General features: G+C 55.5%; 59 protein-coding genes and 1 pseudogene (1 of these 60 only partly in view). 17 read left to right on the top strand and 43 right to left on the bottom strand.

The genetic code is table 11. The features are described 5' to 3' along the window. Positions 1–191, top strand: partial view of a hypothetical protein gene (locus C814_RS09095; RefSeq protein WP_016315376.1) — the 3' portion only. It extends 55 nt beyond the left edge of the window; only the last 191 of its 246 coding nucleotides appear in the window; its start codon lies beyond the left edge, outside the window; it ends in the stop codon at positions 189–191. A 400-nt stretch (positions 192–591) separates the two neighbouring features. Here C814_RS09095 and C814_RS09090 read toward each other — a convergent pair whose 3' ends face one another. From C814_RS09090 to C814_RS09070, 7 genes are all read right to left on the bottom strand, one after another. After that, on the bottom strand, positions 592–1,278 hold the full coding sequence (locus tag C814_RS09090) for a sigma-70 family RNA polymerase sigma factor (RefSeq protein WP_081644910.1): 687 nt from the start codon (positions 1,276–1,278) through the stop codon (positions 592–594). Beyond that, positions 1,275–1,712 (bottom strand): anti-sigma F factor, encoded by a 438-nt coding sequence (gene spoIIAB / locus C814_RS09085; RefSeq protein WP_016315374.1) that lies wholly within the window; start codon positions 1,710–1,712, stop codon positions 1,275–1,277. Before spoIIAB ends, C814_RS09090 begins: the two co-directional genes overlap by 4 nt. After that, positions 1,709–2,146 carry an STAS domain-containing protein gene (locus C814_RS0103985; RefSeq protein ID WP_016315373.1) on the bottom strand — a complete coding sequence of 146 codons (438 nt, stop codon included), beginning with the start codon at positions 2,144–2,146 and terminating at the stop codon, positions 1,709–1,711. The genes spoIIAB and C814_RS0103985 overlap by 4 nt, the downstream gene beginning before the upstream one ends. A gap of 437 nt (positions 2,147–2,583) precedes the next feature. Further along, positions 2,584–3,210: a stage II sporulation protein M gene (locus C814_RS22105; RefSeq protein ID WP_016315372.1), complete on the bottom strand. Its 627-nt coding sequence runs from the start codon at positions 3,208–3,210 to the stop codon at positions 2,584–2,586. Next, complete coding sequence (locus C814_RS09080; protein WP_016315371.1) at positions 3,201–4,505, bottom strand: bifunctional folylpolyglutamate synthase/dihydrofolate synthase; 1,305 nt, start codon at positions 4,503–4,505, stop codon at positions 3,201–3,203. Before C814_RS09080 ends, C814_RS22105 begins: the two co-directional genes overlap by 10 nt. A 78-nt stretch (positions 4,506–4,583) precedes the next feature. Beyond that, a complete protein-coding gene (locus tag C814_RS09075; protein WP_016315370.1) occupies positions 4,584–5,213 on the bottom strand; it encodes a CatB-related O-acetyltransferase in 630 nt (209 codons plus the stop codon). 166 nt (positions 5,214–5,379) lie between these two features. Next, on the bottom strand, positions 5,380–8,001 hold the full coding sequence (locus tag C814_RS09070; protein WP_016315369.1) for a valine--tRNA ligase: 2,622 nt from the start codon (positions 7,999–8,001) through the stop codon (positions 5,380–5,382). A gap of 232 nt (positions 8,002–8,233) precedes the next feature. Here C814_RS09070 and C814_RS22100 point away from each other — a divergent pair, with 232 nt between their 5' ends. After that, on the top strand, positions 8,234–8,899 hold the full coding sequence (locus C814_RS22100; RefSeq protein ID WP_016315368.1) for a helix-turn-helix domain-containing protein: 666 nt from the start codon (positions 8,234–8,236) through the stop codon (positions 8,897–8,899). On the opposite strand, the gene C814_RS09060 is transcribed toward C814_RS22100, so the two are convergent. The 23 genes from C814_RS09060 to C814_RS08955 all read right to left on the bottom strand — a co-directional run bounded on the left by C814_RS09060 (position 8,880) and on the right by C814_RS08955 (position 29,887). Continuing rightward, the gene (locus C814_RS09060; protein WP_120481712.1) at positions 8,880–9,446 is read right to left on the bottom strand and encodes a site-2 protease family protein; all 567 of its coding nucleotides are present in this window, start codon (positions 9,444–9,446) and stop codon (positions 8,880–8,882) included. The genes C814_RS22100 and C814_RS09060 overlap by 20 nt on opposite strands. Then, a complete protein-coding gene (locus C814_RS22095; protein WP_016315366.1) occupies positions 9,436–10,266 on the bottom strand; it encodes a M23 family metallopeptidase in 831 nt (276 codons plus the stop codon). Before C814_RS22095 ends, C814_RS09060 begins: the two co-directional genes overlap by 11 nt. 141 nt (positions 10,267–10,407) lie before the next feature. Next, positions 10,408–11,592, bottom strand: coding sequence for a THUMP domain-containing class I SAM-dependent RNA methyltransferase (locus tag C814_RS09055; protein WP_051142425.1), 1,185 nt, complete (start codon positions 11,590–11,592; stop codon positions 10,408–10,410). A 60-nt stretch (positions 11,593–11,652) separates the two neighbouring features. Beyond that, positions 11,653–13,023, bottom strand: a complete 1,371-nt coding sequence (locus C814_RS09050; RefSeq protein WP_016315364.1) for an MATE family efflux transporter — start codon at positions 13,021–13,023, stop codon at positions 11,653–11,655. 132 nt (positions 13,024–13,155) lie between these two features. Continuing rightward, on the bottom strand, positions 13,156–14,784 hold the full coding sequence (groL, locus tag C814_RS09045) for a chaperonin GroEL (protein WP_016315363.1): 1,629 nt from the start codon (positions 14,782–14,784) through the stop codon (positions 13,156–13,158). 47 nt (positions 14,785–14,831) lie between these two features. Then, complete coding sequence (groES, locus tag C814_RS09040) at positions 14,832–15,116, bottom strand: co-chaperone GroES (protein WP_016315362.1); 285 nt, start codon at positions 15,114–15,116, stop codon at positions 14,832–14,834. A gap of 283 nt (positions 15,117–15,399) precedes the next feature. After that, positions 15,400–16,713: an ATP-dependent Clp protease ATP-binding subunit ClpX gene (clpX, locus tag C814_RS09035; RefSeq protein WP_016315361.1), complete on the bottom strand. Its 1,314-nt coding sequence runs from the start codon at positions 16,711–16,713 to the stop codon at positions 15,400–15,402. A gap of 43 nt (positions 16,714–16,756) precedes the next feature. Then, positions 16,757–17,338: an ATP-dependent Clp endopeptidase proteolytic subunit ClpP gene (gene clpP, locus C814_RS09030; RefSeq protein WP_016315360.1), complete on the bottom strand. Its 582-nt coding sequence runs from the start codon at positions 17,336–17,338 to the stop codon at positions 16,757–16,759. Positions 17,339–17,569: 231 nt separating this feature from the next. Then, entirely contained in the window at positions 17,570–18,877 is a 1,308-nt protein-coding gene (gene tig / locus C814_RS09025; protein ID WP_016315359.1) for a trigger factor, read from the bottom strand. A 134-nt stretch (positions 18,878–19,011) separates the two neighbouring features. Beyond that, positions 19,012–19,716, bottom strand: coding sequence for a metallophosphoesterase (locus C814_RS09020; protein ID WP_016315358.1), 705 nt, complete (start codon positions 19,714–19,716; stop codon positions 19,012–19,014). After that, positions 19,717–20,700: a dipeptidase gene (locus C814_RS09015; RefSeq protein WP_016315357.1), complete on the bottom strand. Its 984-nt coding sequence runs from the start codon at positions 20,698–20,700 to the stop codon at positions 19,717–19,719. Then, positions 20,687–21,088, bottom strand: coding sequence for a YraN family protein (locus tag C814_RS09010; protein ID WP_016315356.1), 402 nt, complete (start codon positions 21,086–21,088; stop codon positions 20,687–20,689). Before C814_RS09010 ends, C814_RS09015 begins: the two co-directional genes overlap by 14 nt. Positions 21,089–21,092: 4 nt before the next feature. After that, the gene (locus tag C814_RS09005) at positions 21,093–21,698 is read right to left on the bottom strand and encodes a ribonuclease HII (protein WP_016315355.1); all 606 of its coding nucleotides are present in this window, start codon (positions 21,696–21,698) and stop codon (positions 21,093–21,095) included. Between the two features lie 132 nt (positions 21,699–21,830). Continuing rightward, the gene (gene ylqF / locus C814_RS09000; RefSeq protein ID WP_031219480.1) at positions 21,831–22,703 is read right to left on the bottom strand and encodes a ribosome biogenesis GTPase YlqF; all 873 of its coding nucleotides are present in this window, start codon (positions 22,701–22,703) and stop codon (positions 21,831–21,833) included. Positions 22,704–22,757: 54 nt separating this feature from the next. Then, positions 22,758–23,297: a signal peptidase I gene (gene lepB, locus C814_RS08995; protein WP_016315353.1), complete on the bottom strand. Its 540-nt coding sequence runs from the start codon at positions 23,295–23,297 to the stop codon at positions 22,758–22,760. A gap of 12 nt (positions 23,298–23,309) precedes the next feature. Next, a complete protein-coding gene (gene lepB, locus C814_RS08990) occupies positions 23,310–23,849 on the bottom strand; it encodes a signal peptidase I (protein WP_022788255.1) in 540 nt (179 codons plus the stop codon). 29 nt (positions 23,850–23,878) lie between these two features. Further along, a complete protein-coding gene (lepB, locus tag C814_RS08985) occupies positions 23,879–24,481 on the bottom strand; it encodes a signal peptidase I (protein WP_016315351.1) in 603 nt (200 codons plus the stop codon). Between the two features lie 154 nt (positions 24,482–24,635). Then, positions 24,636–24,980, bottom strand: a complete 345-nt coding sequence (gene rplS / locus C814_RS08980; RefSeq protein ID WP_016315350.1) for a 50S ribosomal protein L19 — start codon at positions 24,978–24,980, stop codon at positions 24,636–24,638. Positions 24,981–25,170: 190 nt separating this feature from the next. After that, positions 25,171–25,515, bottom strand: a complete 345-nt coding sequence (locus C814_RS08975) for a cupin domain-containing protein (RefSeq protein ID WP_016315349.1) — start codon at positions 25,513–25,515, stop codon at positions 25,171–25,173. Between the two features lie 16 nt (positions 25,516–25,531). Beyond that, entirely contained in the window at positions 25,532–26,206 is a 675-nt protein-coding gene (locus C814_RS08970) for a TIGR03936 family radical SAM-associated protein (protein ID WP_016315348.1), read from the bottom strand. Then, positions 26,199–28,043 (bottom strand): TIGR03960 family B12-binding radical SAM protein, encoded by a 1,845-nt coding sequence (locus tag C814_RS08965; RefSeq protein ID WP_369750541.1) that lies wholly within the window; start codon positions 28,041–28,043, stop codon positions 26,199–26,201. Before C814_RS08965 ends, C814_RS08970 begins: the two co-directional genes overlap by 8 nt. A 93-nt stretch (positions 28,044–28,136) precedes the next feature. Beyond that, positions 28,137–29,039, bottom strand: a complete 903-nt coding sequence (locus C814_RS08960) for a mechanosensitive ion channel family protein (RefSeq protein ID WP_016315346.1) — start codon at positions 29,037–29,039, stop codon at positions 28,137–28,139. Beyond that, positions 29,030–29,887 carry an AraC family transcriptional regulator gene (locus C814_RS08955; protein ID WP_016315345.1) on the bottom strand — a complete coding sequence of 286 codons (858 nt, stop codon included), beginning with the start codon at positions 29,885–29,887 and terminating at the stop codon, positions 29,030–29,032. The genes C814_RS08960 and C814_RS08955 overlap by 10 nt, the downstream gene beginning before the upstream one ends. A gap of 288 nt (positions 29,888–30,175) precedes the next feature. On the opposite strand from C814_RS08955, the gene C814_RS08950 reads away from it, so the two are divergent. Together C814_RS08950 and galT are read left to right on the top strand one after the other, a co-directional pair. Next, positions 30,176–31,471, top strand: coding sequence for a galactokinase (locus C814_RS08950; RefSeq protein ID WP_016315344.1), 1,296 nt, complete (start codon positions 30,176–30,178; stop codon positions 31,469–31,471). A 40-nt stretch (positions 31,472–31,511) separates the two neighbouring features. Next, on the top strand, positions 31,512–32,489 hold the full coding sequence (gene galT / locus C814_RS08945; protein ID WP_016315343.1) for a galactose-1-phosphate uridylyltransferase: 978 nt from the start codon (positions 31,512–31,514) through the stop codon (positions 32,487–32,489). A 109-nt stretch (positions 32,490–32,598) separates the two neighbouring features. On the opposite strand, the gene C814_RS08940 is transcribed toward galT, so the two are convergent. The 5 genes from C814_RS08940 to C814_RS08920 form a co-directional block, all read right to left on the bottom strand. Further along, positions 32,599–33,156 (bottom strand): hypothetical protein, encoded by a 558-nt coding sequence (locus C814_RS08940; RefSeq protein ID WP_016315342.1) that lies wholly within the window; start codon positions 33,154–33,156, stop codon positions 32,599–32,601. A gap of 216 nt (positions 33,157–33,372) precedes the next feature. After that, positions 33,373–33,633 (bottom strand): TIGR03905 family TSCPD domain-containing protein, encoded by a 261-nt coding sequence (locus C814_RS08935; protein WP_016315341.1) that lies wholly within the window; start codon positions 33,631–33,633, stop codon positions 33,373–33,375. A 16-nt stretch (positions 33,634–33,649) separates the two neighbouring features. Next, a complete protein-coding gene (locus C814_RS08930; protein WP_016315340.1) occupies positions 33,650–34,831 on the bottom strand; it encodes an NAD(P)-dependent malic enzyme in 1,182 nt (393 codons plus the stop codon). A gap of 186 nt (positions 34,832–35,017) precedes the next feature. Continuing rightward, positions 35,018–35,527 carry a DUF6630 family protein gene (locus C814_RS08925; protein ID WP_016315339.1) on the bottom strand — a complete coding sequence of 170 codons (510 nt, stop codon included), beginning with the start codon at positions 35,525–35,527 and terminating at the stop codon, positions 35,018–35,020. Positions 35,528–35,548: 21 nt separating this feature from the next. Continuing rightward, the gene (locus C814_RS08920; RefSeq protein ID WP_016315338.1) at positions 35,549–36,385 is read right to left on the bottom strand and encodes a PHP domain-containing protein; all 837 of its coding nucleotides are present in this window, start codon (positions 36,383–36,385) and stop codon (positions 35,549–35,551) included. 372 nt (positions 36,386–36,757) lie between these two features. On the opposite strand from C814_RS08920, the gene C814_RS08915 reads away from it, so the two are divergent. The 7 genes from C814_RS08915 (at position 36,758) to C814_RS08885 (ending at position 42,964) form a co-directional block, all read left to right on the top strand. Then, a complete protein-coding gene (locus C814_RS08915; protein WP_016315337.1) occupies positions 36,758–37,792 on the top strand; it encodes a DnaD domain protein in 1,035 nt (344 codons plus the stop codon). Positions 37,793–37,803: 11 nt separating this feature from the next. Continuing rightward, on the top strand, positions 37,804–38,796 hold the full coding sequence (locus C814_RS08910) for an ATP-binding protein (RefSeq protein WP_016315336.1): 993 nt from the start codon (positions 37,804–37,806) through the stop codon (positions 38,794–38,796). Positions 38,797–39,167: 371 nt separating this feature from the next. Beyond that, the gene (locus C814_RS08905) at positions 39,168–39,824 is read left to right on the top strand and encodes a hypothetical protein (protein ID WP_016315335.1); all 657 of its coding nucleotides are present in this window, start codon (positions 39,168–39,170) and stop codon (positions 39,822–39,824) included. 192 nt (positions 39,825–40,016) lie between these two features. Next, positions 40,017–40,457, top strand: a complete 441-nt coding sequence (locus C814_RS08900) for a Fur family transcriptional regulator (RefSeq protein ID WP_016315334.1) — start codon at positions 40,017–40,019, stop codon at positions 40,455–40,457. Then, positions 40,445–41,377: a metal ABC transporter substrate-binding protein gene (locus C814_RS08895; protein WP_016315333.1), complete on the top strand. Its 933-nt coding sequence runs from the start codon at positions 40,445–40,447 to the stop codon at positions 41,375–41,377. The genes C814_RS08900 and C814_RS08895 overlap by 13 nt, the downstream gene beginning before the upstream one ends. Continuing rightward, on the top strand, positions 41,368–42,075 hold the full coding sequence (locus C814_RS08890) for a metal ABC transporter ATP-binding protein (RefSeq protein WP_016315332.1): 708 nt from the start codon (positions 41,368–41,370) through the stop codon (positions 42,073–42,075). Before C814_RS08895 ends, C814_RS08890 begins: the two co-directional genes overlap by 10 nt. Then, positions 42,068–42,964, top strand: coding sequence for a metal ABC transporter permease (locus C814_RS08885; RefSeq protein WP_016315331.1), 897 nt, complete (start codon positions 42,068–42,070; stop codon positions 42,962–42,964). The genes C814_RS08890 and C814_RS08885 overlap by 8 nt, the downstream gene beginning before the upstream one ends. On the opposite strand, the gene C814_RS08880 is transcribed toward C814_RS08885, so the two are convergent. Together C814_RS08880 and C814_RS08875 are read right to left on the bottom strand one after the other, a co-directional pair. Beyond that, positions 42,935–43,453, bottom strand: a complete 519-nt coding sequence (locus tag C814_RS08880; RefSeq protein WP_016315330.1) for a spore maturation protein — start codon at positions 43,451–43,453, stop codon at positions 42,935–42,937. The two genes, C814_RS08885 and C814_RS08880, sit on opposite strands and share 30 nt — an antisense overlap. Continuing rightward, positions 43,450–44,037, bottom strand: a complete 588-nt coding sequence (locus C814_RS08875) for a nucleoside recognition domain-containing protein (protein ID WP_016315329.1) — start codon at positions 44,035–44,037, stop codon at positions 43,450–43,452. The genes C814_RS08880 and C814_RS08875 overlap by 4 nt, the downstream gene beginning before the upstream one ends. A 169-nt stretch (positions 44,038–44,206) precedes the next feature. On the opposite strand from C814_RS08875, the gene C814_RS08870 reads away from it, so the two are divergent. Next, positions 44,207–44,458: an AbrB/MazE/SpoVT family DNA-binding domain-containing protein gene (locus C814_RS08870; protein WP_016315328.1), complete on the top strand. Its 252-nt coding sequence runs from the start codon at positions 44,207–44,209 to the stop codon at positions 44,456–44,458. Positions 44,459–44,567: 109 nt separating this feature from the next. On the opposite strand, the gene C814_RS08865 is transcribed toward C814_RS08870, so the two are convergent. Then, positions 44,568–45,593 (bottom strand): DUF975 family protein, encoded by a 1,026-nt coding sequence (locus C814_RS08865; protein WP_016315327.1) that lies wholly within the window; start codon positions 45,591–45,593, stop codon positions 44,568–44,570. A gap of 23 nt (positions 45,594–45,616) precedes the next feature. After that, positions 45,617–46,273 carry a histidine phosphatase family protein gene (locus C814_RS08860; RefSeq protein ID WP_016315326.1) on the bottom strand — a complete coding sequence of 219 codons (657 nt, stop codon included), beginning with the start codon at positions 46,271–46,273 and terminating at the stop codon, positions 45,617–45,619. Positions 46,274–46,404: 131 nt separating this feature from the next. Here C814_RS08860 and C814_RS08855 point away from each other — a divergent pair, with 131 nt between their 5' ends. Together C814_RS08855 and C814_RS24070 are read left to right on the top strand one after the other, a co-directional pair. Then, positions 46,405–47,112 carry a helix-turn-helix domain-containing protein gene (locus C814_RS08855; RefSeq protein WP_016315325.1) on the top strand — a complete coding sequence of 236 codons (708 nt, stop codon included), beginning with the start codon at positions 46,405–46,407 and terminating at the stop codon, positions 47,110–47,112. Between the two features lie 495 nt (positions 47,113–47,607). Next, on the top strand, positions 47,608–47,835 hold the full coding sequence (locus tag C814_RS24070) for an LbetaH domain-containing protein (protein ID WP_016315324.1): 228 nt from the start codon (positions 47,608–47,610) through the stop codon (positions 47,833–47,835). Here C814_RS24070 and C814_RS08845 read toward each other — a convergent pair. From C814_RS08845 to C814_RS08835, 3 genes are all read right to left on the bottom strand, one after another. Then, a complete protein-coding gene (locus C814_RS08845) occupies positions 47,816–48,304 on the bottom strand; it encodes a peptide deformylase (protein ID WP_016315323.1) in 489 nt (162 codons plus the stop codon). The two genes, C814_RS24070 and C814_RS08845, sit on opposite strands and share 20 nt — an antisense overlap. A 279-nt stretch (positions 48,305–48,583) precedes the next feature. Next, entirely contained in the window at positions 48,584–49,525 is a 942-nt protein-coding gene (gene amrB, locus C814_RS08840) for an AmmeMemoRadiSam system protein B (RefSeq protein WP_016315322.1), read from the bottom strand. Beyond that, positions 49,522–54,456, bottom strand: a complete 4,935-nt coding sequence (locus C814_RS08835) for an Ig-like domain-containing protein (RefSeq protein ID WP_016315321.1) — start codon at positions 54,454–54,456, stop codon at positions 49,522–49,524. Before C814_RS08835 ends, amrB begins: the two co-directional genes overlap by 4 nt. Positions 54,457–54,794: 338 nt before the next feature. Here C814_RS08835 and C814_RS08830 point away from each other — a divergent pair, with 338 nt between their 5' ends. Further along, the gene (locus C814_RS08830) at positions 54,795–54,986 is read left to right on the top strand and encodes a hypothetical protein (RefSeq protein ID WP_016315320.1); all 192 of its coding nucleotides are present in this window, start codon (positions 54,795–54,797) and stop codon (positions 54,984–54,986) included. A 379-nt stretch (positions 54,987–55,365) separates the two neighbouring features. Continuing rightward, positions 55,366–55,599 (top strand): helix-turn-helix domain-containing protein, encoded by a 234-nt coding sequence (locus C814_RS08825; RefSeq protein WP_016315319.1) that lies wholly within the window; start codon positions 55,366–55,368, stop codon positions 55,597–55,599. A gap of 145 nt (positions 55,600–55,744) precedes the next feature. Here the strand turns inward: C814_RS08825 and C814_RS22835 are convergent. Further along, a pseudogene (locus C814_RS22835) lies at positions 55,745–55,879 on the bottom strand (IS5/IS1182 family transposase); the annotation flags it as partial. Positions 55,880–55,994: 115 nt separating this feature from the next. Here C814_RS22835 and C814_RS08820 point away from each other — a divergent pair. After that, positions 55,995–56,249: IS5 family transposase (locus C814_RS08820; RefSeq protein ID WP_016315318.1), on the top strand; the 255-nt coding region annotated here is incomplete at its 3' end.

Here is a 56,249-nt window from a genome sequence, read left to right as displayed (position 1 = left end):
TCCATGCTGCCCCCCTCTCAGGCTGCTGTAAAGAAGCCCGTCCGGACGGGCGCGTCGCTCGGATCCCCGGCCTGCCGCAGCCTTGCCCACTCTATCAGTGCGCATTCTGCGGCAGGCTCTACGCCCGCTGCCAAGACGGATTTCTCCCGATCGACCATCCTCTCCGCTACCAGATTTTTTCCCTAAAATAACCAAAAAATCACCCGGCGTTCGGAAATCCCCGAACGCCGGGCTTCGTTCTCTCTCTCCCTTCTGCAGACAGGCAATTTTGTAGATTCAAACACCAGTTCCCATTCCCAGCTGGGCTGCATAGGATACACCAGGAGCAAACCCAAGCGGTGGCAGTATGGGGGTGGCGACAGCCCTTGAACAGCCTGCGTATGAAGACCTGCCGCTTCAGATAGAATCGGTGCGCGAAACACGCTTCCGACTGTGTCATCCATCCACAGATCGGATGGCATTGCCCCGCTCCGGACATCTCTGTCGGGATTGTCCAGCATCAATCCCGACAGAATCCGGCTTATCTATTGACGTTGCCTGTCTTGCTTATAGGGCCGACAGGCTTGGTGACTTATAGACCCGGACAGGTCCCTATCCGCTGAGTTGGGCGCGCAGGGCTGCAAGAATTTTTTTCTCCCTGCGGGAAACCTGTACCTGCGTCATCCCCAGTGCCTGCGCAGTCTGGGTTTGGGTCTTTTCTGAAAAATACCGAAGGACAATTAGTTTGCGATCATTGGGTTCCAATTCTCCGACCACCTGCTTGAGTGCGATGAGATCGGAAAGCAGATCCTCGGGGGACTCGACCGGCAGATCAATCTGCATCCCTCCATCTTCGTCACTTCCGGTCAGAGAAATCGGCGGTGCGGACGCACAGACTGCCTCAACCACCTGTTCCTCGGGCAGATCAAGAGACTGCGCCAGTTCGGAGATGCCCGGCTCCCGCCCCCAAAGGTTGGAGAGCCGTTCCCGTTCCCGATTTACCCGGATGGACAGTTCTTTGAGTGTACGCGAAACCTTAACCGCTCCCCCATCCCGGAAGAGGCGCCGCATCTCTCCGAGGATAACCGGCACTGCATAGGTTGAGAAACGCACCCCGCGCCCCTCGTCGAATGCGTCCGCTGCCTTGCATAACCCCATGCATCCCGCCTGAAACAGATCGTCATACTCGATCCCCCTGCCTTTAAACCTGTGGGCGCAGGAATGCACCAGACCAATGTTGTTGGAAATTGTCTCCTCTCTTTTGGACGCGGATGTCTGGCATTCGATCATCGGCATCATTCCCCCTTACAGCGGATACTCCTTTCCAGCGTCACCGTCGTCCCCTTCCCTTCCTTGGAGATGACCTTTACCCGATCCATCAGGCTTTGCATGACTGCAAAACCGAGACCGGCGCGCTCCTCCTCGGGAACCGAAGTATACATCGGTTCCATCGCCCGCTGGATGTCCGGAATGCCGCAACCCTTGTCACGCACCTTGATCTGGATCCGGCGGTCCGGATAGAGACTGGCGGATATGTAAACGATTCCCAGTCGATCACGGTAACCATGTACGATACAGTTGGTCACCGCTTCACTGACCGCTGTTTTGATATCTGCCAGCTCTTCAACCGTTGGGTCCAGCTGTGCCACAAATGCCGCGACTGCCGTACGAGAAAATGATTCGTTCACCGACCGCCCTTCAAATTGCAGCTTCATTGTGTTAACCGGTTTCATACTTCCTCCCCTCCGATCCCGAATGGAATGTCCTCCAGTTCTTCCTCAAAGCGCCCAGCTTCCTGCATCTCTTCCGGTGCTTCCTCCAGAACAGGTTCCGCAGGAGGCCGACGTCTGCGCTGTTCCGGCCTGTCCAGAATCGCAAGGCGATCCAGCCCCGCGAGCATCATCACCTTTTTGAGGTGCCCTGCAATATTGATCAGATGCAGGTTTCCGCCCAGCTCCTGCATCAGCTTATATCGTCCCATTACCAAACCAATCCCCGAGGAATCCATAAAGCTGACTTCCCGGAAATCCAAGTCCAGCTCCCGCACCTGCCCGGTCATAACCGCATTGTCGATTGCATCACGGAGTTCCTTCGCGTTGTGATGGTCGATCTCGCCGATCAGCCGCGCAATGCAGTATTCTTCAGCAATCTCAATTTGTACAGACATCGTTTCTACATCCTTTCTATCCTCAAACGGCTGCAAACTGCTTTCTAGCCAAAACACTTCAAAAAAACAGGCGCTTTGTTTTTCAGCAGCGGATAAAGGCCCGCCAGCACAGTTTGTGTGCTGGATGACTATGTAAGGCTACTTGCTGCGGCAGAAATCGCCACAGGCTTGAAAAGGATCATCCCGGTTCTTTTCAAGTGTTTCGATTCTAAAAAACAAAAAGCCCTATCACACAGGATAGAGCTTTTGATATAAAAAAGTTGTCGCAGATGGTCGGGCAGTACAGATTTTCCGCTGGGAATCTGTTTCTCATGCGGCTGATGTCCCAAAAGCGTACCGAGTCCAAAATTTCGCCAGTCTTAAAGAAAGACTACGAGTCCGGGACGCGAAAAGAGAAGGCTTTTTACGAACAAAAAAGCCTTCTCTTCAAAGATTCTCTAAACGCCACCCATAACCAGCTCGAGCACAAGCGGAGTCAGATATCCTTCTGCCAGTCCCGCAAGAACCAGCAGCGGGGTAACAATCAACAGGAAAAACCGCGCCGTCTCCATCAACAGTTCGGGAAACGTGTGGGTGCAGGGCTTACGAAGGACCCACCGGATCATCTCGAGGCAGAGCCGCACTCCCATTGCACCCGCAAGCAAAAGCGCTGGCAGTTCGAATATTCCATGCGGCAGGATGCCCGCCAGAATAAAGCGCCAGCCGAGCAGTTGAATGGAATAGGCGCCCAACCCACCGATCACCGCCGCATTGATCGCCAATGTCACAAGCGGCAGAAAAAGGAATGGGATCAATCCGAGCAGCATCCCTTCCGCACTTGCAATCAGATTGTTTGCAAGCAGCAGAAGCGGGCTGATGTGCCCTTCAATTTCAAGATTCTTTCCCTCAAACAGGGTAAAAATCTGTTCTGTGGCCTGTTCAAGCAGCTCTTGATTTTGCTGGAATACCCAACCGCTCAAAAAGACCACTGAAAAGAAAAACAGAGTACAGAAAAGTGTCGGGAATGCGAGTTTCTTCCGAAAAAAGGCACCCGTCTCCCGATATTGGGAACCGATCAGCCGCATCCGTCTGCCTCCTTTTTAAGCAGGAGTTTACGCGCCTGCGCCGCCAGGTAAAGCGACCCGCAGACTACCACCGCCCCCTGTTCGGATTTTGCAACTGCCTGTGCGAGGAACAGCCCTTCCTCGAGTGTGTGCGCTGCCGACGACTGCAATCCCAGTGCGTCCGCCCGCGCCGCTAGATCGTGTGCATCGAGCGCGCGGGGATTATCCGGCGTGACACAGATCAACCTCCGGAACCGCGGCGCAAGGGCATCGAGCGCACCGGCACTGTCCTTATCGGAGAGCACCCCCATCACCCCGGTGACCGGGGTTTCGCCGAGCATCTCAAGTGCGCGGGCAAGGGTCTGCGCCCCCTGCGGGTTGTGTGCGCCATCCAGGATGGTCAGCGGGTCGGTGCAGACCGTCTCGATCCGCACCGGGAACCGCACCGATTCCAAACCGCTCCGGAGTGCGGACGCTTGCGCCGCTTTGGGAAATCCTTTTTTCGATAGCTCGTGCAAAGCGGTAAACGCTGTCCATGCATTCAAAATTTGGTGTTCCCCCGCAAGCGGCAGATGCAGCTTCAATCCGTTCAAGCTGATCTCACTGCCCGAAATACGCATTTGGGCGGTCGCAAGCGTCTGTTCCAGCTCGACGTCGGACACGCTGACCATCACCGCACCATTCCGCCCGACAACATGCTGCCGGATGATCTCGAATGCTTCCGGAGCCTGCCGCGCGCTGACCACCGTACGCACCCCCGGTTTGCAGATTCCGCACTTTTCTGCGGCAATCTGTGCGAGGGTATCCCCAAGAATCTCGGTATGATCCAGCCCGATCGAGGTAATCACACAGAGCAGCGGATGTTGAATCACGTTGGTGGCGTCAAACCGTCCGCCCAGGCCGGTTTCCAGAACGACAATGCCGCAACCCTGCTCGGCAAACCAGCAAAACGCAAGCGCGGTATTCAGTTCAAACTCGGTGAGTTCCCCCGCCTGTTCGGCAAACGGCTGTATCCGCTCGACCAGTCGCACCAGCGCATCTCGCGGGATCATCTCGCCATTTACCTGTATCCGCTCCCGGTATTCCAGCACGTACGGCGAAATATACATACCGGTTTTATAACCTGCTGCCCGCAGGACGCTTGCAATCATCGCAACGGTCGAGCCTTTGCCGTTGGTGCCCGCTATGTGCACACAGGAAAGCTGCTCCTGTGGGTTGCCGAGCAGTGTGAGCAAAGCCCGCATCCGTTCCAGACCAGGCTTTGCGCCAAAGCGTCTGTGGGAATGGATGTAGGCCAAAGCCTCCTGATAATCCATAATAACCCCCTTTGGTTTGGTGTTCTCAGTGCCGCTTTTCATTTCCAACAAATGTAAGAACAGCTCTAAAGATTAAAATTATACGATCTGTTCGATCCTGCCGGACTGAATCGCCGCGATATTTTCGGCAATCCGCTCCTCCGGCCAGTCCCACCATTGTAACTGTAACAGTTTCTGTACCGTTGTTTCGGGGAAACGCCGGCGGATCGGTTTCGCCGGGACCCCGCATACAATGGTATAGGCCGGCACATCCTTTGTCACAACCGCGCGGGAACCGACAATCGCGCCGTCCCCGATAGTGACCCCCGACAGAATTACCGCCTGATACCCAATCCAGACATCATTCCCAATCACAATGTCCCCTTTATTGTCCCAAGAATCGGCCACACGTTCTTTCTGTAATCCCCATTCTTCGAAAAACAGGGGAAACGGGTAGGTGGATAATGACCGGAGGGTATGGTTGGCACTGTTGAATAAAAATTTCGCACCACAGGCGATTGAGCAGAATTTCCCGATCACCAGCCTATCGTGGTTGATTGGATAATGATAAAGCACGTTCTGACATTCAAACCGGGTTGGGTCGTTTTCAAAATCGTTGTAGATGCTGTATTCCCCTACCAGAATGTTGGGATTTGTAATCACATTTTTCAGATAAACCGTCTGGGTATCCCCTGTTCGAGGATAGATTTTCTGTTCCGGTATCGTCATGGAAAATTCCTCCTGTATTTGTTTCGATGGTTTGTGTGACGACACCGGCTGCCACAATGCAGCGCCTCAACCCTTTTCCTTCCTTTCTTAGAAATAGAGAATCTCCCTTATGCAACAAAGGTTCCGCCCCGCCTTTTTACAGGAGGGCGAAACCCTTGCGGATTGCTTATTGGAATACCGCGATCGACTCTTCGATCCGGGCAAGACGCTCCTTCTGCTGCTGGAGCTTGGCGCGCTCGCCCTCGACAACTGCTGCCGGTGCTTTGGAGACGAAGCCAGGGTTGTCCAATTTTTTAGAGAGGGCCCCAATCTCCTTCTCCACCTTCTCCTTCTCCTTGTTCAAACGGGCAATCTCCTTTTCCTTATCGACCAGCTCATCCATCGGGATGAAGATGCGCGCCGCATTGGTGATGACCTGAACCGCACCTTCCATTGTGAAGCTATCCGCCACTGTCACCTCAGAAGCGGACGCCAGCCGCTGGAGGAACGGGCGTCCCTGCTCGAACACCTCCGGTTCCCCGGTGGCGATACAGAGCTGCGCCTTTCTGGAGGGAGGGACATTCATCTCGGCGCGGCGGTTGCGGACTGCGCGGATCGCATCCATGACCTTCTCAAAGTCAGCCTCCTCCTTGGCGAAAGCGAGCGACGGGGTATAGACCGGCCATGCGGAAACCATGATACTCTCCCCTTCGTGCGGGAGCGCCTGCCAGATTTCCTCGGTGATGAACGGCATAAACGGATGCAGCAGCTTGAGAGTGCCCTCCATGACATAGACCAGCACCTGCTGTGCGCCAAGCGAAGATGCTCCACCCGCTTGCAGCCGGGATTTGCAGAGCTCTATATACCAGTCGCAGAAGATATCCCAGATGAAGTCATAGAGCTTCTGTACCGCCATCCCCAGTTCAAATTTCTCGAGATTTTCGGTGACATCCTTCACCAGCGTATTGTATTTGGAAAGTACCCACTTGTCCTCAACTGTGAGGGTATCCGGTAACTTGACCACATCCACCTCGTCCGAGAGGTTCATCAGGATAAACCGGCTGGCGTTCCAGAGCTTATTCGCAAAGTTGCGGGAGGCGTTGACCTTCTCGTCCGAGAAACGCATATCATTGCCCGGACTGTTTCCGGTCGCGAGGGTAAAGCGGAGCGCATCCGCGCCATACTGGTCAATAATCTCCAGCGGGTCGATCCCGTTGCCCAGGCTCTTGGACATCTTGCGTCCCTGCGCATCACGCACAAGGCCATGGATCAGCACCGTATCAAACGGAACCTCCCCCATATGTGCAATACCGGAAAAGATCATCCGCGCAACCCAGAAAAAGATGATGTCATAAGCAGTGACCAACGTGTTGGTTGGGTAGAAATATTTCAGCTCTTCGGTTTTGTCCGGCCATCCAAGGGTCGAAAATGGCCAGAGCGCCGAGCTGAACCAGGTGTCAAGGGTGTCGGGGTCCTGATGGACGTTCCCGCTGTGGCAGTGGGCGCACTCGTGAACCTCCTCTTTGGAGACGGTGATCTCCCCGCAGTCGGCACAATGCCATGCTGGAATTCGGTGTCCCCACCAGAGCTGACGGGAGATGCACCAGTCTTTTACGTTGTCCATCCAGTTGAAGTAGATTTTGTCGAACCGCTCGGGGACAAACTTCGTTTTGCCCGCCCGCACAGCTTCGTTAGCGGGCTTGGCAAGCGGCTCCATCCGGACAAACCACTGCTTGGACACGCGCGGCTCGATGATGGTGCTGCACCGATAGCAGCTTCCGACGTTGTGGCTGTAGTCCTCCACCTCTTTGAGGAATCCACCCGCTTCGAGATCAGAGACGATCGCTTTACGGCATTCCTCGCGGGTCATGCCAGCATATTTTCCACCGTTCTCGTTGATGGTCGCATCCTCATTCAGCACATTGATAACCGGCAGGTTGTGTCGCAGGCCAACCTCGAAGTCGTTCGGATCATGCGCCGGGGTAATCTTTACCACACCGGTGCCGAAATCCATCTCGACATAGGTATCAGCGATAATCGGAATTTCCTTGTTCACGATCGGCAGCAGAACCATCTTTCCTATCAGGTCCTTGTACCGCTCGTCATCCGGATGCACTGCGACTGCGGTATCGCCGAGCATCGTCTCCGGGCGGGTGGTCGCGACCTCGAGCATCCGGTCAGTCCCCACAATCGGGTAATTGATATGCCAGAAGTGCCCCGCTTTTTCCTCGTAGGTGACCTCTGCTTCGGAGATCGAGGTTTTGCAGTGGGGGCACCAGTTGATAATCCGTTCGCTGCGGTAGATCAGGCCCTTTTCATAGAGATTGACGAACACCTCCTTGACCGCCTTGTTGCAGCCCTCATCCATCGTGAACCGCTCACGTTCCCAATCGCAGGAGGAACCCAACTTTTTCAGCTGGCTGACAATCCGCCCGCCATACTGTTTTTTCCATTCCCATGCGCGTTCTAAGAACTTCTCCCGGCCAATCCCCTCTTTGGTCAGCCCTTCGGCGCGCATCGCCTCGACGATCTTCGCTTCGGTCGCGATCGAAGCGTGGTCGGTCCCCGGCAGCCAGAGCGCACTGCGCCCCTGCATCCTGCGCCAGCGGATCAGGATGTCCTGAAAGGTTTCGTCAAGGGCATGTCCCATGTGGAGCTGTCCAGTAATGTTAGGCGGCGGGATAACGATGGTATACGGCTCCTTTTTGGGGTCCACTTCTGCATGGAAGTAGTTGCCGTCCATCCAAAATTGATAGGTTCTGTCCTCGACCTGTTTGGGATCGTAGACCTTTTCCAGTTGCTTGCGCATGTATCTTTTCCTCCAATATAGGCAGATTTACAGGTTATTTTTCTATTATATCGGAGAGTGCAGGTAAATTCAAGGCGTATTCTCTGTTCAAGCGCTGAATTTCTTTGTTTTTTACCGTATTTTTCTGGCATGGCACAGATGTTACATCCGGTTGCGGGAATGTAAAGTCGATGCGGTAGACAAAATACAGGAAAATGATATAATGAGGGAAATCAGCTCGGAGGTGTTTTGAATGAACTTTGCAGAAAAACTCCTACATCTGCGGAAACGGGAAGGGCTGTCCCAGGAGGATCTGGCCGCACATCTGGAAGTGTCGAGACAGGCTGTCTCCCGTTGGGAGATGGGTACAGCGCTTCCCGACGCGCCGAACCTGCTACGGATCAGCAAACGGTTTGGTGTGACCGTCGATTTCCTGCTGAATGACAGCGAGCCGGAACCCCCGGACGCAGCCGAAGACCAAATCAGCCGGTACACAAAACAGAAACAGCAGGCGGCAGTCCTGCTGCTGGTCGGGATGCAGTCGCTCGCGTGCCTGTGCGGGCTGATAGGACGGTTCATTCAGTCCGAACTGATGGTTTGGATTGGTCTGACGCTGAATCTCGTCGGAGTGATTGCCTTTGAAGCCGGTTTTCTCGCATATTTCGGTACCCGCGCAGTGCAGGACTCCCGCGGACTGTTTTACCGAATTTCAGTCTGGTTTTTCGCCTATTCCCCAGTCCATATGGCTGTGACAGCCCTTTGGCGGCTGTATCCCAGGCCCCACCTGGCCTTCCTGGAGTGGGGAAGCGCCCTGACCGTTTATCTCCTGATCTGCGTTTTCACCTCTGTTCGCCTGACCGCCCCCTCTCCGAAAAAAGACGAAAAAGAAAGCCCTCCTGTCAACCACGCAGAAGGGTAACCGCTAGATAGCCCGCTGTCAGCAGGAGGGTGTAGTTCCCCTGTGCAGCCAGGTAAAATCCATAGGCGAAAAGCGGTGTCAGCACCAGAAATCCAATCCATTTTTGCAGGCGATCGGCGTGTTCGGGAGAGCAGCCCCGTCCCAACGCCAGCCGCAGGAGCTGTCCACCGTCCAGCCGGCCGACCGGAAGCAGATTGAACAGGATCAAGCCCAGGCTCACGATGGTAAACAGATTCCAGCCGCAGAACAGCCAGACGATTCCTCCGGTAAGCAGATTCGCAAGCACGCCTCCGAGATAGACCGCCGCTTCCCGCCCGTCCGGCAAAAGCCCCCAACGCTCGATCTGCACTCCAAACGGGCTGAACCGCATCTCCGGAATCTGATAACCGGTCAACCGCATCAGGACGATATGCCCGCTCTCGTGCAGGACAACCGCTGCAAGTGCAGGAAGCCCAATCCCTTCCCGGTCGACCAGCATATAAACCGCGAGTACCGCGAAAAAACCGAATGAAAAGGACACCCTTGTCCCGCCTGCTCTAAATTCCATAGCCTTCCATCCCATCCACGACCCATGCAGGATTAAAATAAACCCCATTTTTCTGCACCTCAAAATGCAGATGCGGGCCGGTCGAAATTCCCGTACTTCCCACCCGCGCGATCAGCTCCCCCTTGCGCAGGTTGGCCCCCTGCTCCACGATAATCTCCGCACAGTGGCAGTAGGTGGTCTGGCAGCCATTTCCATGATCCAGCGTGACATAGTTGCCATAGATCGCCGATTCCCCAATCTCGGCCACTCTGCCGGGAAGCGGGGTATGAATCCCTGCGCCAGATGGCGCCGCAATATCCAGCCCCCGATGAAAGTCGTCTGCCGCGGTCAGCGGATGGATGCGGAACCCATAAAACGAGGTCACCCGCCCGCTGACCGGCGGTTCCACCTGTGCGGAACAGAACAGCGGCGCGAGGGAACAGGATGCAGGAAGGTGGGACTGGTCGTCAGTCCCCGTCCAGCCACCCACGCCATTCAGCTCCTCTCCGGCTGTCTCCTGTACAGCAGCGGGATGCCGGTTGTCGCGCAGCAGCAGTTCGAGCCATCCAAGAACGGTTTCACGGGTGCGGTTCCAAAGCATCCCCCCCTGTTCCTTTGCCGCTATGACCGCCTGTTCCGGCAGTGTGACCTTTTCTGCGGTCATCAGCAGCTGAATCTTTGGAGAAACGGCCGCAGCCTGCATTGGGTTCGCTGTGGATAGCCCCAGTGCCACCGCTACCGCTGCCGCACAGATCACGATCTGCCCCAAAAGCAGCCCTGCTCCTGTATCCTGCTGTCTGTCCCGTCCCGGAATCCTCCGGCGCGCTCTCCGTTCTGCCATCCTGCATACTCCCCTTTTCTTCCCTTTGTTTCAATCTATGCAGAAAACGGACAAGAAATGCAGCCGCCTGTCAGTCAAAAAACTGACAGGCGGCTCGATCTGATCGCTATAATCAAGGCTACTCGAAAAAAACATTCTTTATCAAGTGTGCTTGGTATCATCGCTGGATTCGGCGGACCCGCGCGGGTGCTTGTCCGGCTTCTGGAAATACATGAAAAGCTGGCAGCGAATCGAACCGTTGTAGAGCTTCCGGCGGCGGGCGGCAGGCCGCCCGAACAGCTCTTCAAACGAGTCGTGCGGGCTGATGATATAGTAACCGGTTCGGTCGCCGGGAACAAAGACCTCCCCCATCGTGCGGCAGATCTGTTCCGCCTCCTGTAAGTCAAGCAGACGCTCCCCATAAGGCGGATTGGTCAGCACGATTCCTGGCCGTTCGGTGTCCAGCGGACGGAAGTCCGAGAGGTCCGCCCGCTTCACCTTGATCCGGGAGGCTACCCCGGCTTTGACGGCGTTCTCCTGCGTCAGACGAACCGATTCCGGATCGTTGTCCGAAGCGTAAGCCAAAAATGCAGCATCCCGCCGCACCTGCGCAACTGCTTCCCGCCGTTCCCGCTCGAAGGTGCCATCCTGAAAACACCGCCAGTCCTGCGCGGTGAACCTGCGGCGGATGCCCGGCGCGATGTTCAGCGCCTTCATCGCCGCTTCGATCACCAATGTACCTGAACCACACATCGGATCATAGACCAGCGAATCCCCGCGCACCCGCGCCAGATCGACGATCCCGGCGGCAAGCGTCTCTTTGATCGGCGCTTCATTCGCATTGCTGCGGTAGCCGCGTTTATGCAGGCCCGCACCGGTCGTATCAAGCAGGAGGGTTACCATATCCTTATAGATAGAGCACTGCACCTGATAAAGTGCACCCGTCTCGTTGAACAGGCTTTGGTGATAGACCTGCTCAAACCTCCGCACGATCGCCCGTTTGACAATCTTCTGGCAGTCCGGGACACTGTGCAGTTTGGAATTGAGCGACGAACCTTTCACCGGAAACCGGTCGTCCACACCGATAAACCGTTCCCAAGGGAGGGCCGCAGTCTGGTCGAACAGCTCGGTAAACGATTCCGCGCGGAACCTGCCGATTACAATTCCCACCCGTTCGGCGGTGCGAAGCCAGAGGTTCGCGCGCGCGACCATCGAAAGGTCCCCATCAAAAAAGATGCGGCCATCCGTCACCTCCAAATTTTCTCCGCCGATCTTTTTAATCTCAAACGAAAGTACACTTTCCAGCCCAAACAAACAGGGGCAACACAATCTGACCTGATTCTCCACGCGAAATCCCCCCACTTTTCCTCCAGCATTACATTTCTTTTTTCTTCATCTGTCCTGTGCTCACGCAGGCTCTTCCTCGAAAAGCGGTTCGATCATCGTCTGATAGACATGGTGGTAGAAAATCAACGAAAGCAGCAGGGAAACCGCCTCCGCGATCGGGAACGACAACCAGACCGCATTCAGGCCAAACTCGCGCGCCATCAGCCACGCCACCGGCAGAATAACGATCAGCTGGCGCGCAACCGAAGTCACCAGACTGAGCACGCCGTTTCCGACCGCCTGGAAAACCGACGAAAAGACGATCGATACGCCCGCCCCCAAAAAGCTGATGCTGATCAGCCGCAGGGCAGGCACACCGATGGCCAGCATCGAATCGGAGGCTTTGAACATCCGCAGGAGCTGCACCGGCATTGTCTGAAAGATCAGCAAACCCAATGCCATGATGCTGAATGCATAGAGCGCCGCATCCTTGACCGCATGAATGATCCGTTCCTTTTTGCGCGCTCCATAGTTATAAGCCACGATCGGCACCAGCCCATTGGTCAGTCCGAACACCGGCATAAAGACAAAGCTCTGCAGCTTGAAATAGACGCCGAACACCGAAACCGCTGTTTCGGTAAAGGGAATCAGGATTTTGTTCATCCCGATTGTCATGACGGTTGCGATCGACTGCATAATGATCGAAGGCACACCGACCTTATAGATTTCCCGGATAATGCGCAGGTTGGGACGGAACCCTTTGAAGCTGATCCTGACGTCATGGTTGAACAGGACGTTGAAGAGCAGACCAAGCACCATCGCCAGAATCTGTCCCACCACGGTTGCGGCCGCCGCACCGTTGACGCCCATCGCGGGCATCCCGTACAGACCAAAAATCAGGATCGGGTCAAGGATAATATTGGTGATCGCGCCGATCCCCTGTGTAATCATATTGTAGATCGTGTTGCCTGTCGACTGCATGATCCGCTCGGCTGTGACCTGTAAAAAAATCCCGAAGGAAAACACTGTGCAGATGGTAAGATAACCGGTCCCCATCTCGACAATCTCCTCGGTCTGGGTAAACAGCCGGAAGAACTGCTCTGAAAACAGCCCGCCAAACAGGGCAAACAATGCCGCGCTGATGACCGCCAGGACAAGCCCATTTTCCGCGGTAGCATTCGCGTCCTCGAAATTGCGTTCCCCCAGCCTGCGGGAGAGCAGCGAGTTGATACCCACACCGGTACCCACCGATACCGCGATCATCAGGTTTTGAACCGGAAATGCCAGAGAAACCGCAGTCAGGGCATTCTCGCTCACCTGCGCCACAAAAATACTGTCTACGATGTTGTACATCGCCTGCACCAGCATCGAAATCATGATTGGGAGCGACATACTGATGAGCAGCCTGCTAACCGGCATAGTGCCCATCTTGTTCTCTTTTCTTGCCTCCATCTTCTCATTCCTTTCTGTCATGGCATGTCTACAGATTTCAAGATTAACTTTTCTATATTAGCACAATCCATCATAAAAGTAAACCCCTGCACCAGAACGATGCAGGGGGTCGAAAGCTCTTATTTTCTCAAATCAGTACATGCCGCCCATGCCGCCAGCAGGCATTGCAGGAGCCGGATTTTCCTCTTTCTCGTCAGCAACCAGCGATTCGGTGGTCAGAACCATCGCTGCAACCGAAGCCGCATTCTGGATTGCGCTTCTGGTAACCTTGGTCGGATCGACGATGCCGAGTTCGATCATATCGCCGTAAGTCTCTTTGTAGAAATCGAAGCCATAGCCAACCTTCTCAGAGCGTTTGATCGTGTCGATGATGACCGAACCTTCCATGCCGGCATTCGCAGCGATCTGGCGGACAGGCTCCTCCAGCGCGCGCAGGACGATCTTTGCACCGGTTTTCTCGTCACCGTCGAGGGTCGGGATCAGTTTTTCAACCGCCGCAGTCGCATTCAGCGGAGCGATACCGCCGCCTGCAACGATGCCTTCCTCCACAGCTGCTTTGGTGGAAGCCAGCGCATCCTCAATGCGGAGTTTCTTCTCTTTCATCTCGATCTCAGTCGCTGCACCGACCTTGATAACCGCGACACCGCCCGCCAGTTTTGCCAGGCGCTCCTGCAGCTTCTCTTTGTCGTAATCGCTGGTCGTGGTTTCGATCTGTGCGCGGATCTGGCTGACCCGATCTTTGATCTCCTTGCTGTCGCCTGAGCCATCAACGATGATCGTGTTCTCTTTCTGGATCACGACCTGACGTGCACGTCCGAGCTGGCTGAACTGGGTATCTTTCAGTTCGAGACCCAGCTCCTCGCTGATGACCTCGCCGCCGGTGAGGATCGCAATATCACGGAGCATATCTTTCCGGCGGTCGCCGAATCCCGGAGCCTTGACTGCAACACAGGTGAAGGTACCACGCAGGCGGTTAACGATCAGGGTGGAGAGTGCCTCGCCCTCGACATCCTCAGCGATAATCAGCAGCTTTTTGCCGCCCTGAACCACCTGCTCGAGCAACGGCAGGATCTCCTGGATGTTGGAAATCTTCTTGTCGGTGATCAGGATGTAAGCGTCATCCAGAACTGCCTCCATCTTCTCGGTATCGGTGACCATATACGGGGTGATATAGCCGCGGTCGAACTGCATTCCTTCGACCACCTCGGTATAGGTCTCGGCGGTCTTGGACTCTTCAATTGTGATAACGCCATCAGCCGAAACTTTCTCCATCGCTTCCGCAATCAGTTTGCCGATAAACTCGTCACCCGAAGAAACCGAACCAACGCGGGCAATATCCTCGCTGCCTTTGACCTTCTTGGAATTCTCCTTGATCGCCTCAACCGCAGCATCCACTGCTTTCGCCATGCCTTTTTTTACGATCATCGGGTTTGCACCGGAAGCGACATTCTTCATTCCCTCGCGGACGAGCGCCTGTGCCAGCAGGGTTGCGGTGGTGGTACCGTCGCCGGCTGCGTCGTTGGTCTTGGTTGCAACCTCTTTCACCAGCTGTGCGCCCATATTCTCGAACGCGTCGCCCAGCTCGATCTCTTTCGCGATCGTCACACCGTCATTGGTAATCAGCGGGGCGCCGAACTTCTTATCCAGAACCACGTTGCGCCCTTTGGGGCCAAGGGTAATCTTAACAGTATCCGCGAGTTTATCAATACCGGCCTGAAGCGACTTTCTGGCTTCCTCGCCGTAAGCAATTACTTTTGCCATAATGGTTCATCTTCCTTTCATTCCATAAAAAATTGACTGAGACAGGCTTATTCCACGATCGCGAGGATGTCGCCCTGACGAAGAATGGTGTATTCTTCCCCGTCCACCTTGACCTGGCTTCCAGAATATTTGCTCATGAGCACCTTATCGCCCACTTTGACTGTCATGGTGACTTCCTTGCCATCCACCATGCCGCCCGGCCCAACTGCCAGCACTTCCGCGATCTCCGGTTTCTCTTTCGCCGAACCTGCGAGGATGATGCCGCTCTTGGTGGTCTCCTCGGCCTCTACCATCTTCGTGACAACTCTGTCTGCCAATGGTTTGATTGTCATTACAATTCCTCCAATATAAAAATTAAATTGAAAACTCGCTTTAGCACTCATTATTCTCGAGTGCTAATATTATAATAATACAAATTTTCTAAAAATCAACCCCCTTTTTTGATCTTTTCTGAATTTTAACAGTTTTGTTACAATCCCGCTTCCAATTTCCCTGTACATCCTCTGGAAACAGGAGACGATTCTAAAAAGCTACAGATTCTACACTCCATAAAAACCGTATTAACGCAGCCCGCGTCAATACGGTTTTTATCTTCCAAATTTCTACTTTTCAAATTCAAGAAGCGCTGTCCCTGCGAGGACGGACCGGACGCCGGGCTGCTGTAATCTGGAGCCTCTGCGGACGCCGGGCCGGATCGAATTCGCAAACCGGCTTCTCTTCTTCGGTCACGCAGTTTTTGGTTATCGTAATCTTTTTAATGGTATGATCCGAAGGTGACTCGTACATCAAATCTCCCAGTACATCCTCCATGATCGCATGCAGGCCGCGTGCTCCGGTTTTCCGTTCGATCGCGCGGTCAGCGACCGCCTCTAACGCTTCCGGTTCAAAGACCAGCTCGATATTATCCAGCCTGAAGAACTGCTGATACTGCCGGACGATCGAATTTTTTGGCTCGGTGAGGATGCGGACCAACGCTTCCCGGTCGAGTGCTTCGAGGACAGTAATCAGCGGGATGCGCCCGATCATTTCGGGAATCATCCCAAAACGGATCAAATCCTGCGGCGTAACCTGGTGCACCAGCTGGTCGATCGCTTTTGCATCTTTGATGGTCGATCCAAACCCGAGGGAACTCTTATCTGTACGGCGTTCGATGATCTTTTCGATCCCCTCGAACGCGCCGCCGCAGATAAACAGGATGTCCCTTGTGTCAATTTGGATAAATTCCTGCTGAGGGTGCTTCCGCCCTCCTGCGGGCGGGACGTTCGCAACCGTACCTTCCAGGATTTTCAGCAGTGCCTGCTGCACACCTTCACCCGAAACATCACGGGTGATCGAAGGGTTCTCACTCTTGCGGGTGATCTTGTCGATCTCGTCGATGTAGATAATCCCTTTCTGCGCACGCTCCACATCATAATCTGCCGCCTGAAGCAGCCGAAGAAGGATGTTTTCAACATCCTCGCCGACATAGCCCGCTTCGGTCAGGGTGGTTGCATCCGCGATGGCAAACGGAACATTGAGCATCCGCGCGAGGGTCTGCGCCAGCAGGGTTTTGCCCACGCCTGTCGGGCCGAGCAGAAGGATATTCGACTTGTTCAGCTCAACATCCCCCATGTCCCCGAAATAGATGCGCTTATAGTGGTTATAGACCGCGACCGAGAGCGCACGCTTCGCTTGGTCCTGCCCGATCACATATTCGTCCAGTTTTTCTTTAATCTCACGCGGCTTATATACAGTAATCTGTTGCTGCTCCGGCCGCTGGTGACGGCTGGAGCGCTGCGGAGGGGCATCGTCATCCAAAACACTCTGGCACAGCTCCACGCATTCGTTGCAGATGCAGACGCCCGGGCCGGCGATCAAACGCTGTACCTGCGCCTGCATCTTACCGCAAAATGAACAGCGCAGTTCCCTTTGATCCTCCATTCTTGCCATGTGACACCTCCTAAAATCGTCGGCTTCACGCAGATGCCAACTTTTAACGATGGTCGATGATCTTATCCACCAGACCGTAATCCACTGCCTGCTGGGCAGTCATAAAATTGTCGCGTTCGGTATCGCGCTCAATCACCTCAAGCGGCTGTCCCGTTTGTTCCGACATAATACGGTTCAGTTTCTCCCGCGTGCGGATCACCCAGTCGGTGCGGATTTTCATGTCGGTCGCCTGCCCCTGTACCCCGCTCGACGGCTGATGGATCATGATTTCGGAGTTGGGCAGGGCGAGACGCTTGCCTTTCGCGCCCGATGAGAGCAGGAATGCACCCATTGAGGCTGCCAGGCCCATGCAGATGGTTGATACATCGCATTTGATATAGTTCATTGTGTCGTAGATCGCCATGCCCGCAGAGATCGACCCGCCCGGGCTGTTGATGTAGAGGCTGATGTCCTTGTCGGGGTCCTGTCCTTCCAGATACAGAAGCTGCGCAACCACCAGGCTTGCAGAAGCATCGTTCACCTCGTCGCAGAGCATGACAATCCGATCATTGAGCAAACGGGAAAAAATATCATACGACCGCTCGCCCCTGTTTGTTTGTTCCACTACCATTGGCACTAAGCCCATATGAATTACCTCCTAGATGGATTGGATCTGCCGCAAAACATCCCTCTACAATCCAAAATGACGGTTCCAGAGCATACTGCCCACACATTTGGACAGCTTACCGCTAGAATATCAATGCGGCATTACTGCCGCATTGATATGTAACCTGCGCGATCACTCGGCAGGGACTCCCTCTTTGAGTTTGTGGGAGACCGTTTCCGGTCCCTTTTTCTGTCTCTGATAGCGCCTTGCTCAGTCAGAGGTTTTTTCGGGGCTGACTTCGGAAATCTCCGCGCTCTCACGGATCATGTCGAGCGCCTTGTTCATCGCGATGCCATGAGAAACTTCGGAGGACGGAACGATCTGCTTGACCCGCTCAAGATCAGTATTGTATCCTTTCGCGATGTCTTTCAGCTCTTCCTCCAGTTCCTCATCCGAAACCTCGATCCCTTCCAGCTCAACAATCTTCTCAAGCGCCAAGCGGACCTTTACCTGGGACTCAGCCTCCTGCCGGAACCCATCCCGGAACTCGCTCATCTCCTTGCCGGCATACTTCAGATAGGTCGGCAGGTTGAGGCCCTGCGCCTGCAAACGGTAATCGAACTCCTGCACCATATCATCAATGCGGTTCTCGTACATGCACGCCGGGATATCCGCCTCCATGCTGTTCGAAACCATCTCCATCAGCTTGTTTTCAACCTCGGTCTGGCTCTGGTCATCCAGACGCTCCTGCTGTTTCTTCTTGAGGTCTGCTTTCAGCTCGCCGAGTGTGTCAAATTCACTGACATCCTTCGCAAACTCATCATCCAGCTCGGGCAGCTCTTTGGCGCGGATCTCATGCAGCTTGCATTTGAACACTGCCGCTTTGCCTTTCAGCTCCTCCGCATGATAATCCTCCGGGAAGGTGACGTTCACATCAAACGCATCACCGGCATTATGGCCCGCGACCTGCTCCTCAAATCCAGGAATAAAGCTGTTGGAGCCGAGCTGGAGCGGGTGGGACTCCCCTTTGCCGCCTTCGAACGCGACACCGTCCAGGAATCCCTCAAAATCAATGACTGCGGTATCGCCGGTCTGCGCTGCGCGGCCTTCAACGGTAATCATCCGGCCGTTCTGCTCCTGCATCCGCTTGATCTCCGCATCGACGTCCTCATCGGTCGCAGTGCGCACAACCTTCTCGACCTTGAGGCCCTTATAATCCGCAACCTTGACTTCCGGCTTGACCGCAACCGTTGCCTTAAAGGTATAGCCCTCAGCGGCGGAAGCATCCTCCACCTCAATGTCCGCGCGGTCGACCGGTTTGATACCGGTTTCAATGATTGCCGCCTGATATGCCTTCGGATAGGTGCTGTTAATCGCGTCCTCAAAGAAAACGCCCTCGCCGTACATCTTTTCAATCATCTTGCGGGGGGCCTTTCCTTTTCGGAATCCCGGCACCTGCATCCGTTTGACATTTTTTCTGTAAGCAGCGTCAATCGCCTTGCCGAACTCTTCTGCACCGACCGAAATTGTCAGTTCCACACGTTTGTCATCATTTACTTTCTGGGAAATAACTGCCATTTTATACTTCCTCCTGAAAACGTACTTTAAACTGCTCCTGCCACTTTTCATGGAGGAACGTATTTGAGCTTTTTGCCCACCAATTTAATATTATAGCAAATAGAACCGTCAATGCCAAGAGATTTTTTATGAATTCAGGAAAATTCTTCAGGAAATTCCACCAGAACCGGGGTAAACCTGAGAAAATCACTGCTCACCAGCCGGAAATGGATGCCCAGATACCGCCCTTCGACTGCATAGCGGCAGCCCGCGGCATGGATATGGCCGTAATAGCAGCGGGAAACCCGGTGCCTGCAAAGCACATCCAGAATCTGCGGGGACTCATTTTCTCCATAGACTGGCGGATAGTGCAGGAATACAACCGGCGGCTGCCCTGTTTTTTCCGCCTCGGCGAGCGAAAGCTCGAGCCGGATCGCCTCCCGATTGATGATCTTCGCGTCAAACGCCTCGCCTGTCTCGAACAGCCAGCCCCGCGAACCGCAGATCGCCATTCCTTCTACCACAACGCTGTTATTATGGAGAATTTGCAGGGAATTTAATCCATGTTCTGAAAAAAAACGCTCCATCTTGTTTTTTGTGGTCCACCAGTAATCATGGTTCCCCTTGAGCAGGATTTTTTTCCCAGGGAGGCGGTCAATGAAAGCGAAGTCCGCGAGCGACTCCTCCAGGGAAAGCCCCCATGAGGTATCGCCGGGAAGCACCACCGTATCTGCATCCGTGATGTGTTCCCGCCAGTTTTGCTCGATCCGCTCGACATACCCCTGCCATCCTGGAAACACATCCATCGAATGGTCCCCCGAAAGGGAGAGGTGCAGGTCGCTGATCGTGTAGACCGCCATTTACATCCCCCCTTCCCAGCGCGCAAAGAAGTCTGCCGCATTGGTAAAGAACAGCTTGTCGGCGATCCCCTGCCCGAACCCGCCGCAGACCTCCCGGTAGAGGTCCGGGAATTTTTCCCCGGAGCCGAGCCAGGAGGGGACATCACATCCATCAAAATCGGAGCCAAGCGCCACCACATCCTCCCCGCCCAGCCGGAGAAACCGCTCCAGATGCGCCGCCAGCCGCGGGAATGCCGGGTCGGGGTCATCCGAGAGGAAATGGACACAGAAGTTCAGTCCTACGAGCCCGCCAATGGAAACAATATGGCGGAACTGGTCGTCGGTCAGGTTGCGGGGGTGGTTATGTACTGACCGGGCATCGCTGTGGGTCGCGATGAACGGTCGGCGTGCAAACCCAGCTAACTCTTCAAACCCCCGGTCGTTCAGGTGGGAGACATCCGCGACAATCCCAGCCCGCTCGAATTCCGCCACCGCCTCCCGTCCAAATCCGGAAAACCCGTGGGTAGTCGCGTTTCCGCTCGCCAGCTCGTTCTCGCCATTCCAGGTCAGCGTCACTATCCGGACCCCGCATTCCGCCAGCCTGCCAACTCGCGAGAGGTCGCCGCCCAGAGCGGAACCGCCTTCCACCGTCAGCATGGCGGCAGCTTTGCCTTCCGAAAGCGCAGATTTCAGTTGTCCGACCGTCTGCACCTGCGCCAGCCGGCCAGCATTTTGTGCAAGCTGGGTTTGAAAATACCGGTAACAGCTCTCAAAATAAGCGATTGCGTCCGGGCCCCGGTATTGGTCTGGCATGAAAATCGCGAAGCACTGACACCAGTCGATCCCTGCCATCCGGTCGAGCGCAAGATGCCCATGGTTGTGCAGCAGTGTGTCCGTTTCAGGGAGGCGTTCCCCCTTGGTCAGAAATACACTCTCTCCCGGTTTGAAACAGATGCTGTCGTGCAGCCGTCCGACCGTGTCGCAGTGCAGGTCAAATAAAAACATCAAACCCCTCCGTATCATAGGCGGACGTCAGATGACGGTACCGCACCACCTCGGGCGAACCAGCACAGGCGGTCACAACCTCGAACAGGTCGAACCGCGGCTGGAACATCCCTGTATTGTATATGCCCTTTCCCCGCAGATATGCCACCGCCGCCAGTATGATCCGCCGCTGCTGGCTGCGGGCCAGCGCCTGTGACGGTGTGCACCACCCATCCTGAGCGCGGGTCTTTACCTCGATGAATGCAATCACATTCCCTTTCTGGGCGATTAGGTCGATTTCGCTTTTGCCGCTGCGCCAGTTGCGTTCCAGAATACGATATCCGTCCTCAAGCAGGCGCGCACAGGCAAACGCTTCCCCCAGTGCCCCCCGCTGACGCGTTGTCGCCATCCCGCTATCTCCCGGCTTCCCATTTTTTCAGGAACGTCCGGCGGTGGACCGGGGATACCCCATTCTCATCCAACATCTGATAATGGAGCTTTGTTCCATAGCCTTTGTGCTTGGAGAATGCATAGGCGGGATATTTGGCATCCAATGCCTTCATATACCGGTCCCGCGCGACCTTCGCCAGAATCGACGCTGCCGCGATCGAGCCTGATCTGGCATCCCCGTGGACGATCGTCCGGCAGGCAAGCCCGTCCGGGAAGGCCGGGTCCCGGTTCCCGTCAACCAGCGCAAGATCAGGACATATGGAAAGCCCCGCAACCGCCCGGCGCATTGCCAGCATGGATGCTTGCAGGATGTTCAGCCGGTCGATCTCCTCGACGGTCGCCGAGGAGATGCAGCAAGCCGCTGCCTGTGCACAGATCTGCTCGTAAAGCTGTTCGCGCTTTTTGGCGGAGAGCTTTTTGGAATCGTCAATCCCCGGAATTTCCAACCCCTGCGGCAGGATCACCGCCGCTGCGTAAACGTCGCCCGCCAGCGGGCCGCGGCCTGCCTCATCCACCCCGCAGACCGCCCGAAATCCCTGCGCATAGGCTTCCTGTTCGTATTCGTACATCTCCACACCTTCCATCTGCCCAGAACGGATTTTTCATCGAAACAGTTTCGCCGGCCTTTCCCCCGATTTGCCGGTGCATATCTTTAACAGCGGCAAAAAGGAGGCTTGGCGAGCGCCCCCTGACATCAGAATTCAGGAATGCGGCGGAAGCTCGAGGGTCAGACGGCCCATCTTCCCGCTCCGGAACTCGTCCAGAACAGTGATTGCCGCCCGTTCTGTATTGACCTCGCCGCCCGAAACCAGCATACCGCGCCGGCGTCCAACCAGTTCCAGCAGCGCATATGCATCCAAACCGTCCGCTTCCCCCTCCCGGAATTTATACCGCTGCGCGAGCAGGTCAGGATATTCCTCCTGAAGCAGCAGGAGCAGCCGCATCGCCAACAGTTCGATGTCGAGGACATCGTCCTTGACCGCGCCGGTGAACGCCAGCCGCTCCCCGACCAGCGGGTCCTCGAACTTGGGCCAGAGGATACCCGCCATATCAAGCAGCTCGATCCCGCCCTCGAGCGACACCCACTGCCGGCCCCGTGTCACACCTGGACGATCCTCCACCTTGGTGCGGCGCGAACCCGCCAGACGGTTAATCAGCGAGGACTTGCCCACATTTGGAATCCCGACAATCATCATGCGGATCGGCTGTCCGGCCATCCCGCGGGCGGCGCGGCGCGCGAGCTGCTCCGAAAGGGTCTGCCGGACAAGCGGCAGAAACGCTTTTAATCCCTTGCCGCTGCGGCAATCGGTCGCAATCGCCGGGATGCCCTGCTTCGCATAACAGGCAAGCCATTTTGAGGTTGCAGACTCGTCTGCGGAATCGCACTTGTTAAGCAGAAGCACCCGGGGCTTGTTCCCCACCAGCCGGTCGATCTCCGGATTGCGGCTGGATGCGGGAATCCGCGCATCGGTCAGCTCCACCACCAAGTCCACCAGGCGGAGGCTTTTCTCCATCAGCCGGCGGGTTTTGGTCATATGCCCAGGAAACCACTGGATCGATGGCAGCGGCGCCATCGGCTGGTTTGGGGTCTGTTCCAATTCTTCCATGCTAAAACTCCTTCCCAGTATTCAGGACACGCCGCCAATCTTCCCAAATGGGAAAAAACGAAAGACCGCTTTGCCCATCACCCGCCGGACATCCACCATCCCGATCTCGGAGGCGCGGCTGTCGAGCGAATTGTTGCGGTTGTCCCCCAGCACAAAGATGCACCCTTCCGGCACCGTCACCGGGAACTCCACATCATAACCAAGCTCGGTCGGCTCATTGACATATGGCTCGTCGAGCAGTTCCCCATTGCGCCGGACAGTATGTGCGGTAAAATCAATGTCGATCGTGTCCCCTGCCCGCCCGATCACCCGTTTGACAATCGCCGGTTCCCCGGTGCCGGTGCGGTCGATCACCACGATGTCCCCATACTGCGGGTCGTGGTATCCCGCCTGCTGTAGGATCAGCCGGTCTCCGTCGTGCAGGGTTTTCATCATCGACGGACCGTTGACCGTCGCCGGACGCACTATCAGGGTGAAGAGCAGCAGCATTCCCACCACTGTCACGATCCCCGATTCCAGCCACTCGTAAAGCTCGAGCAGCGGATTTTCCTGTTGTTCCATCTCCGAACTCCTTCAGTTGATACTGCCCACCCTGGCAAACGGCGTCAGGCGGAAAAAGGCCCGCCCGATGATCTCCCGGACATCCACCATCCCAATATCCGGGGAGCGGCTGTCCTTGGAATGGTTGCGGTTATCCCCCAGCACAAACAGATGCCCTTCCGGCACCTGTACCGGGAAGTCAACCCCCTCCCAAGTCCAGGTCGGCTCGTTGATATATGGCTCATCAAGCAGCTCCCCGTTGCGCCGCACCTCACCGGTATCAAAATCAATCTCGATCGTGTCTCCGGCAAGACCGACCACCCGTTTGATAATCACCTTTTCTGCAAGATCGGGCGCGTTGACCACAAGGATGTCACCATAGGAGGCGTTCCCACATCCTGCCACCTGCAACAGCAGGTTTTCGCGATCCTCCAGCGTCGGGAACATCGACCCACCGTCCACCGTAGCGGTCCGCACAAAAAAACAGCAGACCACCAACAGCACCCCCAACATCCAGACAAACGACTCCACAAGCTCATAAAGCTCGCTGATCTGGCCCTCCTTTTTTTTCATCGCTGTCATACCCTTCCTTGTCATACTTTTCACCCGATACAGCCTGCCGCCTCAAACGGGTAAAGCCGAAATACTGCCTTGCCCATGATTTGACGCAGGTCTACCATGCCGATCGAGCTGTCCCGGCTGTCGAGCGAGTGGTTACGGTTATCCCCCAGCACAAAAACCGTCCCATCGGGCACAACAGCCGGAAAATCCACATCCCGGAAAGCGTGGGTCGGCTCATAAATATACGGCTCGTCAAGCAGCTCCCCATTGCGCCGCACCTCGCCCGCTGAAAAGTCAATGTCAATCCGGTCACCCGCACGTCCGATCACCCGCTTGATGACCGGTGTTTCCCCGGTCCCAGTGCGGTCAACCACCACGATGTCCCCATATTGCGGGTCATGATAGCCCGCCTGCCAGAGCAGCAACCGCTCCCGGTCATGCAGGGTCGGTACCATCGAGGAACCGGAAACGGTAGCAGTACGCACCAGAAAAACGAACGCCAGCAGAATCAGGACGAGGGCATCCACACAGGATTCCACCCAGTCAAATAATTCCCTCCTGCGGGTGCGCCGCGCCGAAATCCAGTTGAGCGAACGCCTGATCCCGTAATGAAACGTCTTTTTACGCCGGGATGAACCGCTCATCCTCTGCACCGCCTTTCCGCATCCTGAAAAATCAAAAAAAGTTTTTCCACTGTTTCGATTATTAAGATGCCCGGAACCAGGGCCTGTTATCTGCCGCATTTAAAAGGAAAAGCAGCCGCAGAAATCGCGGCTGCTTTTTTGCATCAGAATCAGATTAGCGGATGATGTCCTTGACCTTGGCAGCCTTACCAACGCGGTCACGCAGATAGTAGAGCTTGCTGCGGCGGACACGACCTTTGCGGACCAGATCCACCTTTTCGATATTGGGGGAGTGGATCGGGAAAACCCTCTCAACTCCGCAGCCATGTGCCACCCGGCGGACGGTGAAAGTCTCGGAGATGCCGCCGTGTTTCTTCGCAATCACGGTGCCCTCAAAAACCTGAACTCTCTTCTTCTCGCCCTCTTTGATCCAGACGTGCACCTTCACGGTGTCACCGATCTCGACTTTGGGCATCTCTGCTTTGATGCACTCGCTTGCAATCTGCTTTAAAGCGTCCATACTGTTCCTCCTAAATTTTATCAGACATTCATTCCCGAACACACGGCAGAGGACTGTCTGGCTTACATGTGCAGCCGGTTGGCTGGGCATGAAGACCCGTTGCAGGATCACAACGTCCATTACATGCAATAGCTAGTCTACCATATCGCGCCAAAAAAAGCAAGCATTTTTTCCTTGGCCGCACAAAATTTTATGCATTGACAATCAGAGCCATAAATACCAGCGGCTCCGAACCGATATTTTCGATGCTGTGGCCCTCTCCGCTCGGGCAGTAGGCGCAGTCGCCGGCTTCCAGCTCGACCTCTTTTCCATTGTCGCTGTACAGCCCCTTGCCCTGAAGCAGGAAATAGGTCTCACTCTCACCCTGATGGGTATGCCAGCCGAGCGAGCATCCCGGCTGGATCGTCACCTGATTGAACAGCCGGCCATGTCCACAGAACTGCTCGGGCTGGAGAACCTGCCGCATCTGCACTTCGCCCTTCCCGTCAAAAAACGGCTTGGAAAATGTGTTCAACTCGTTTGCTCTGGTAATCATACGCTTTTCCTCCATTTTATCTGAAATCGTGGAACGTCCCGTCCAGAATGGCGGTGCGTACCACCCTCTGCCAGCCGGCGGCTGTGCCGGTCTCGGCGGCAAATGTATCGAGCACCAATGTCGGGTTGATGTTCAGCGACGCGCCTGCCGCTGCACGCACCGAAAGGGTCAGGATATTGTTCTGTGCCTCTACCCCCTGTACCGAAAAATGCGGCTTGACATCAACCATCCGTTCCCCTTTTTTTGTCTTTTTCAGGACGGGCAGCGCAGGACGCGCGCACCAGTCGGAGAGCGTCCGGGCAGCCTGTTCCGCAGGGATATGGTCAAACTCCTGGATGATCCGGTAATCGGCCCAGCAGATCGCCTCCGGTTTCTGCACCGCCGGAGCCGCATGGTAAGCGGCCATCCCTTCAGGGAACACCGCATTCAGCCGGTCGACCACCTCCTGCATCGGAACCTGCTCGGTCAACCGGAAATCGACCGATTCACACTCGCTCTCATAGCCGAGCGCAAGCGGCAGGGCGAAGGTGGTATAGATGTGCGGGTTAAACCCGAGCGTGTGCCAGACCGGGAGCCGCGACCGTTTGAGCGCACGCGCCATACAGCGGTTGATATCGAGGTGGGAGATGTATTTTATCCGACCTTCCTTCTTCCAGAACACCCGGACGGTCGTCTGAAACAGTTCAGCCAAAACATGCACCCCCTAACAGACGGTTCGCCCCGCATCCCGCGCAGTGATTCCGGCAGTGCGGGGTTGTGGCGTCCTGATGCGCCCGCTCATTCTCACGGATCAGGAACACCTTGCTCACCCCGTAATCAAGGTGGTCCCACGGCATGATTTCATCATAGCTGCGGGTTCGGTTGGCATAGAACGCGAGGTCGATTCCGCATACCTCCGCCGCATCCTCCCAGCGCTCCATCCGGAAATAATCGTTCCAGCCATCCAGCTTGGAACCGCTCCGCCAAGCGTATTCCACCATCGGGCAGAGCCTGCGGTCGCCGCGCGCGAGCACCGCTTCCAGAAAGCTGGTCGGGCTGTCGTGGTATTTGACGTTGATCTTGCGGGAACGCACTGTTTCGAGCAGGATTTTCTGCTTGCGGCGCAGATTTTCCATCGTATCCTGCGGTTCAAACTCGAATGGGGTGAATGGCTTTGGCACAAAACAGGCGACCGACACGTTCACGCTGACCCCTTTGCCCTTCGGCTTATCCGGAAGATGGTAGAACAGGTCGACCACCTTCTGCGCCAGATGGACGATCCCCTCCACATCCTCGTCTGTCTCGGTTGGGAGCCCTAGCATAAAATAGAGCTTTACATTGGTGAACCCGCCTTCAAACGCAGTCCGGCAGGTCCGCAGAACCTCCTCCTCGGTGACATTCTTGTTGATAACATCCCGCATCCGCTGGGTGCCCGCCTCGGGCGCAAAGGTCAGAGATGACTTCCGCACCGCTGCAACCCGGTCGATCAGCTCTTTCGAAAAGTTGTCCACCCGCAGGGAGGGAAGCGCGATATTGACCGCGTCCGGCTCGGTCCAGGTGAGCATCCCGTTCAGCAGCGGTTCCAGCTGGGAATAATCGCTTGTAGAAAGCGAGGTCAAGGAAACCTCGTCATAACCGGTATTGTCGCAGAGCGTGTGCGCATTGCGGTTAATCGTGTCTTCCTGCTTTTCGCGGAAAGGGCGATAGATAAACCCGGCCTGACAGAACCGGCATCCCCGGATACAGCCGCGCAGCACCTCGACCATCGCGCGGTCGTGCACCGCCTGCGTAAACGGCACCACAAAATTTTCAGGATAGAACACCTTGTCCAGATCGCGGATGATCCGTTTGTGTACGACCGCAGGCGCACCCTCCTGCGGAGCAACTGCGGCGACCGTCCCGTCCGGATGATAGCGCACCTCGTAGAGGGACGGGACATAAATCCCTTCAATCTGTGCCGCGCGCCGCAGGAACTCCTGCTTGGAACATCCCTCTTTTTTGCAGACGAGATAGAGGTCCATCAGTTCGAGGTTGACCTCCTCCCCCTCCCCGAGGATAAACAGGTCGATAAAATCGGCGACCGGCTCCGGGTTGCAGGCGCAGGGGCCGCCCGCTACCACCACCGGCCAGAGGTTGCGGCGGTCTTTGGAGCGCACCTCCAGCCCCGCCAGATCGAGCATGTTCAGGACCGCAGTAAAACTCATCTCATATTGCAGGGTAAAACCGATGAAATCGAACTCCCCGATCGCGTCGAGGCTCTCCAGACCGTAAAGTGGTATTCCCCGCTCCCGCATGAGCTGTTCCATATCCTGGTCGGGCGCGAAAACCCGTTCGCACCAATAGTTTTCCCGCGCGTTGGTCAGTGCATAGAGGATTTTCATGCCTAGGTGGGACATCCCCACTTCATAAACGTCCGGAAAGCAGAACGCAAACCGCACATCCACCTTTTCCGGGTCCTTGACAACACTCCCCAGTTCCCCGCCGGTATATCTGGACGGTTTCTGCACCTGCAAAAGAATCCGTTCCAGGTCTTTTTTCACATTCCTCAAAAGATCACAACACCCCTTCTTCACACAAACTGTCCCGTATTTTTCCATCATACCATAGATTTCTTCCCTTCACAAGCCCCCAAGAAACCCGCTTTATCCATGGGACCGGGTGTAAAGCCGGTTGAACGGGATCGAAATGCCGTTACGGTCGAACTGCTCCTTGACCTGTTCGAGCAGGTCAAATTTGAGGTTCCAATAATCCGGTGTAGCGCACCAGACCCGGCATCCAAGCACCACTGCTGACTCTCCATGCCCGACCATCCGCACGATCGGCTCCGGATCAGCATACGCCTGCGGATGCTGCGCGATCATCTCCGTGACCAGCTTCTGCGCGAGCGCGAAGTCATCCTCATAGCCGATCGAAAAATCGAGGTCAAGCCTGCGCATCGGCTCGCTTGTAAAATTGGTGATCTGTGCTTTTGCCACATCCCCATTCGGCACATGGACCACCTTATTATCCACCGTCTTGATCACCGTATAGTTGAGCCGGATGTCCTGAACCGTTCCCTCTCTGCCGCCGATGTCCACATAGTCCCCGATCGAGAACGGCTTGGTGAACAGCACCGAGATGCCGCCTGCAAGGTTGGAGAGGGAATCCTGGATGGCGAGCGAAACCGCCAAACCGAAAACGCTCATCAGGGCAACCACCCACCCGATCGCGTCGGGGATCAGGATGGTCAGCGCGAGGATGCCGAGCAGGGTATAAAGGCAGATTTTAAAAATAGAAAGGATGAAGCTATGCAGGGTGACCTCCAGCTTTGACTTCTCGAGCAGCCTGCGGGAAACCCGGATCACCATGCGGATCAGCAGGGTCCCGATCAACAGGATCAGGACAATGGTAAGCAGCTTGGGCGCGAGCCTTTTCAGGCCCTCCAACAGGAACCGCCACCGGTTGGGCGTGTCCATCCCGACGATCTCGCTGACCGCCTCCTGAATCCCCTCGGCGGCAGAACCGGCCCCCACTGTATCCAGCCCCATAACAGAATTCAGTTCCATAATATTCCTCCCTGTCTGGTTTGTAGCTTCTGCTGTTTATACTGGGTGGGCGGCAGGCCGATGACCTTCTTGAACACCCGTGAGAAATAGAGCTGGTCGCTGTAGCCGACCGATGCGGCGACCTCTGCCATCGAAAGAGTGGACCGCTCAAGCAGTTCGCACGCCTGTGTGACCCGGAACCGGGTCAGATAATCGTTTGGGGAAACATCCACCTCCTGCATGAATACCCGATAGAGGTGGCTGCGGCTGATCCCGACATTAGAGGCGATGTCCCCCACGTCGATTGGATGGGAATAGTTGTGGGTGATGAACCGCACCGCACTTTCAAAATATTCCCGCATCAAATCGCCTGAAGGTTCCTGACCACCCTGCTCCACCAGCAGGGCCAGAAAGAGATAAAGCTGTCCGATTGCCCGCAGTTCGGAGGCGGAAGAGGTGCCCGACGCCGCATAGATCGACTGGATCGCATCGCGAACCGCGTCCGGATCGCTGAACCGTACCACCGGCTGCTCCCGGGTGAAGGGGGTCTGTGTGAGCAGGATTTTGGCGTCCGGACCGTTGAACCCGACCCAGCAGTACCCCCATGGGTCCTCAACGTCAGCAGTATAGGAGACCACCGTCCCCGGATAGACCAGAAAGGTATCCCCCGCCCCCACCTCGTAGACCGCATCCTCCACGCGGAAAACCCCTTTTCCGGAGGTGACATGGTGGATCAGGCAGTGGTCACGCAGGCCCGGCCCCCAGGTATAGCCGGGGTCACACTGCTGAAGCCCGCTGTTATAAACCGCGACCGGCAGGCTTTCCCGGGTTTTGGTCTTGTAGGAGCGCTTAAAACTTTCGGATGGCATAATGTCTCCCCCTTTCTCTATAACAGAATAGTGTGTGCTGCCGGTGATTTTACTGCAACAAAAATCCATCAAAAAGGGAAAAATTTAGGTTGAAATTTCGTTTAAAATGCGCTACGATATAAGGAAAGAACTTGAAAACATCCGGTTGTTTTCACGAGGCGGGCAGCTCCCGCCATCACACAAAATCTGCTTTTGGCGGTGCAATCCAGAGCGATTCCGTTTTGGGCCGGCTGGAAGGCCGGAATGGCTCTGTTTTCAGCCGCCCGCGGGATGGAGGAAAAGACAACAATGCGTACCAAAGAGTTGCAGGAGCAGATCCGGTCGGGCGCGCTGTCCGGCACATTCGAATACCTTTATAAAAACGATGCGGCACGTCAGGCCGAACGTTATGCCGGCGCGGCAGCGGAATTTGAACGGCTGTTCGGGGAACGGGAAGCCGAACTGTTTTCCGCGCCCGGACGTACCGAGGTGGGCGGCAACCACACCGACCATCAGCATGGACGGGTGCTCGCGGCAGGGGTCAACCTTGATGTCATCGCAGTCGCCGGCAAAAACGACGAAGGCGTTATCCGTATCCAGTCGACCGGCTACCCAATGGACACCATCGACCTTTCCGATCTTTCGGTCCGGCAAGAAGAAACCAACTGCGCCGCTGCGCTGATCCGCGGGGTTGCCGCGCGGTTCCGGGAGCTGGGGATGGAGATCGGCGGATTTGACGCCTACACCACCAGCGACGTGCTCAAAGGCTCGGGGCTTTCCTCCTCGGCGGCGTTCGAGGTCCTGGTCGGCACCATCCTCAACCACTTTTACGCGGGACAGAAAGCATCGGCGGTGCAGATTGCACAGATTGCGCAGTATGCCGAGAACGTCTACTTTGGCAAGCCCAGCGGGCTGATGGACCAGACCGCTTCTTCGGTGGGCGGATTTGTGACCATTGATTTTGCGGATGTCGCGCATCCGCAGGTCAAAAAAGTGGAGGTTGACTTCTCCAAGTCGGGGTATCAGCTCTGCATTGTCGATACCGGCGGAAACCACGCCGATCTGACCGGCGACTACGCCGCCGCGCCCGCTGAGATGAAATCGGTTGCCGCGCAGTTCGGCAAACAGGTGCTTCGAGAGGTCTCCCCAGCGGAGTTTTATGCAAAGATCGGTGAGCTGCGCAAAAGCTGTACCGACCGCGCCCTGCTGCGTGCGGCGCACTTCTTCGCGGATGATGCGCGGGTCCCACAGGAGGTTGCCGCGCTCGAAGCGGGAGACTTTGACCACTTCAGACAGCTTGTGATCGAAAGCGGGCACAGCTCGTTTATGTACCTGCAAAACGTTTACACCTGCAAGAATCCCGATGAACAGGGCCTGTCGCTCGGTTTGGCAGCGAGCGAGCAGATCCTCTCCGGGCAGGGTGCATGGCGGGTGCATGGCGGCGGCTTCGCCGGGACAATCCAGTGTTTCGTGCCCGACAGCCTGCTCTCAGACTATCGGTCCGGCATCGAATCGGTGTTCGGCCAGGGCAGCTGTTACGTACTTTCGATCCGTCCGGTTGGCGGGGTGAAGGTGACACCTGACCTGTATAAAACCGGCCGGTAAAAAACGGTACAAATCCGATTGAAACAATGGAGGAATCAATATGGCTGAATTGAGATGGCATCCCCTCACCCAGGACTGGGTCATGATCGCTTCCCACCGTCAGGCGCGCCCGCAGATGCCGAAAGATTGGTGTCCGTTCTGTCCGGGTTCGGGCAAAGTCCCGGATGACTATGAGGTCTACGAGTACGACAACGACTTCCCTGCGTTGAGCCAGCAGCCCCCTGAGCCGGACGATGTATCAAACGAGTTTTTCAAAACCGCACCTGCTTATGGCAAATGCGAGGTCGTCCTCTACTCGCCGGGCCATACTACCACTGTGCCCGAACTGAGTGACGCGCATATGGGCAAGCTGGTCGATCTGTGGTGTGAGCGGTTCGATGCTCTCCGCGCGGACGAAAAGATCAAATATGTGTTCCTGTTTGAAAACCGCGGCGAGGCGGTAGGCGTGACCATGCCGCATCCACACGGCCAGATCTACGGCTATTCCTTTATCCCCAAAAAAATCCAGCTGGAAACAGCGTCCGCCAACCAGCACCACACCGCAAAAGGGCGCTGCCTGTTCTGTGATATGCTTGAAGAAGAACGCAAGGACGGCCGCCGGATCATCTTTGAGAACGAGCATTTCACTGTCTTCCTGCCGTTCTTTACCGAATATCCGTACGGGGTGTACATCATGTCCAAGGCGCATAAATGCTACATCACCGATTTTGACAAGGAAGAACGCGCGGCGCTGGCAGCCACGATCAAACAAACGGTTGGGATGCTCGACAGCCTGTTCGGATTCCGTTTCCCCTATATGATGTGTATGCATAACGCGCCGGTCAACAGCGGCGACTACAGCGAAACCTACCATTTCCATATTGAATTTTTCCCGCCCATGCGGTCGGCGGACAAGATCAAGTTTAATGCCTCCTCCGAGACGGGCGCGTGGGCACACTGCAACCCCACCTGCCCGGAGGTCACCGCCGAAGAGCTGCGGCAGGCCTATAAACGGTTCCTCGAGAACCAGAAAGACTGATCCTGATTCTATCAAAAACAGCGGACGCTTCTGCGCCCGCTGTTTTTTGCCTGTCCGTAAAACGCCCAAAAACCGGTAACCCTCTTTTGAGACCGTTTGTTGTGGCCAGTCACCGGATCAGCCCCGCCTCAAGCACCGTCTGGGTGCAGCGCAGGGTGAAATATTCCGCAAGTTCCATTCCGTAACGCACAAAAAGCGGATCGTCCTCCCGTTGGCAAAGCCGGGCGAACACCTCCCCGATTGCTTTGGGATCGCTCGGGGAGGAACGCGCTGTCAGGATATACATGGTGAACGCCACCGAGTCGAACAGCATCTCGCTGGTCTCGGGGGATTCCTGTTCGATCTTGTTATAAAACGATGACATCGCCGACTGCGCTACAATCGAATTGGGGAACAGGTCGGCAATCACCTGGTTGACCACATAGGAAAACAGGATTTTTCGTTGGGTAACCGTCCGCGCATCGTCGAACGCCCCTACCCCAAACGAAGTCAGCCCCCCTTCCTTGCAGATCAGTTCCTGTGCAAACCGGAGGCCAAGCGCACGCGCCTTATCCATGTTGCCGTTTGCTTTTTCCCGGGCAAAGGCGACCGCCGCACCCTCCGCAGAATCGAACACTTTGGACACCCGTTCGGGCATAATCTTCATATCGCTGTCGTCACAACGCATGTTGGAACCCTCCTCCCTCAAAAAATCGGTTCTTATCATCAAAGGTATGCTCCCGTACATCCAGAACCTGCTTCGCATCTTTGGCGAAGGCTTTTTTCATAGAGCGCCGTATCCTGGACCGCACTCTGCGCACCGGAAGGCCGCAGGGGCCGCATCAAGCCTGAAATTCCGAAGCAGGCTGCGGCAAAAGCTGCTCCGCCGCTTCAAGCGAAAAGATTATTCCGAAACAGGCTGGCCCGCATTCTCCGCGAGTGCGCGGGCGAGCTGATCCGGGCAGGATGTGGATTTGAAACCGCATCTGATCCCCTGCAGCAGGTCGATCACCTCAGCCACCGGCCTTCCCTGGACAAGCCTGCTGACCCCCTGCGCATTCCCCGGGCATCCGCCCTCAAACACAACCTCGCGCACAATACCGTCTTCCACCTCGACATGGATCACCCGCGAGCAAACACCTTTTGTACGATAATCAAACCTCATCTAAACCTGTCTCTCCTTACTCTGCTGAAATCCTTGCAGTGCCTGTCCGGACCGCTTCCTCCGCAACCGCTTGGGCAACTCTGTCGGCGACTGCCTTGTTAAGCGGGTCGGGCAGAATTTTGTCAGCGGAAAGTTCGGATGCAGAAACCATTTCGGCAATCGCTTTTGCGGCAGCGACCTTCATCTCCTCGGTGATGCCGCGCGCACGCACTGCCAGCGCCCCCTTGAAGATGCCCGGAAATGCAAGCACATTATTGATCTGGTTGGGATAGTCGGAACGCCCGGTGCCGATTACCGCCGCGCCGCCCGCCTTGGCTTCCTCGGGCATAATCTCGGGAACCGGGTTCGCCATCGCAAAGACGATCGGTTTGTCCGCCATTGAGCCAACCATCTCCCTGGTCACCAGCCCCGGACGGGAAACCCCGATGAACACATCCGCGCCCACAAGCACCTCTGCAAGCGAACCTTTCTGTCCGGCATGGTTGGTGACCTTCGCCATCTCCGCCTGCGGGACGGTCATACCGGGAGCGCCATCATAGAGCGCACCGTCCTTGTCACACATCACAATTTCGCCGAATCCCATCCGGAGCAGCAGTCTAGCAATCGAGATGCCGGCCGCACCTGCACCGTTAATCACGATTTTGAGCTTGCCCATCTCCCGGCCGGTGACCTTGATCGCATTGAGCAGCGCTGCGCTCGCGATGATCGCGGTGCCATGCTGGTCATCATGGAATACCGGGATTTCACATTCTTCCTTGAGCCGCCGCTCGATCTCAAAGCAGCGCGGCGCCGAGATATCTTCGAGGTTGATCCCTCCGAAGCTTTTGGAAATGAGTTTGACTGTGTTTACAATCGTATCGACATCCTTGCTGTCGATGCAGACTGGAAACGCATCCACATCCGCAAACGCCTTGAAGAGCGCGCATTTCCCCTCCATAACCGGCATCGAAGCCGCCGGGCCGATGTCTCCCAGCCCCAGGACAGCGGTGCCATCGGTGATGACCGCCACCATATTGCCGCGGCGGGTCAGCGTATACGAAAGGCTCTCATCCTTTTCGATCTCAAGACAGGGCTGCGCCACCCCCGGCGTATACGCAAGAGAAAGATCCTCCCGGGTATTGATCGGCGCACGCGAAACCACCTCGATCTTTCCCCGCCATTCATAATGCTTTTGCAGTGCTTGTTCTTTTACGTCCATTCTGTCTCCTCCAGTATTTTAGAACCTGTATCCATAAGCAAGAGGTACCGTATGGGCGGGGGATTCACCACTCTGCAAGGCAAAAGTCTGCTATGCGGTTTTTCAGCGTAGCAGGCTAAAACCTGTCCAAACGGTATGAAACGGTTGTGAATACGGGTTCTTAGATTCCTCTATACGCCGCGTGCATCATGTGATCCACTGGCCGATCTGCTTTGCCAGCTTTTGCAGCGCAGAAAGCTGCTCCTCTCCGGCAAGAAAGAGCACGTAACTGTCGCTGTCGATCCCAAAGTCAGCTACACGGACCTTTTCCGCGCTCCATTGCCTCGCCAGAATTTCGCACCATGCATCAATGCCATCGTCCTCGTCCAGCTCGTCCTCCTGAATTGAGAGTCCAAGCGCTGCAAACGGGCGAAGCTGGGATAAAAAGTATATAAAATCCTCTTTTTCGTCCTTCCAGTCCCGCTCCGCGGCATAACCATGCTCGATCAGGATGTCCGCCACTCCCAGCCACTGGAGATCGTTTCCCGCTGCATCCGGGAGGTCGATACCGCGTTCCCGATATCTGCCGCAGTACTGCTGCTGGTAGACCTGCGGTTCCCGGGTGCACAGCCGGACCTCTTCCATTGCCCGCTGGTCATCCCCGGTAATGATTCCGGCGATCTGCTCCAGAATCTGCAATCTGGCTTCCTCTGTCATACGATCCATCCTTTCCCACAATCAATTCCGGCTTTTGGAAAGCCGGAACAACCGCTCAAGCGGCTCCTGCATGGTCAAACAACTGCCCAGCGGACTGGGATGCCGTGTATTGCCGCCATGAAAATCGGTGCCGCCGGTCGGGATCAGCTGATACTGACCGACCACTGCGTCGATTACAGGGATGTCCTCTTCCTTTACACGGGGATGGTACCGTTCCACCCCGTCGATCTCCCCATTTTCGGCAAGCTCCTGCATCAGGTCGATCGAATCATAGGAGGACGGATGCGCAAGGATACAGATCCCGCCCGCACTCCGGATCAGACCGGCAATCTCGTGCACATCGGGATATTCCTGCCGTACAAAGCAGCTCCCGTCCGGCCCGAGGAGCAGCTCCCGATAGAGGTCCCCATAAAGGCTTTCGGTATAACCAAGGTCGCGCAGGGCAGCCATAATGTGCACGCTGTAAACCGCAGCCGCCCCCTGTGCGTGGCGCAGGATGTGTTCTTCTGTCACCGGGAAAAAGCGCATCACCTTTTTCATGCTCTCGCGCATCGCGCGGTCGCGGCCTTCCAGCGTACGGCGGAAGGTCCCCTCCAGCCGGTCGGGACGTTTCGGCAGCAAACAGAGGAGATGCACCTTGCGTCCCCGCGCGCTGTCCCAGGCGGAAAACTCTGCACCTCCAATCACACCGATCCCGAACCGCCTGCCGAGCTGCTCGGCCCGGCGTACCCCGGCCATAGTATCATGGTCGGTCACCGCGACGAAATCCAGCCCGCCCCGTCTGGCGTAGAGAATCAGGTCATCTACCCCCAGCGCGCCGTCCGACATTCTTGTGTGGCAATGCAAATCTCCGATCATCTTTGACCCCCTGTCCCCGCAAACCCTGACCATTATGATCTGAAGCTGGCCTGCTGTCGGCATCCTGCCGCAGGCTTGAAAAGAATCATTCCGATTTTTCAAGTGCTTCAGCATATAGTCTTTTTTTATTATACAACGGCTTGCGGATTTTTCGCAACTTATATTTTGTAAATTTCGGCTGGATATGTTATAATATTCGCAGAAGAGAACCCGAAGGCGGATTTTTCCGGCCTGTGGACAGACAGATGCAGGGCGAAAAATGGCTGCCGTCAGTACAGCGTCTTCCCTGTTTGCGTCAAAAACGGGATTTCCGCTCTTCCTTCCTGAACGGTTCTTACTACGATATACTATAATATACATATGGAGTTTGCCATGTCTTATATGATTGATTCCGGTATCTGGTCTTCGGTTTTTGCCGTACCCGCTTCGGTGGTCGATGACCATATCCGAATGTGTTCCCCACTCTCCCTAAAAATTCTGCTGGTTATGCTGCGCCATCCGGGCGTCCCGGTCGATGCCGGATGGCTCTCCGCCCAGCTCAATATCTCTCCCGCTGACATCACCGACGCGCTCGGCTACTGGATCGGCGCGGGCATCGTCTCGGATTCCAACCGTCCGGCTGTCCCCGCGCCTGCCCGCCCGGAGCCTTCCGCCCAGGCGCCCGCCCCCGCAGCCTCTGCGCCCGCCGTTGTTTCGGAACGGAAAAATACCGAAACAGGACAGAAACTGGTTACGATCTCTTCCCGTCCGAAGATTTCGCGGGAAGACATTGCCGAACTTTCCAGCGCCAATCCCACCATTGGCCAGCTCCTTCAGGAGGCCCAGCAAGTGCTCGGCGCACCGCTTACTCCGGTCGAAAGCGAGATTCTTACCGCACTTTGCAGTTATTACGGCCTGCATCCGGATGTTGTTCTGATGCTGCTGCAATACTGTGTTTCGATCGGCCATAAGAGTATGAATTTTGTGGAAAAAACCGCTGCTTCCTGGATCGAACTGGGGATCACTACCCATGAGCAGGTCGAACAGGAGATCGTAAGGCTGACACGGGACAATGAGAACGAGTCCAAGATTGTCCGGGCGTTCCAGCTCTATGGGCGCGGGCTGACCTCCAAGGAAAAAGAGTATGTTGCCCGGTGGTTCGCCCTCGGCCTGGACGAAAAAATCCTCTTTCTCGCCTGCGAGCGGTCGGTCGAAAATACCGGGAAAGCCTCTTTTGCCTATGCGGACAAGCTTCTCACCTCCTGGAAATCCAAAGGGATTTCCACCATCAAGGCCGCGCTGGACGATCTGAATGCGGGTACCTCCCGTTCGTCTGCGGCGCAGAACAAGTCCGCCCGGACCGGCGGCGATTCCTCGATCGACATGTCCAGGCTGCACGAGATGCTGCACAGTGAATTCCGCGACTAGGAGGCGAACCGATGGGCTATACCAGAGAAACCTACCAGAAAGCACAGCAGGCGCTCGATGCGCGCCGGGCGGGTGCTCTTCGACAGGCGGAGGAACGCCGGACAGCGCTTCACGCCGCTCTTCCCGAGCTTGCCGAGCTGGAACGCTCGCTCGCCTCAACCGGGCTTGCGGCTGTACAGGCGGCGATTTCTGGCGGAGGACGCGCGCCTGACCTGATCGCCCAACTGAAGGAGCAGAACCTCGCCCTGCAAAAGCGACGGACAGAGTTGCTCACCGCCGCTGGCCTGGAGCCGGATTTCCTTGATGTGCATTACACCTGTCCACGCTGTCAGGACACCGGCTATATTGTGGAAAAACAGTGTGACTGTATGGCGGAGCTGCTTCGCAAGGCCGCCTACGAACAGCTTGGGGACTGTTCCGGCATCCGTGACTGCCGGTTTGACAACTTTTTGCTTGACTATTACCCAACCCAGCCGGTCGGCCCCTACAACATCGTTCCGCAGCGCGCGATGGAAAAAGTCCTCTCGATCTGCGTCGATTATGCCCGCAGTTTTTCCCTGCAAAGCGAAAGCCTGCTGCTCTGCGGCGGCACCGGCCTGGGAAAAACCCATCTTTCACTCGCGATCGCCGGAGCGGTGATCCAAAGGGGGTTCGGTGTGATCTATACCACCTCCCATCGGCTTCTGGGGAAACTACAGGAGCAGCAGTTCTCGCGGAACAGCACCGAAACGGACGATTACCAGTCGATGGCGCTCGGCTGCGATCTGTTGATTATCGACGACCTCGGCGCAGAGTTCTCGACCAATTTTACCGTTGCGGCGCTTTATGGGGTGATTAACGAGCGGATCAACCTCCGGCGCCCGACCGTCATCAATACCAACTTTGATGAGACCATCCTGCGCGAGCGGTACGGGGACCGCATCCTCTCCCGCCTGTTGGCGACCTACCGGCCATTGCAGTTTTACGGGGAGGACATCCGGATGCGCAAACGGTTCGGAAGATGAAACCGGCCGCCATTTTCTGATTCCGAGCTATGTTCATGAAATAGACACAAACATCTGCTATAATCGAAGCACTTGAAAAGCATGAAGAACCTGTATTCATAATCAGAGGATGCCGGATGGGCGAGGGATTTTGCTGCCCTGCAAGGCGAAAAAACGCAGACAATCCTTTGTGTATTGCAAGATTTTTCAACGCGGCAGGCCGGCAAAAGACCCGCTCAGACGGTGTCGAATGGTTGTGAATACGGGTTCTAAGCGATGCTTCTAAAACCTGTGGCCCTTTGGCCGCAGCGAAAGCCGCCAAACGGGTTCTATTTTGCATCTGGCAAACAAATCAACAGACCCTTTGCGTGAAACAGACAGGAGGAAATCGTATGAAAAAAATTCTATCCGCGGTTGTTGCGGCAGGGCTGGCCCTGGGGTTAAGCATTTCCGCATTTGCGCTGGATGGCGGCGGGATTGTGAAACCGCGTGCAGGTTCAGAGGTCGCACTGACGATCAGGAGCGGCGATACCAAGGTCGCGGGGATTCACTTCTATGCGGACAACGATCCGGATCAGTTCTATTTCAATGTCAATACCGACATGGATGACTGTAAATTCAAAGACCTGTTTGCCGATCAGGAGGCGTATTACTACGAATTTGTGGTGGACGGGCGGATCCCGTCTACCAGCCTGCCGACCGTACGGATTTTCAGCCCTTATCGCGAGGAGGTCGATGGCGGTCTTGCCGACCGTTGGTACCGTTTGAAAATTTATGAGGTCGATGGGGACACCCTCACCGATGTGAGCGGCGATTTTGCAGCAATGGCGGACGACGATGGAAACTATTTCTTCGACATCCGCACCCGCACCCCCGGCACCTACATTCTCGCCGAAAAAGCAGTACAGGAAACCGTTTCGGCTGCGGTAAACGCGGATTCGCCGCAGCTGAAAGCAGCCGGCAATCAGACCGCTTCCGATCAGCAATCCACTCAGCCTGCAAAGCTGCCGGAAAAACGGGTCAAACGGATGCAGCCCAAAAAAGATTGAATCGCTGCGGCTTCAGGACGCTCTCATTTTGGGGCGTCCTCCTTTTTTTCTTTGCTTTTGCCCGACGTTTTTCGCGCTTTTTCGGTTGACAAACAGGGGGACACCGGTTAAAATTGAATCTGATTTTCAATTTCATAGTCAAAGCACTCCAAAACAGGTGCATTTGATTTTCACTTCACAGGAGGTAGAAGGATGTCTGAAATCGGGGGCTACAAAACCCGTCAGCGGGAACGGATTTTACGCCTGCTGACCGAAAACGCCGGCCGTCACCTCTCGGTAGACGAGGTGGTTGACCATCTGCGGGGACAGGGAGAGCCGGTTGGAAAATCGACTGTATACCGCTATCTGGACCGGCTGGTGGAGCAGGGATTGGTTCGGCGGTATTTTCTGGAGGAGAGGACCGGCGCATGTTATCAATATGCCGGCGGTGAGGAGCGCTGCCGCGAGCATTTTCATCTGAAGTGTATCGGCTGCGGGGTGCTGCTGCATGTGGAATGCAGTTACCTCGACGAGGTGGCGCAGCATGTCGCCAGCCATCACAGGTTCGCGATCGACCATACCAAAACCGTTTTATATGGGCTGTGCGAGCTCTGCGCAGCCAAACAGGAGGGGGTGCCGGTATGCGCAGGCTGATAGCGCTGTTTTTGGCAATGGCGTTGTTGGTGTCCGGCTGTTCGGGTGCAGAAGCGTCAGAGGAGAAACCGGATGGACGGATTCAGATTGTGGCAACCCTCTTCCCGCAGTACGATTTCGCGCGGCAGATTGCGGGAACATTTGCCGAAGTGACCCTTCTGCTCCCCCCGGGCGTGGAAAGCCACTCGTTTGAGCCGACCCCGGCGGACATCATCCGGATCAACAACGCAGACCTTTTTATCTACACCGGCCCGGAGATGGAACCGTGGGCGGAAAATCTGATTGACGGGTTGGAAGGAAATCCAACCGTGTTGGACATCTCACAGAATATCCCATTGTCTGAAATCGACCCGGAGGCGGAGCACGATGGTCACACCCACAGCGGAGCTGACCCGCATATCTGGACCGACCCGGCCAGGGCGATGCAGATGGTGGATAATCTTGCTGCGGCGCTCTGCGGGGTCGATCCGGCACATGCAGGGTCTTATCAGACCAACGCTGCCAGCTACAAGGCCGAGCTGGATCAGCTCGACCAGCTCTTGATGCAGACGGTTGAACAGGCGGAATATCAAGAGCTGGTATTTGGCGGGCGGTTTGCACTCACCTACTTCGCGGAGCGGTACGGATTGCGCTGGAAAGCGGCGTTCGACTCCTGCTCCGGGGAGACCGAGCCGAGCGCGGGCGCTGTGGCACAGATCATAGACGCGATCCGCAGCGAAGGGATTCCGACCGTCTTTTACGAAGAGCTGACCGATCCAAAAGTTGCCCGGATGATCTCGGATGAAACCGGTGCGCAGATGCTCTTGCTGCATTCCTGCCACAATGTTTCGCAGGAGGAGTTTGCCGAGGGGGCCACCTATCTTTCTCTGATGCGGCAGAACGCGGAAAATCTCAAAAAGGGGCTGAACAAATGGCGCTGATTGCCTGCAAAGGATTAAGCCTGCGGTACGAAAACCGGTTGGCAGTGGAAGATGTCAGCTTTGAGATCGAAGCTGGGGATTACGTCTGCATTGTAGGGGAAAACGGTGCGGGCAAGAGCACCTTGCTCAAGGGCCTGCTGGGACTAAAAACGCCGGACGCGGGCAGCATCTCCTATGGGGAGGGGCTGAAACAGCGGATGATCGGGTATCTGCCGCAGCAGACCGTGGTGCAGAAGGATTTCCCCGCTTCGGTTTACGAGGTGGTGCTTTCGGGCTGCCTCAACCGGCGGGGGATGCGCCCATTCTATTCATCCGCCGAGCGGCAGATCGCCGAGCGAAATATGGAACGCCTTTCGGTCGGGGCACTGCGTAAAAAATCCTATCGCGACCTTTCCGGCGGCCAGCAACAGCGCGTCCTGCTGGCGCGCGCGCTCTGCGCCACCGAAAAGCTGCTCCTGCTCGATGAACCGGTGACCGGCCTGGACCCGGTCGTGACTTCCGAACTATACGCAATGATCCGCCAGCTCAATCTGGAGGGGGTCACTGTGGTGATGGTCAGCCATGACATCACCTGTGCAGTGCACAACGCGGGCAAAATCCTGCATATGGGCACCGGCGTGCTCTTCTATGGACCGGCACAGGACTATCCGGACAGTGCGGTTGGCCGGCGTTTTCTGGGAGGTGGCCACCATGCTTGAACTGATTTCACAGATGTTTTCCTACGGATTTCTCAACCGGGCACTGCTTGTCGGCATGTTGGTTGCACTCTGTTCCGCTTTGCTCGGGGTAAGCCTGGTACTCAAGCGGTATTCGATGATCGGGGACGGGTTGTCCCATGTCGGATTCGGCGCGCTCTCGATCGCAATGGCAATGCGGCTCGCACCGCTTGCCGTTGCCGCACCGGTTGTGGTGCTGGCGGCCTTTCTGCTGCTTCGGATCAGCGAGAACAGCCGGATCAAAGGGGATGCTGCGATCGCCCTGATCGCTTCCAGCTCGCTCGCAATCGGTGTCATTGTCACCTCGCTGACCTCTGGGATGAACACCGATGTGTATGGGTATCTGTTCGGGAGCATCCTCGCGATGGGGGTCGGAGATGTGGCGGCTTCGGTCGTGCTGTCAGCGGCGGTGCTTCTGTTGTTTATCCTCTTTTACAACAAGATCTTTGCGATCACATTCGATGAGGCGTTCGCTCAGGCGACCGGTGTCAACGCCCGCGGGTATACCCTTCTGATCGCCCTGCTGACTGCGGTTACGATCGTTGTCGGGATGCGGATTATGGGGGCAATGTTGATTTCCAGCCTGATTATCTTCCCGGCACTGACCTCCATGCGGGTTTGCCGCAGCTTCAAAGGGGTGGTCATCTCTTCCGCACTGGTTTCGGTCGTCTGCTTTTTTTGTGGGATGGTCGCGTCGTTTGCGTTCTCCACCCCCGCGGGTGCTTCGATCGTAGCCGCAAATCTGGTTGCATTCCTGCTCTTCGCATTGGTGGGGGCTCTTCGGGGCAGGGTCCTGCGCCGCCCCGAAGGCCGTTCGAAAATCCGGAAGGATCGGCCTTCCTCAAAAGAGCATCCGGACCAGCAGCGCTGACAGGAAAAAACCGGTCAGATCGGCGCTCAAGGCAGCGGGAACCGTGTGCCGGGTCTGCCGGATCTCCGCTGCGCCGTAATAGACCGCTATCGTGTAGAATGTGGTTTCGGTAGAACCTTCCATAACGCTGGCGATCCGTCCGATCAGGCTGTCGGGACCATGGATGCGCAGCAGGTCATCGAAAATTGCCATTGCCCCACTGCCTGAGATCGGGCGGAGCAGTGCGAGCGGGAGCAGATCACGCGGCAAACCGAACAGCTTTCCCAGCGGCTCGAGCGCAAAGGAGAGCAGGTCGAGCGCTCCGCTGGCTTTGAACATCCCTACAGCGGTCATCAGCGCTACCAGAGCGGGCAGGATGCGTGCTGCTGTGAGCAGGCCGTCTTTGGCCCCCTCGATAAACAGGTCGAATACCGGCAGGCCCTTGGAAAGCCCATGTCCAACAATCATCACGACGACCAAAGGCACAATATAGGAGCCGATCTGCATCATCCGCATTTCCTCCAAACCTTTTCGAGTGTTTTCGCCATCACAACGCCTACCGTGATCGAACCGATCGACGCCAGCCAAACCGCCGGCAGAATATCCAACGGTGCAGCAGAGCCATATTGCATCCGCAGCATGGCAGTAGTGGTAGGAATCAGCTGTAGGGACGCTGTGTTGAGCACCACAAACATCGCCATCTCATTGGTTGCTGTCCCCTTCGTACCCTGCTCCTTTCTCATCTCGCAAATCGCCTGGATTCCGAGCGGGGTTGCGGCATTTCCCAGCCCGAGAAAGTTCGCCACAAGGTTCATTGTGACCGCGCGCATCGCCCGTCCCCCCGGTTTTAAACCGCGAAAAAGGCGTCCGGTGACGGGAGAAAGCGCTTTACTTAATTTTTCAGTCAATTTTGACTCCTGCGCAATCCGCATGATTCCGCCCCACAGGCAGAGCATCCCAAGCAGCGATAAAACCAGTTCTACCGCGTTTCCCGCCTGTTTGAGCACCGACTGGGAAAGCTGATCAACCCGCCCGGTGAGCACCGCAAAAACGAATGAAAAAATCAGCATTCCTGAAAAAATGAAGTTCATCATACTTTTTTACCCTCCAAGTTTCGTCATTTTATACACTTTTGATTGTTGAATATTTACTATTCCTCCAAAAAGAAAAACTTTCTACGTAAATTTGTTTACATTTGTGCAATTTTAGGATATATTGTTAAAGATAACAGGTATCAAAAAATGGATAGGAGGTTATTTGTGTATGAAATCCACAGGCATCGTGCGCAAGGTAGATGAGCTGGGTCGTATTGTCCTTCCCATCGAGCTGCGTCGTACACTCGACATCAATGAAAAAGACTCCCTTGAAATCTACGTGGACGGCAGCCATATTATTCTCAAAAAGTATGAGCCGGCTTGCATCTTCTGCAACAGTGCAAACGACATCATCAACTTTAAAGGGAAAAATGTGTGTTCCGAGTGTGCAAAATCCATGAGCGAAGCCCGGCAAGGCTAAAAAATGTTTGATGCACATATAACGGGATGGGGGAAAAAAGAGGACAGGGCATCAGCCCTGTCCTCTTTTTTCTGCTCATTGATGCGACAAAAATACCCATGAAGGCCCTTTATTCAGCCTCTTCCGGCGCCTGCCCGAACGGTATCTGTAGGGATTCATATTCCCGTGTCGCATTCGCTTCTCCATCCTCCGCATCGGCGCTCGGGTCATTTACCCCGTCTCCACCCTCCTCGGCGTGCTGGATCAGATACCGGGCGTAGACCGCAAACGAAATCCGCATATACGGAAGCAGATAAACGCATAGCCCGCCCTGAATTGTCAGAAGGGTGAGCTGCATACCGGTCAGATTCCGGAACGGCTGCCCAAACGGCAGGAACGGCCATGCAACGGTCAGCACAGCAGCTATGACAGCAGGAGTCCACCAATGTAAAAACCGCAGGAAAAAACCAAACAGCTCCGCCTTATAGCCGTACACATATCGTATCCCCTGTTTGATCGCAGTTCTGGCCCGTATTTCGGGGTGTGCCGCCAACAGATAGGGAGCAAGAAAATAGCGAAGCCGCACAAACGCCAGCAGAAGGGCTGCAAGGACGATCCAGACCAACGCAAGCAACAGGACCCCAACCTCTGCCGGGCGGGGCAGGGCGCCATAGCGGGCGCTGTAGAGGCCGAGAAAGAGTGCTCCACCGGTCAACGGTGTACAAACCAGCACACTCCAGAAAAACAGCCGCAGACAGATCTGAAGCTGTAGCCAGAGCGCCCTGCCATACGCGGCAGCGGTCTCAAAATAGTGGAATGCTTCATCCACCCCATCCTGTTCTCCTCCGGTCCGCCGGTAGTACCAGCGGACGATCCCCTGACAGAGCGGACGCTCGACGATAAACGCCAGCAGGGTTGTCAACAGGGTGAGCAATACCGAAGCGAACGCGACGTTCGCCAGATCATCAAACGCCAGCCCGGGCGTGCCGCGGTAGTCTACATAGGCAGGAATGCCACCCATCGAGCGGATCACCTGTTCGAGGATACGCACAAGCGAGAGCGGCAGCGCGGCAATCAGCATCAGGCCGATCGCCTTCCCCCATCCCCCCGCAAGCGCACGTTTTGCATTTTGTTTCACCGTTTTATAAAAAGACATCCTGTTTTGTCCCCCTGCATTGTTCAATCTTCCAAATCAATAAAAAGAGGCTCTTCAACCTCGTTCGGCTCGTATGGAATCTGAGAATAAACTTCAAACTTCTGATCCCGCATCCACATCTGGGTTGTCAACAGCAGTGTGTATCCCCTGCCGTTCAGGGCGGTCCACTGCACCATCTTGCGTTCAGGCAGCCCCATCGCGGCCAGCAGGTTCATAATCAGCCCGCCATGGGTAATCACCGCAACCGACGAGATCCGCATCTCCATCATCTGTCCGAAGATATACGCGATCGCCTGGATTGCGCGCTGTTTCAGCTCCTCCCCGCTCTCACCGCCGGGAGTCCGGGCGCTCTCGGGCGACGCAATCCACTCCCGAAAGGCCGGGTCCTGTTCGAGATCGTGTATCTGCCTGCCTTCGAACTCCCCAAAATCCAGTTCCCGAAGGTTGTCCACCACTTCGGTGTATCGGTCCGGATAGAGCAGTTCAGCGGTTTCCTTGGCACGCGCCAGCGGGCTGGTATACACCCGGTCAACCCGCGGATATTCGCACCGTTCCCGCAGTGCCAAAAGCTGCGCGCGTCCCTCCTCGCAAAGCGGAAGATCGGTGCTGCCTATGTACCGCCCTTCGAGATTCGCCTGTGTAAAGCCATGTCGGAGGATGTGTATTTTGTATGTTAGCATAAAATTTACCACCTTTTTTGCTTTTAATCTACAAATATTTCTAAGATTCGACAGAGTGTATTTACAAATCGTTTTTGGTGTTATATAATTTACTTTATGTAGAGCAAACCGTTTTTGAGGAGTTAAAGACAATGAACGCTGATTTTCCGCGCATCCTGACCCTGCTGCGCAAAGAGCGGGGCATCAGCCAAAAACTGGCTGCATCTAATCTGGGTATTTCACAGGCATTGCTGTCCCATTATGAAAAGGGCATCCGGGAGTGCGGGCTGGATTTCCTGCTCCGCTGCGCCGACTTTTATGGGGTTTCGTGCGATTACCTGCTTGGACGTTCCCCCGACCGTACTGGTTCACAGATCACTGTCGAAGAGATTCCCGAGCCGGAGCAGGTAGGGAAAGAGAATGTCTTTCGTGCCGGTGTTCTTCCAGTGCTCAATAAGAAGCTGATCGCAAATTCGCTGAACATTCTGTTTGACCTGCTCGCCAAGAGCAACTGCAAGCCGCTGATTAACGAGGTTTCTTCGTTTCTGATGCTAGCGGTCTACCGAATGTTCCGGCTGGTTTACAGCGCGAATCCGCGCAACCAGAATGCGCTTTTTACCATTCCAGATACGGTCTCCCAGCAGTATGCCGATGCCGCCATGCAGATCCACTGCGCCAATGCGCTCTCGATCTCGAAAGGGGATCCGGCGGTGGATATGGAAAAGATTAAGGATCTTGAGCCTCTTATGGTCACCACCGAGGGGCTTTCCAAAGCATACCCGCTGTTTGCCTCATCCCTGCTCAATCTGATCCAGAACGCCGAGACCCGGGTAAACTATCCGGGCCAGACCCGAAAGTGAATCCCACCGCTTCCCTTTTCAGTATGCCATAAATGCGGTGCATTTATGGCATTTTTGTGCAGAAAATTTAAAAAACAGGAGGATTTTCGACGGTGAAAGAACTGAGAAAAAAACACGCAGTTGCAACTGCATTCCAAAATCCGTACGGAGGTGACTGCGAAAGATAGGGCCAACGCACTGAAAGGCAACATATCCGTTTTTCAGTGGCGGGCAAAAATCCCGGCCGCACGCTTGACGCACCGGATGGCCTATGTAATCTGAAGCAGGGCCGCTATACGCAGCCGCCTGCGATGGTCTCGCCGCAGGCTTGAAAAAAATCACCGCACCGGCAGTGTCACCACCTACCCATTCAACGTATTTGGCGGTGTCTGGGAGGAAAATACACCGCCGCATCTTTCCGAACTTCCAAGAAAAGGGGACACAATGGTTGGAAATGACGTCTGGTTTGGACGGGAATTCCTGATTCTACCAGGCGTCTGAATCGGGGACGGGGCGATGATTGCAGCGCGGTCGGCGGTCTCCATCAATATCGAACCAGATACCATTGCAGGCGGAAATCCGGCCCATCCGATCCGCAAGCGGTTCGATGACGGGTTAATCGACCTGCTGCTGCGCCTGCGCTGGTGGGATTTCGAGCCCGAACCACTCGCAGAACTTCTGCCGCTCCTCTGCGATCAGGACCTTGAGCGGGTCCGGAAGACGCTCACCGGGATGCTGGCTTAAAAAACAGCGACCTTTTGTCGACCGCACGCATGGTCGCAAGGATGCCGTCCAGATGGTCGTACTCGTGCTGGATCAGCTCGGAGAGATCATCCTCGAATGTAAAACGGCATTCTCTCCAATCAAGATCGCGGCATCGAACTGTACACCGCCGGTACCGCTCTACCTTCACGAGCAGTCCGGGAAATGACATACAGTCATCCAAAAGCTCCATCCGTTCTGGATCGGGGAACTCGAGTGTTGGATTCAAGAATACCACCGGACGGTCAATATACATATAGATCAGCCGTTTCGGAACCCCGATCTGTGGTGCGGCGATCGCACGTCCTGCGTGATATTTTTCACGGAATGCCATCAGGGTATCATGTAGGTCTTCTACTGTGCGCCGCAGATTAGGTAAATCTTCCTGACTGACCGGGCTGCTGTTCTCGTATAAACGTGGGTCGCCGAGCAAAAGAATGGGTTGCACCATCGCTGTTTTCCTCCCGTTTTACTGCTTTCAGGCTAAAGTGCGCAGGTCTTATTGGGCTTCACAGCCAATTTGGAGCCTCTGGTTTCATTGTACCACGAAATGATCTAATCTTCAACGCCCAGCGAAGCCTTGAGTGCAAGGTTTCGCTGCGTTTTTTCACCAGTAAAGTCGACTGAATCAGGAGACCGTGAACGTACCCCATGAAAAATAAAAAAGCCGGCGTGGTTTCATCCCACGCCGGCTCTTTTTTATAAATCGTTACCATCCAAAAAGGCCGTTTCACCGGATCGCAGCATAGACAAAGTATGTGGTGATCCCCTCCTCAAAAATTGGATTGGCATCCGCATGCGGCAGCTTCTCAGGGGAGCTGGAATGCCCGAGCCGTACCATTGTCAGCTCCTGTTCCTGCACAAGATAGAGCAGCGTGCTCAACGACTGTGGGGAATCGACGTTGCTGTCGGTGAACCCAAGGACCCGGCCGATCTCACAACGTTCGATCGCACAGGCAGTTTCCCTGTCCCGTTCTGCTGACTCCCCAGGCGTCAGATAATGGGAGCAGTCCGCCGATACGACCAGCAGGACATCCCCCTCCCTGCAAAGCGCCTCCACGCTCTCCCAGAACAAGGATAGGCGCTCCTGGGAAAGACGATTGGAGAGCAGGCAGGCGGTTAGCTTTGCTTCGGGCAAGTAACGGCGGACAAACGGGAGCAGTCCCGCTACTCCATGGTCATACTCTACTGCGTCGGGGTCATCCAACACTCCCAGTGCCGGATTTTCGAGCAGGTGTGCGGCAGACTCTAAATCCGGCTCCACCCTTCCATAAGGGGTGTCCCATCCGGCGGCCGCGATCACAAGATCACTGCTGCATCGCTCGGGATAGTGGGACGGGGAGAGCAGCAAAACCCGGTTAAATTGGTCAGGCTGCTCCCCCACCATCCGGAAAAAGCCCGCTATCATGTCAGAAGCCAGCAGATGATGGGGCACCAGTCCACCGGCCAGTTCCCCCTCCACTGTATATCGCTCTGGAGATGCAATCCCACCGGGCACCAATTCCGGATCATAGTAAAGACTGCGCAAATAGCGCATCGGACGGTTCGCCTCTCCTGATGCTGCCTGTTCCGGGGGACCTTCGAGGGCAGAAACCTGAGGCGGATTGCGCTCAGATACATCCCCACAGCCCGCCAGCAACAAGGCTGCCAGCAGCGCCAGCAGACGTCTCATGAGATTTCCACCTCGGAGCGCTCGCTCATCCCCCAGGTGTCGTTATAGAGGCTGTTTATATATGCGCTCTCCACCGTATAGGTCCCATTGGTGACGCATCGTGCGTAATAGACGATCGGAGAAATCCGGTTGAAGAAGTATTTCCCATAGGCCCGGAATCGGACCCTCTGTTCCTCCCGCCGGTCGAGCGTCCAGCCACGCCAGCCAGAGGCATCCAGATCAAGCGGATCGTTCTGGGCCTTTTCATACCGCATCCCGGCGGGGATCATGTCATCGATCACCACGTCGATCTCCCCAATGTTCGGGTCAAACCCGCTGAAATCGGGGGTCAATGTGATCCTGACCAACTCCCCCTGGCCGAATGTTCCGTTGACCGGCTCCACCGTTTTTGTCAGCCCGATCCTGCGGCTGGACGGATCGAGCTGCTCCGGGCCTCCGATGTAGGAGACATCCGCCTGTACCAAGCCCGACTCCACCTGGAACGCTGCCTTCTCCAGCTGCTCCTTGGTGAAACTCAAAAACCGCTGTTCGCCATTGCTCAGATCGATCGTTTCCCGTTTACCATCCTTCTGATAGCTGAAGGAAACCGTCCGTTTCTCCGCGGAACGGAACTTCCCAAGATAGTAGAGCTGCTCAATCAGGTAAGGCTCATACGGCGACCCTTTCTCCAACAGGTACCGTGTCAGCCCTTCCGCATCCGGCAGATGCAGGGCGGACGCGAGCATCGAAGCCGCAGCGGTGCATTCGACCTGTTGCAAGCCGCTCCCTTCCGGGGCAGCCAGTGCAAGCGCCTTTTCACCCGATACCCCCTCAAACGGAATCAATGCAGGGGTTACCAGTGTGTCATACAGCTCTTTCGCTGCCTGTGTCTCTTCCAGCTCGGCTAGAACACATCCTAAGTATAGCCGGTCGGTCAGCGTGAGGTTGTGCTCCGACTTGAGGAAATCCTCCACCATCCGTGCATTGGAAAAACCGGACAGCGCCTGCATTGCACAGTAGGACATAGGACTGCATCCGCTGTCATTGAGGTTGCGCGCAAATTCCTTCTGGTTGAACAGATCCGGAAATGCGAGATAGACCCGCAGAGTGAACCATTCATCCAACTCCATATGAGGAAGAACCGACAGCATCCCATAGTAACCGCCAAGCTCAAACGCGTCCAAATCCTCCTTGCTGTAATCCGCGCCCTGCGCCTTCTGTGCCCGCGCCAGATAATAACGCACGAGCTGCTGGTCGGTGCGTATCCCTTCACTCCAGCTGCGCAGGTTGCTCCAAACCTCATGGAGGGTTTTGTTTTCTCCATCGTAGAACTGGATGGTTACTGGGTAACGCAGGGCGTCAATCTGAATCCCATCCTTCAGGTCAAACTGCCTGATCTGCGCAGTTTCAACCCCGGTACGCTCCACTGTAAATGGCAGCTCCACCGCGTCGGCATACGTCCCACAGCTTCCGGAGAGCCGCACAAAATATGCCCCTGCGGACAACTTCCCGTCAAACAGGAGATTGGTATAGACCCCTGCTGCGGCCTCTGCTTCTACCGGAGCCAGCCCGGCTTCCGACCCATCTGCACGGAAGACTTCGGCAGTATAGCTGACCGGGTCCTCTGCCGCAATTCCCGTTCCGGTGCTGCGCAGGCTGACCGAGAGGTCGTCGCCCTCGAGCAGCGTCCTATTGACGAGCGGGTTGAGGAAGTAAGGCAGTGTTGCCGAAACAGCCGACCTGGTGTTGCCTGCCTGCCCATCATCGGTCAGGGCAAGAGCCGTCGTACGCCAGCTGGTCACGTTATCCGGAAGAGTGAACCGGAAGGTTGCCTTCCCTTCGCTGTCGGTCTCTTCAGCACCGAACCAGGCGGTGTCCTCAAACGCTTTCCGCGGATTCTGACCACCTCCGCCGCCCTTTTCGTGACCTCCTCCATAATTTTTCTGTTCGTAGGAAGTATAGGTCTGCACATAAGCATAATGATCTGTCCAGCTGTAGTAGCCATCTAAAAGATTAACATACTGCTCCTGCATCGCAAAGACTGCTTCATCCGCCACACCGAGTGCGACCGCTGCGTTCCCGGCAGGCGTCCCGGTCTGCTTGTTGACCACGCGTGCTTCGAGCACAACCGGGTCTCCCGGCTGGTAGCTCTCCTGGTCCGGGGTCAGGGTGATTTCCAGCTCCCGCCGCGCCGGGTCAAACCGCATCTGATTGGTTTGCAGTGCATAGATATGTTTCCCGTCAAAATAGCCGCCGGCAACCGCATAGCTCGGGAGCAGTGATTCGCTGAACGGCAGGGTGATATGGTTCTGGTCGGTGACAACCGGCTGTCCGAACTCCTTCTGTGCCAGTGAATAGAGCACCCGTCCGGTCATCGACTCGACCGGCTGGTCGTTGTCCGAAAGCTGGAAGGTTACCGTCTCCCCGTCCTGGAACTCGTTCTGCCATGCCTGATAGTAATCCTTGATTTCGGTGTCCGGGCCAGGCAGACGCTCAAACAGGTAGCGGTGTTCCCCATCCTCATCCCGATACCGGTAAACCCCGGTGGTGAGCATACAGGTTTCCTCCACCGGATTCCCATGGGAATCCACCGCACGCATAAGTAGATAATAGTAGTCGTTCTCCCCCTTGCTGGGAAGCCCATCCAGCATCCCAATCCCGTTCACAATCCGCAGCGTGCGGGTCTCGGTGATCTCGTCCCGCTGCTGGTAGGCAAACGTGTCCTTACGGGTATGGCTGATGTGGTCGTAGTAGGAGCCGGTCTTTTCCGCTTCAAAATAGACCCGGTGGATCTCCGCTTCCGCCTCACAGCTCACCGGCGCGCCCCGGAGCAGTTCCACGTCACCGGCCTGTTCTGCCGAGGTGACCCGCGAAAGGTCGATCCGATTGGCGGAAACTTCCACCTGACCATCCGCAATCTTGCGCGGTTGGAGCATCAGGTCGCGGTGGATGACCTGCACCCACTGCCAATAGGAAAAGCTCTCGGACTCCGCGTCCGCATTTTCAACCGAATAATAGTAGCTCTGCGGTCTCCAACTGTTCTCGTCTGCAAGGATCAGCTTGTTGGAGACCGCCCGGCCCTGTGCATCGGTCAAGACAACGGTATTTTCGCTGTCAGTATCTGCCATACCTTCGCTGTTGCCCGAGATATTCACCGCCAGATTGGAGGCGGGCGTCCCATCAAAGGTGGTCACATCCACGATCACCTGTACGGATGGATTTTCTTCTGAAAGATAGATCGGCCGATCGGTATATGCTTCGGTGGTGTAAACCGGCTTGACAAAATCCTCCACCCGCAGTGAAGTGTTGCAGAGGGAGGTGTCCCCAAGCCATAGCTCCAGCCAGCCCCAGTCGTTCGATCGCAGGCCGGAGAACGAAAGCGAGGCGGTAAACGTGCCGTTTTTCTGAGGCTGGACCGCCTGTTCAGCCTCACCATCCAGCAGCCGCACCGTCACTTCCTCAGGCATCCCAACCGCTGGGTCGCGCGGACGCACAACGCCCCATACCCGGACAGTGTCGGTCGTCCGGTAGATCGGTCGGTCGCAGTAGAGATAGCTGTAATAGTCCCGCGGGTCATATTCGGTGGTTTTGACCGTCTGATCCGAATAGAGAAAGCTCGCGTCGATGAACGTCCGGTCGCCCGCTGTGATCCGGAAGATGCTGTTTTCTTCTCCGCTCATCACCCCATCCCATGTACTGCCCCGTTCCAGCTGTAACTGTCCATCGGGAATGTGCAGAACACCATCTGCGTCGGTCCGCCCGGACGCCGCAAAGCTGCCCGCCATCTCGAACGATGCATCCGCCACCGGACCACCGGTAGCTGCGTCGTTGAGCCAAAGGACTAAGTCGTCCGACATCCGCATAAAAAAGACTGAAAGGTCGCTTGACTGCACAAGAATCTGCCGCTTGAGCGGGAATCCGTCAACTTCAAGGCCGATCTCGGCAAGATACCAGCCTTCCGGCAGCGGCTCTGGAAAGAGAAGCAGCCGGGTTGTCGCCCAGTTGGAGTTTCCCTGCACCAACGCGGCTTCAAATTGCGCTGCCTGTTCCATTCCATCTGTATCGAGCAGCAGTGTGGAGGGAGCCTGCTTGTAATATCTGTTCTGAGCCTGCTGAAGCGCGAGCAGATGGTCATAGTACGGTTCCCAGCCATCAAATCGGTAGACGGTTACCGAGGCCTTCGGCTCCTCCTCTACCATCACCGCATCTTCATCGAGGTAGACCTCCAGGAACGGCGGCTCGTCGGTCAGCGTGTTGATGCTGGTTGCCGTACCTGAGATACGAAATTTCTGTTCTGCCATCGTCTGTTGAGGAGATACCGCAGTAAACGAAAAGTGGAACGGCTCCGCCAGTTCGGCCCCGCTCTGAGAGGTGAGCGGAGGATTGACCGTTACCGTGTAGCGGGTGTCCGGCTTGAGGTCTTCCTCCGGATAAAAACTGAATCGTCCGTTGTCCCAGCCTCCGCCAATTCGCAGGGAAACCGGCGGATCGACTGTCACCGCCCGGTCGACCATCTGCAATGACACTTCAGGCTGGTTGAATAGGATCTCGATCCCGGTGTTGGTCGGCACCCGTTCGCTCCCATCCGCCGGGAAGCAAGCGCGTACCGTCAGACGGTTAGCCACATGAAACCGGAATACCTGATCGCCGTAGCGCACCGCTGCTTCACTATCCGGCGCGAAGCCTCCGGTCGGTCTGACCGAAAATCCACCGTCTTCCAGCTGTTCTACATGATAAGACTTTCCCGGCTCAAATCGCAGCAGTTCACGGAGCTGCGCTGGTGTGACATCCGCTTCTGTCCGGACAGTGAAGGAAGTATCCGGCAGGATATCGGTGCCCTCGGTCCGGTCAGGGACAATCTCAATCCTGCTTTTTGCTCCCCAACAGCCTCCAAGAAAGATACAGAACATCGTTGCCAAAATCAACGTCAGGAGACGAAACCTACGTTTCACTTTCATTCCTCCTCTGAAAGAATCGGTTCCGCATCTCTCGGACATCGATGTAGCAAGGCTTTGGATGCAAAACAGATCCCAAAACTTGTGATTCTGTTATTATACACCATTTTCAGGTAGCTTTGGGGACATTGTTTTCCCGTTCCACAAAAATTTCATCTCCCTCGGCGGGATACATCCTCCTTCCTGACAGTTGGTGAACTGGTTCACTTTTTAGAGCAATTCGACGATGAGATGCCAGTCCACATGGATTTTGACAACGGCTACACTTATGGCGGCTTTGATGAACACCGCTTTGAGGAAACAGATATTGAAGAAGACGAAGAGGAAGATTTTTAATGCGAAGAAACAAAGAACGGTACGGTTATGATGGAGCTCAATCAGGATTGCAAGTTGAAGGGCGAAACAAGGAGGCAACTGAAGTGAAAGAAATCAAGGTTGCATGGTGTGAAAACTTCATAAAAGCTGCATTCGCAAAGATCTACTTTGAGAACGGTGGCATCGAAGCTAATTGCTGTTGGATCGAATAGAGATCACTCTGAACAATGTCAAATCTGACACCGAAGTCCTGAAAGAGATCGTGAGCTGGCATTCGCAGGACATAAAATCTCTGAAACAAGCCTGATAAGAGGAAGAAAATCTGTGAGCAGTGCCAGGTATTTGCCTGGCACTGTTTTTGCACAAGCACCGTTTGAAGAGCAGCCTATTATGCGGGCTGCTCTTTATTTTTACGAATTACGCCAGCCATATTATGTTCTATACGCATAATTTTTGCAGAAAAAACGACAAAATTCTACAATTGGAAGTCGATTTCCTGTATATTATATCCAATCTCTTTTATTTTTAATATAGAAAGCAGATAGATACTATCCTGTCTGCTGCAAGTCTATATAATAGGAGGTTTTCAACATGGGAAAAATTGTGTTATTTGATCACAAGAAATTTGGTAATGTTATCAGGGAATCGAATCTGAAGCAGGAGCTGCTGGCAGAGCGCCTGAATATCTCCGCACGCCATATACGAAATCTGAAAAGCGAAGATACTTCCGTTTCCGCCCCTCTTCTCTATAAAATCAGTCAGGAATTCCAAAAGCCTATGGAATACTTTCTTACCTTCCGGGAGGAGGACGAATCAATCGAATAAAATAAAACATGTTCTACATACTATAAAAGCTCATAAATAAAAAATCTCCCGAAGTGGAATCTTCTATATGAGATACATCCACTTCGGGGGATTTCTCTTGCATTTATCCCTCCCTGCACTTCGCAGCCAGAGTTAGAAGCTGTATTCATAAGCGTTTAAGCAAGGTATGGAAATGAGAAATTTTGACGATAGTCTCAGCAGATGAGACGGATATCTCATAATCTTTACTGAGACGTCTGGAATGATTGAGCCAGGAGAGGGTGCGTTCAACTATCCAGCGCCAAGGGAGTCTTTCTCATTGGTGGGGCTTGATTTTCTCTGAAATATCGACATTAGGTTGTGTCGTCAATAGAAATGTGCTATAATAGTCCTCAAAGTAGCAGGAGGGCAGAAAAATGGCGAGGGAACAGCATCGACATGATATAAGCGACAGAGCGTGGGAGAAAATCAAAGCAAACACAATAGGCGAAAAAGGGACGCGCGGAGGCAATGCCCGAGATACGCGGCAGTTTATCAACGGTGTATTCTGGATTTTGCGCACCGGAGCACCCTGGCGGGACTTGCCGGAAACGTATGGGAACTGGAAGAATGTACACCGCCGGTTCTGCCGGTGGCGTGACAAGGGAATCTGGGAAAAGATTCTGGAAGCG

This window comes from Anaerotruncus sp. G3(2012) (assembly GCF_000403395.2).
Lineage (GTDB): Bacteria > Bacillota > Clostridia > Oscillospirales > Ruminococcaceae > Anaerotruncus.
Note: the sequence above shows the minus strand (reverse complement) of the source record. Positions and strands in the feature narration are given on the sequence as shown.

Bases quoted from the DNA above. Each gene is read 5' to 3' on its own strand.
- C814_RS08905 (WP_016315335.1), top strand. From the start codon at position 39,168: ATGAAAAAAATTCTATCCGCGGTTGTTGCGGCAGGGCTGGCCCTGGGG.
- rplS (WP_016315350.1), bottom strand. From the start codon at position 24,980: ATGGACGCTTTAAAGCAGATTGCAAGCGAGTGCATCAAAGCAGAGATG.
- C814_RS08975 (WP_016315349.1), bottom strand. From the start codon at position 25,515: ATGATTACCAGAGCAAACGAGTTGAACACATTTTCCAAGCCGTTTTTT.
- clpP (WP_016315360.1), bottom strand. From the start codon at position 17,338: ATGGGCTTAGTGCCAATGGTAGTGGAACAAACAAACAGGGGCGAGCGG.
- C814_RS08830 (WP_016315320.1), top strand. From the start codon at position 54,795: ATGCGAAGAAACAAAGAACGGTACGGTTATGATGGAGCTCAATCAGGA.
- C814_RS09070 (WP_016315369.1), bottom strand. From the start codon at position 8,001: ATGCGCAAGCAACTGGAAAAGGTCTACGATCCCAAACAGGTCGAGGAC.
- C814_RS08930 (WP_016315340.1), bottom strand. From the start codon at position 34,831: ATGGACGTAAAAGAACAAGCACTGCAAAAGCATTATGAATGGCGGGGA.
- clpX (WP_016315361.1), bottom strand. From the start codon at position 16,713: ATGGCAAGAATGGAGGATCAAAGGGAACTGCGCTGTTCATTTTGCGGT.
- C814_RS08885 (WP_016315331.1), top strand. From the start codon at position 42,068: ATGCTTGAACTGATTTCACAGATGTTTTCCTACGGATTTCTCAACCGG.
- C814_RS08860 (WP_016315326.1), bottom strand. From the start codon at position 46,273: ATGCTAACATACAAAATACACATCCTCCGACATGGCTTTACACAGGCG.
- C814_RS22100 (WP_016315368.1), top strand. From the start codon at position 8,234: ATGAACTTTGCAGAAAAACTCCTACATCTGCGGAAACGGGAAGGGCTG.
- C814_RS24070 (WP_016315324.1), top strand. From the start codon at position 47,608: ATGATTGCAGCGCGGTCGGCGGTCTCCATCAATATCGAACCAGATACC.
- C814_RS08900 (WP_016315334.1), top strand. From the start codon at position 40,017: ATGTCTGAAATCGGGGGCTACAAAACCCGTCAGCGGGAACGGATTTTA.
- C814_RS08920 (WP_016315338.1), bottom strand. From the start codon at position 36,385: ATGATCGGAGATTTGCATTGCCACACAAGAATGTCGGACGGCGCGCTG.
- ylqF (WP_031219480.1), bottom strand. From the start codon at position 22,703: ATGGCGCCGCTGCCATCGATCCAGTGGTTTCCTGGGCATATGACCAAA.
- C814_RS08870 (WP_016315328.1), top strand. From the start codon at position 44,207: ATGAAATCCACAGGCATCGTGCGCAAGGTAGATGAGCTGGGTCGTATT.
- groL (WP_016315363.1), bottom strand. From the start codon at position 14,784: ATGGCAAAAGTAATTGCTTACGGCGAGGAAGCCAGAAAGTCGCTTCAG.
- C814_RS08950 (WP_016315344.1), top strand. From the start codon at position 30,176: ATGCGTACCAAAGAGTTGCAGGAGCAGATCCGGTCGGGCGCGCTGTCC.
- C814_RS08880 (WP_016315330.1), bottom strand. From the start codon at position 43,453: ATGATGCAGATCGGCTCCTATATTGTGCCTTTGGTCGTCGTGATGATT.
- C814_RS09050 (WP_016315364.1), bottom strand. From the start codon at position 13,023: ATGGAGGCAAGAAAAGAGAACAAGATGGGCACTATGCCGGTTAGCAGG.
- C814_RS08855 (WP_016315325.1), top strand. From the start codon at position 46,405: ATGAACGCTGATTTTCCGCGCATCCTGACCCTGCTGCGCAAAGAGCGG.
- C814_RS09010 (WP_016315356.1), bottom strand. From the start codon at position 21,088: ATGGCGACAACGCGTCAGCGGGGGGCACTGGGGGAAGCGTTTGCCTGT.
- C814_RS08955 (WP_016315345.1), bottom strand. From the start codon at position 29,887: ATGCCATCCGAAAGTTTTAAGCGCTCCTACAAGACCAAAACCCGGGAA.
- C814_RS09015 (WP_016315357.1), bottom strand. From the start codon at position 20,700: ATGTTTTTATTTGACCTGCACTGCGACACGGTCGGACGGCTGCACGAC.
- C814_RS08895 (WP_016315333.1), top strand. From the start codon at position 40,445: ATGCGCAGGCTGATAGCGCTGTTTTTGGCAATGGCGTTGTTGGTGTCC.
- C814_RS08960 (WP_016315346.1), bottom strand. From the start codon at position 29,039: ATGGAACTGAATTCTGTTATGGGGCTGGATACAGTGGGGGCCGGTTCT.
- C814_RS09090 (WP_081644910.1), bottom strand. From the start codon at position 1,278: ATGATGCCGATGATCGAATGCCAGACATCCGCGTCCAAAAGAGAGGAG.
- C814_RS08845 (WP_016315323.1), bottom strand. From the start codon at position 48,304: ATGGTGCAACCCATTCTTTTGCTCGGCGACCCACGTTTATACGAGAAC.
- C814_RS22095 (WP_016315366.1), bottom strand. From the start codon at position 10,266: ATGGCAGAACGGAGAGCGCGCCGGAGGATTCCGGGACGGGACAGACAG.
- lepB (WP_016315353.1), bottom strand. From the start codon at position 23,297: ATGGAACAACAGGAAAATCCGCTGCTCGAGCTTTACGAGTGGCTGGAA.
- C814_RS09080 (WP_016315371.1), bottom strand. From the start codon at position 4,505: ATGGATTATCAGGAGGCTTTGGCCTACATCCATTCCCACAGACGCTTT.
- C814_RS08910 (WP_016315336.1), top strand. From the start codon at position 37,804: ATGGGCTATACCAGAGAAACCTACCAGAAAGCACAGCAGGCGCTCGAT.
- C814_RS08890 (WP_016315332.1), top strand. From the start codon at position 41,368: ATGGCGCTGATTGCCTGCAAAGGATTAAGCCTGCGGTACGAAAACCGG.
- spoIIAB (WP_016315374.1), bottom strand. From the start codon at position 1,712: ATGAAACCGGTTAACACAATGAAGCTGCAATTTGAAGGGCGGTCGGTG.
- C814_RS08935 (WP_016315341.1), bottom strand. From the start codon at position 33,633: ATGAGGTTTGATTATCGTACAAAAGGTGTTTGCTCGCGGGTGATCCAT.
- tig (WP_016315359.1), bottom strand. From the start codon at position 18,877: ATGGCAGTTATTTCCCAGAAAGTAAATGATGACAAACGTGTGGAACTG.
- C814_RS08875 (WP_016315329.1), bottom strand. From the start codon at position 44,037: ATGATGAACTTCATTTTTTCAGGAATGCTGATTTTTTCATTCGTTTTT.
- C814_RS09020 (WP_016315358.1), bottom strand. From the start codon at position 19,716: ATGGCGGTCTACACGATCAGCGACCTGCACCTCTCCCTTTCGGGGGAC.
- amrB (WP_016315322.1), bottom strand. From the start codon at position 49,525: ATGAGACGTCTGCTGGCGCTGCTGGCAGCCTTGTTGCTGGCGGGCTGT.
- C814_RS09005 (WP_016315355.1), bottom strand. From the start codon at position 21,698: ATGTACGAATACGAACAGGAAGCCTATGCGCAGGGATTTCGGGCGGTC.
- lepB (WP_016315351.1), bottom strand. From the start codon at position 24,481: ATGAGCGGTTCATCCCGGCGTAAAAAGACGTTTCATTACGGGATCAGG.
- C814_RS22105 (WP_016315372.1), bottom strand. From the start codon at position 3,210: ATGCGGCTGATCGGTTCCCAATATCGGGAGACGGGTGCCTTTTTTCGG.
- C814_RS08925 (WP_016315339.1), bottom strand. From the start codon at position 35,527: ATGACAGAGGAAGCCAGATTGCAGATTCTGGAGCAGATCGCCGGAATC.
- C814_RS09060 (WP_120481712.1), bottom strand. From the start codon at position 9,446: ATGGAATTTAGAGCAGGCGGGACAAGGGTGTCCTTTTCATTCGGTTTT.
- C814_RS08865 (WP_016315327.1), bottom strand. From the start codon at position 45,593: ATGTCTTTTTATAAAACGGTGAAACAAAATGCAAAACGTGCGCTTGCG.
- groES (WP_016315362.1), bottom strand. From the start codon at position 15,116: ATGACAATCAAACCATTGGCAGACAGAGTTGTCACGAAGATGGTAGAG.
- C814_RS0103985 (WP_016315373.1), bottom strand. From the start codon at position 2,146: ATGTCTGTACAAATTGAGATTGCTGAAGAATACTGCATTGCGCGGCTG.
- C814_RS08940 (WP_016315342.1), bottom strand. From the start codon at position 33,156: ATGCGTTGTGACGACAGCGATATGAAGATTATGCCCGAACGGGTGTCC.
- galT (WP_016315343.1), top strand. From the start codon at position 31,512: ATGGCTGAATTGAGATGGCATCCCCTCACCCAGGACTGGGTCATGATC.
- C814_RS09075 (WP_016315370.1), bottom strand. From the start codon at position 5,213: ATGACGATACCGGAACAGAAAATCTATCCTCGAACAGGGGATACCCAG.
- C814_RS08825 (WP_016315319.1), top strand. From the start codon at position 55,366: ATGGGAAAAATTGTGTTATTTGATCACAAGAAATTTGGTAATGTTATC.
- C814_RS08915 (WP_016315337.1), top strand. From the start codon at position 36,758: ATGTCTTATATGATTGATTCCGGTATCTGGTCTTCGGTTTTTGCCGTA.
- lepB (WP_022788255.1), bottom strand. From the start codon at position 23,849: ATGAAAAAAAAGGAGGGCCAGATCAGCGAGCTTTATGAGCTTGTGGAG.